We start from the raw sequence: 57,183 nt of genomic DNA on the forward strand, positions 1-57,183 counted from the left end.
TCGGCGGCGTCTTTCGATGTAGTCGGCTTCTTCGTCATCTCGATCTCCTAATCGATAAGATGAACCAGAAATCCTCCTCTATTCAAATCCTCAAATCTGTCCAACGGGTGCTGACGTCAGACAACCAGATCGGTAATGGTGGCGAAGACCCGTTGCAAGCGTGTGGGCAACAGTTCAATGAGGAAACCCATGCGCAAATGGGCCTGATCTCTTTCGACAGTACCTATGCCGATGAGTGCCATCCAGACCCAAATCCAACGTGCTAGCTCTTCAGTCCAAATTGGTCCCTGAACCCAAGAGGTCCGGCCCATGATCTGCAGAACGATTACGAGAAAAAGGATGATGAAAAGGACGGAGGCGATACAGGCCTCAAAACCATACTTCCTTGGCATCCTGCACCCTCCGAACCTTCATCATGGGTCAGGGGGCGAGTTGCCCCCTGATTCAATTCACATTGCGTCGCCGCGCACTTTGGCGATGGAACCTTCACCGAATTCGGCGTCTAGCTCATCCCAGTATGGCTTCATGGCATCACGGAACGGTCCCGTATCTGGGTTAGTAATTGTCAGACCGCGCTCTTCAAAGACGGCAACCAAATTGGCTTCGTCCTGAAATGTCATGCCGTCTGACTTTTCGCCCCCAGCACCCGCAGCGGCTTCGACCCATGCCTTTTCCTGGTCCGAAAGTGATCCCCACGTAGACGTGCCAATTTGAATGGCCGCAGATGCAATGAAGTGATTGGTCATCGCAATGTGGCTTTGAACCTCATAGAACTTCATGGCTTCAATGGTCGGCAGTGGGTTCTCTTCCGCGTCAACTTGATTGGTCTGAAGCGCCAGATAGACTTCTTGGAATGCGACGGGAGCCGGTGTAGCTCCGGTATTCTCAGCATAGGCAATCAGGAAAGGAACCCCTGGTGTCCGTAGCCTTAATCCAGCCATATCTTCAAGCGAGTTGATTGCTCTATTCGATGTGGTCTGCCGTGTGCCCTGATACCAAACGTCGACAAGATGGATGTTTTGTTCTTCCATCTTGGCATTCATCTCTTGGCCCCAAGGACCTGCGACAATGCGTTGTAGATGTGCAAAGTCGTCAACGACATACGGCGCGCCCACAAGTGTCAACTCAGGTATGATGTAAGACATGTCTGGATAGCCAGTCATGACCATATCCAACTCGCCTGCCTGCACCTGTTCTACCATCGCCTTGAAATCACCAAGCGAGGCATTTGGGAATATCTCTACGGTCATTTCGCCGCCAGACAACGCTTCTAGCGTGTCCTTAAATTCGACCACGCCCTGATACAGGTTCGATGTTTCGTTGTTTTGTAGGCCAAATGTCAATTTGCGCTCAGCGTGGGCAGCAGTTGCCATAATTGCGAGTGCAGCTGCTCCCGTCATAAGTTTCTTTAACAAGTCAAATCCTCCTCTGATGTCTAGTATCGGCGTCGGCTAATGCGCCGCCTTATTCGCCTGGGTTGTTGCCAACGTCGTTGGCTCGAATTCGCGATTTCGGAGTTGTGAGCCTAGATTTGTATGATCTTGCAAGATGCTCATCGATCAGACTGTTGGCTCTGACGATCTCGTTGTTCAGGATGGCTTCGTAGATCTGACGGTGCTCTTCATAGACCAGTTCGTCATGTTCCAGTTGGTTTAGCAGCTTGGGTCGATGGGCAAGCATCGAACTGACAAATAGATCGTGCAACTTTAAGATGATCGGGTTTCCAATCACGTCAACAATTGACCGGTGAAACGCGATATCTGTTTCTGGAAAAGTTGCCGTTCCAATTGCGTGAAAGTTGGCTTCAAGCGCTGCCTGCATCTTCGCAAGTTGAATATTGCTGGCGCGCTCTGCAGCGCCACGGACAGCACCAGCCTCAATGAACTGGCGCATTTGTTCAAGATGCGCACCACTTTCCGCGTTGCCTAGAATATCACGTATATGCTCGGCGGCTGACATCAGCACTTGGTCAAGCGAAGGCTGAGTGGCGCGTGGGCGTTTTCCTCCACCAAGCGAAACAAATCCCTTCATGTTCATCAGCGACAAAGCCTCGCGAACCGTTGGGCGAGATGCATCGTACTCCTCACACAACACGCGTTCTGTTGGCAGCGGCTCTCCCTCCTTCAGATCACCCGACTTAATCTTTGCGATTAGGTCGTTCGCAATACGATCGGGTGCACGTGCCGAAGTGTCAGCAGTTTCACTGTCACCATAGGTTGCCGCGCCGTCGCGTTTCGGAGGACTGAATGCTGCCGACATGTATTGATTTCCAACTTCCATCACTTGTTTCGATATTTAGTAAGTCCAAAATAGTAATATTGTCAAACATTACTTTACCAAAGATACTTTTTGGCCTATCCAATTAATTGCATTAGACGATGAAAGAGTGGACCGAATATGAAAACTGATCTGAATGGCATGTATTCTGCGTTACTTACCGGTTTCGACGATGAGGGTCGGTTTTGCTCAAAGCGCCAATCAAACATCATCGACTATGTGGCCCGGCAAGGCCTGCAGGGACTTTACATCGGCGGAAGCAGTGGCGAATCGGGGCTGATGTCGACGTCAGAGTTACTGGAGCAACAGCGCGTTATTGCAGGTCTACGGACCGAAAATCTCGGCAACATCATTGCGCATGTGGGTCAGCCGTCTACGATCGACACCATCGCACTAGCAAAGCAGGCCGCCGAACTAGGCTTTGATGCATTGTCGGCACTACCGCCACACTCTTACCCTTTTTCGGACGACGAGATCCTAACCTACTATTCGGATCTCGCTGCTGCCACTGACCTGCCAATTATTGTGTATGAAATTCCACTGCGTACCAATCGACCTTTGCCAAAGCAATTGCTTCTGAATTTACTTGATCTGCCGAATGTCCAGGGAATTAAATTCACATCGACAGATCTGTTCAAACTGTCAGAACTGCGGAGAGCTCGACCTGACAAGATCTACTATTTCGGATTTGATGAAATTTATGTGGCGGCAGCGGCTCTTGGTCATGTGGGCGGCATCGGAACGACATACAATGTGTTTGGTAAGCTTTATGTCGCGGCTGAAAAAGCCATGCGTCAAAGTGATGTTACACAGGCACAAGCGCTACAGAACATTTCGCAGGAATATGTTGAAATACTTATCGAAACAGGCGTTGTGCCGGGGGTTAAGCTATCCCTCGAAATTATAGGTTATGATGTTGGATCGGCAAGAGAGCCTATGTCGCTTAGATCAACAAACGCTCGCGAATATTTAAGTGACTTTCTTGGGCGAGAAGACGTGAAGCCGTGGCTCGCTTAAGCATCCGGCATATCATGCAACGAATACCAAACGCATTCAGACGGCGACACAAGTGACCGGAAATTTTGACCATGGAGATGAGTAGTGCTGTACTATTTTGCTTTTGGTTTTTCAAATCTAGGTTTTAACGTCATTGCTACTGATCGGTCGAATCTAGTGCGTTCGTATGAGATGATGAAGAACAAGACATGGTGACCTCTCCATCTACTCAAAACAAGGTGAACGAGATGATGGCTTCTGATCAGATAAATGTTGCCCGGGCGATTGTGGTACTAAGGCTTCTTTCGATCACGAATCTCTACGGTGGTCATTCGGTGTTTCGTTAGATGGAACTACCATTCTGAGCGAGTTTCAATAATCTGAGTGGCAATCTCGCCACGCAGCCATTGAAAGGATGCTTTTCATACTGTGGAGCCACAAAAAACATCAGAAACAACGCAGGCACTTTTAGGTTGTGTCATCGTGAACCAGTCAAGAACCGCCAAAACCAGCTACTCGGCTGAAATGTGGTGACGACCGTTTTGTCCCGCTCCTTAGTAGTTCGAGCATGGCGCAGCAAACGGCGCTGTTTCCCGAACCGGCCACTCGTGACCAGCGCGGCGGTGGTGTCAGGAAAGCCCATAGCAGAAGTGTTGAAATTGTGCTGCACGCGCTCGCAGCGTGAAAATCGCCGCACTTGCTCGGTTCGTGGCGTTGTGCAGCGGCCGCGATACCTGCCATTCAGTCGTGGCGCAGCGAAGATTTAGGCGGCAATGATCAAGTCGCGGGACAAAACCGGCGTTCTCAGTTCCCATCCCAATAGTTTTTTTCATCTCACTTCGGATATTCCGATATGGCTTGAAAGAGGCCGATTTCTTAAGTTTCCTTAACAGTTGTGCGAAGTGAAATTTATACACCACGCTGAGAAAGCGCTTTTAAACCTATGCGCTCTTCGCTCGACAGTTTTGCGCGCCTATCCAGCCGAGGAAGGTTCAATTTTGCGCAACTCTCGCTGCATAGAAACGGCGCATAATCAGCGGGGTCAAGTACATCGGAAATTGATAGCAACCGAGGAACAACAGCAAGTGGTCAACCGTTTCTTGTGGCAACGCCACGAGAAAAAGCGCGAAATTGCGATTGCCTGCCACCACGGAATACGCCACGGCACATTCGGTCAGCGGGCCATTTCTGAGAAGCAAAAATCCAAGGACTTGTAAGCCTAAATTTAAACCGAGTGCTAAGGAGAACCACAGCGCAACCAATCCTGGTGTTGTTATGAGTGCGGGACCAAGCGCGGACATCAACCCTAGGACCATGACAACCAAAAGGACGACCATCAGGCCGTCTAAAGTTTCTCGGCTAGGGATGCTCAGTTGCGTCGGGGCCAAACGGCGCGCCGCCAGCGCAAGTCCTACCGTCAATGAGATAGACGCCAGAAGTTTGAGCGCGGCCATGAACGAAGCGGTGATGTCCCCCAGCGTAGGGGTGACCCAAAATATGGGGACCATGGTCAACGGCAGCAACGCTGTGCCCAACAAGAGCAAACGAAAGGCCGGTTCGGGATCATGACCGAGAAGCTGCGTGAAATTTGGACTACCAGTCACAGATGGTGCACTTAGAACTAAAATGACGGCGAGTGCCCACGGTGTTGCGGCGACACCAAGCAATGCAAAGATTGCGAGTGCCGCCAGCGGAAGAGCCAGTTGCAACGCCAGAACGGTCGTAAACGCCTGACGCCCGGGAGCGATCCCTCTTTGGGCTGCTGGTCCAGCCAACCGAAAACTGGACAGGAACAGAAGCGCGAGTACCATTTCAGCCAACCAAGGCTTCAAGGACGTCGCCACTCCGGGGAAAGCTAAACCTGCGAGCAGTCCCAACGGCAGGGCAAGGCGGCCGTGACGCGAAACCAGAATGAGCGGGGCGAGGAGCGACATCATCATTCCAAAAGTTTAAGGCGCGCGTGGGAACTGAGACCGCACTTGCCTTAGTAAAAATGCGGCAAGTTTTTCGCCCGGGCGGCGCGTACCCAGTTTGGTACAAAGGGTATGATCTTGTCTTGCGACGGGACCATGATCTCGATGAAATTTGCGCCGGGATTTGCGATGGCGTCAGATAAAATCTGTTCTATGTCTGCTTCTTTAGTGATCCGGTCGACCTTAAAACCGAAGCCTTCGGCGACCTTACAGTAGTCAACGCGACCGAAATCAGTCGACCAGGGTTCGTCAACGTCGTCCAGCAAAATGGCTTCACCACGGATCCAGCCAAATGTGTCGTTGCGGGTCAGGATGATCGTGACGTTCTTACCGGACCGCTTGATCGTTTCCATGTCGCCGATGACAAAGCCGAACGAACCGTCTCCGGTAAAGGAAATTACCGGGCCATCACTGGCATACGAGGCACCCAAAGCGGCAGGTACAGAATAACCGAGCGCGCCCATTGAATAGTTGGTGATGTACCGGCGCCCCGGTTTCTTAAAAGTCAAAAGTGCAGATGGATAGATCGCACTGACGCCGGGTTCCGACGTCACGATTGCGTTCTCGGGCATGATCTTATCAAGCGCTTGGCTAAGCTTCACTGGCGACAGAGTGCCTTCGGGCATAGGGATGTTCGAGTTGAACACTTTATCCAAGGCAGTTTTCTTCATTGGGTTCAGGTCGATCAGATCTCGTTTCAGGTTCGGGTGCTCTGATTTGATGATCTTGATCATGTATTCCAAACTTGCCCGCGCATCTCCCACAAGCCCAACTTTGACCGGGAAATTGTTGCCCACATGGGCTTCGGCAATGTCGAGATGAAGGAAGGTCGTTTCCTTCGGATTTCCGTACAGCTTCCAGTGATCCGTCGCCGCACTGTCGGTATTCGTCCCCACAAAGAAAATCGAGTCGGCGTCATGTACATATTGATTGGAGTATTCCATCCCGCCACGCCCGCCGATGACGCGCAGCGCCAGCGGGTGATCTTCAGGGATCGTTCCCTTGCCGGGCGTGGTGGTGCCAACAGGGATTTGCAGCAATTCCGCCAATTCCAGAATCTCGTTGCTGGCCTTGGAAATCAGCCCGCCTTGGCCCACTACAATCGCCGGTTTCTTGGAAGCCAGCAGCACATCAATCGTAGCGCGGATTTTGGAGTGATCCGCCACTGGGCGGTGTGCCGGGTAATAGCTGTATTCGGGCTCTGCATACAGGTCGTCCACGTCTGCCTCCTGCCCGAAAATGTTGATTGGAACACGGATGTGCACCGGTGCCGGGCGCCCGGATGTGGCCACGCGAAAAGCCCGACGCATCAGGAAGGGGATTTCTTTGGCGTTTGTCAGAACAAAGCTCTCTTTACAGATGCTTTCATAAAGTTTGGTCTGATCCACACCCGTCAGCCCGTGTTTTTTGTCCTGATTAATTGGGATGTCGGAACTGAAATAGATAACGGGGACCGAGCTAAGGTAGGCTTCGGTGATGCCGGGCGTGCAATGGGTCACGCCGGGGCTTGGGGCCTCTAGCACACAGGGGCGGCCTGTGATTTTTGCGTAAGATTCTGCGGCGTAAGAGGCTGTGCGTTCATCGCGGGTCAGCACAAATTCGATATTGCTGTGTTCGCGCCATTCCTTATACCAGCCGATGGTGGTTTCCCCCGGAAGACCGAACACATGACTCACGCCGTGCAGCTCGAGCATCTTCAGAATGATCTGCGCGCCGTTTAACCGCGTGACGTCAGAGTTTTCCATTGGGTTTTACCTTTCTTAGTCGGTTTTCGCACACAGGCCTGTATGCAGGAAATCCGCAGTTTTTTTGTTTACGTCAGCGGTTCCGTGACGGCGTATTTTGCGAGCATTCCGGGATCGACTTTTACACCCAACCCAGGCCCTGTGGGGACGTGGACCCGGCCATGTTTTACGGGGAAGGGTTCGGTCAGGATGTCCTCAGCGGCGTAGTAGGTTGCCATGTAAAATTCGCATTGCAGGATCAGGTCGGGCACGGCGGCCATCAGATGTGCACCAGCGGCATGGGCCAAGCCTGTTTCAAACATGCAGCCGCCATAGACCTCGACCCCTGCGGCGCGGGCAATTGCCGCAACCTCCAGCGCGCGGCGAATACCACCAGACTTCATGATCTTGAGCGAGAATATGTCAGCAACTTTGTTCTGCACGCCATAAAGCGCGCCTTTGGGATCAAAGACACTTTCATCAGCCATGATCGGGGTGTCGATTACGTGCGTGATATGGGCCAGCACATCACGTTCGTGCATCTTAACTGGCTGCTCGACAAACGTAGGACGAAAGGCTTCGAGGTCGCGGATACAGCGCACCGCGTCATAGGCAGGTAGGCCTTGATTGTAGTCGATACGGATATCAACCTCATCGCCATAGAGTTCACGCAGTTTTTCACATCGCATCAGGTCGAATTTGTGATCCGCAAATCCAGTTTTGAACTTGAAGATGCGAACGCCGTCGTCCCACATGGCTGCAATGTCATCAAGGTCTGCATCGAAATTCGGGTTGGCGATAGAAAAGCTCATCCCCATGCTGTCGCGCATTCTGCCACCGACCAGCTCGCAAACAGACAGTCCGGTAACCTGACCCGTGATGTCCAAAAGCGCCATCTCAAGCGCGGCCTTGGCTTCGGGATGGCCCACCACAATCTTGTCGGCCATGTTCATGTGCTTTTCGACCTGCACCGGGTCTTGTCCAATAAGATGGGGGCGTAAATGTACGTGCAGCGCGGCTGCATTACCTTCTGCGGTACCTGTGAACACGGGCCACGGAGATGCCTCGCCCCAGCCGGTAAGGCCGGTGTCGGTCACCACTTCCAGAATGGCAACATTTATGCCAGCCACGTCGCCACTTCCGTGCGAATGCACAGCCTTCGCAGGGATCGAAATACGATGAACGCGTAGGGTCTTAATTTTATGGTCGCTCACAGTATTCTCCGTGTGAGGTTGGGGCTAGGTTCGGCAAATTCAGATCAACGGGGCCGCACCACCAGCACGCTGCATGATGCATTGCGTGAGACGCGAGCGGCATTGGGCCCGATCAGCAAGTCTTTGACTGATGGCTTGCTTGCACCGATCACCACAAAACTGGCAGCGAGCTTATCCGCCCGGTTGATCAGATTCTCGTAAACGACACCGCGCAAAACTTTTGTACCGAAGGGCACACCTTGCCAATCGAAGCCTTCCGCATAAGACTTCAGATCCCTTTCGGCATCGTCCATAACTTGTTGGCGCATGTCAGCAGGGATGTATTCTTGCGCATAGCTGTTGGCCTGATCCGGCACGACAAAGACAACTTCAACGTCATGGCCATGTGTCCGAGCAAGTAAAATTGCCTCTTCGATCACATGTGTGTCGCTTTCTTTGTGAACCAGATCGACCGCAGCGAGGATCGGGGGTTTTGTCATAATGTTGGCTCCTTAGGAGAATTTGCGACAGGGTTCAGCAGTCCGGCTAGCGGCCCGCCGAACTGACCATGCTGTCTGGTAGATAGGTTGCCAGTCCAGGGAACATGATCATCACAAAGACCATCACCACCATAATTAAGAACAACGGGATCGCTGTTTTGGCGATGTAGCCCATCTCATGTCGGGTGATCCCCTGCATGACGAACAGGTTGAAGCCGATCGGAGGTGTGATCTGCGCCATCTCGACCACGACAACGATGAAGATGCCAAACCAGATCAGGTCAATCCCAGCGCCTTCCACCATCGGCTGCACAATCGCCATCGTCAGTACGACAGACGAGATGCCGTCAAGGAACATGCCCAGCACGATATAGAACAGCATCAGGGCGATCAGCAGCGAAAAGCGGGAAAGTTCCAACCCTTCGATGAACTCGGCAAGCGCGCGCGGCAAGCCGGTAAAGCCCATCGCCAAGGTCAGAGCAATCGCGCCCATCAAGATGAATGCAATCATCGCCGAGGTACGCGTGGCGCCCAGCAAGCTTTCAATAAACGCTTCTTTGGTAAGTGAACCTTGCATCGCAGCCAATGCAAATGCGCCCAGAACACCAATGGCGGCTGCTTCGGTCGCGGTGGCGAAGCCGCCATACATCGACCCGATGACCACAAGGATCAGCAAGATGATGGGGATCAGGAAGCGGCTTTCGTTGAGCTTCTGCATGAAACTCATGCGGTCGGAGATTTCAGGCACTTCAGACCGACGCAGAATGGACCACCCAGCGACATACGCCATGAACATGCCAGCCAATACGATGCCCGGCAGAATGCCTGCCATGAATAGCTTGGAAATCGACTGCTCAACGGCAACGCCGTAAACGATCAGCGTCAATGACGGAGGGATCATAAGCCCCAATGTCGCGGCGCCGGTTAGAGTGCCAATGATCATGTATTCTGGATAGCCGCGCTTACGAAGCTCGGGGATCGACATTTTACCTACTGTGGTCAACGTGGCCGCCGATGATCCAGATACCGCAGCGAAGATCGTACACCCCACGATGTTTACATGGACCAACCCACCCGGAAGTCGCTGCATCCACGGGCTAAGACCGCGGAACATGTCTTGCGATAATCGACTTCGAAACAAGATTTCGCCCATCCAGATGAACAGGGGCAATGCCGTCAAAGTCCAACTGGAAGATCCTGTCCAGATCCGCGTAAGCATCGCATCACCGGCGGGGCGAGAGGTGAACATTTCCAGTCCAAGATAGGCAACGCCGAAAAGGGCCAGCGCCACCCAGACGCCAGTTCCTAGAAGAAGAAATAGGGCGAAGAGGAATATGGAGACGAGATAAAATTCTTCCATTGGCCTTACTCCGCCTGTGTGTCGATCCCAGCGGATCGAATGTTATCTTTCCCCGTAAAGAGGATGGTGATCAGGTTGTCGAAGGCGCAGATCGCAAGAAGGATTGTCCCTGCAACCATCGATAACTGCGGGATCCATATCGGCCATGCGTCTTGACCCTGACTGATGTCGTTGAATCTGTAGCTTTCATAGGTCAGCTTGACGGCATAGCGCGCAAACAGGTAGGTCAGGTAGCTTGCAACAGCCCAACACCATATCTCCCCATACTTGCGAAACCGCCCCAATGCGTTCAACAGAAGGCTGACGCGGATATGACTACCGCTGTTCAGTGCATAGGGCAGCGCTAGAAACGAGGCTGCAGCCATGCAATAGCCAGTGAAATCTGGTGCTCCCGTTATGATCTCTCCCCCCCACCGCGACACCATTTGCAGTGTCACAAAGCCAAGGATCATGATCAAGAAAACTGCACCAAGATACCCAGCCCACCGATAAAGCGCATCAAGAGATACGCGCAACATTGAATAGAGCCCCATAGCTGGTCCCCCAGTTTAACTGACACTTCTGTCGTGAGAAATCCCCGACGACGTATGCCGCCGGGAAAGTGCGTTGTTGAGCTTATTGTGCGGCTTTATATGCGTCGACGATCATTTGACCTTTTTCACCAGCAGCTTCCAGCCATTCGGTGGTCATGGTTTCGCCAATGGCTTGCAGTTCTGCCTGCAACTCTGGGCTGGCTGGCCCTGTGGTCATGCCATTTTTGGCCAGTTCATTCACGGTGAACTCAGTGTACTGGATGGAACGCCAGTCACCCGCGTATTCCGCAAGGGCAGAACAGCCGTTGATGACGTTCTTAGTGGCCTCATCCAGGCCGTTCCAAGCATCCAAGTTAACCATTACATAGTTGCGCGGCATCCACGCATCCACACCGTAGTAATGCGACAGGCTCTCCCAGACTTTGCGGTCATAGCCGGTCGATCCCGATGACACCATCCCTTGGGCCACGCCAGTGGCAAAAGCTTGGCTGATTTCGGCAGCTTCGATTTGAACTGGAAGCATGCCTGCCAACTCGGCCATGCGACCGGATGCAGCATTATATGCGCGGAATTTCAAACCGTCGGCATCTGCTAGCGTGTTAACCTCTCGGTCGAAATACAGACCCTGGCCTGGCCATGGAACCGAGTAAAGAAGATGCAGGTTCTGTTCAGTCAGTAACTCCGACAGCGGACCTTTTGCTACATCCCACAACTTCTCGGATTGCTCAAATGAGGTCGCTAGAAACGGAACCGAGTCAAAACCAAACAGTGCGTTTTCATTCTGGTGGCCTGACAACAAGCGCTCGCCGATGTTGACCTGACCGGTTTGGATTGCGCGCTTGATCTCAGCACCAGCATAAAGCGATCCGCCCGGATGGGTCTGGATCGTCAGATTGCCACCGGTCCCCAAAGTCACGCATTCCGCGAATTCAGCACCGGTAGCAGAATGGAAGTTGGTCGCAGAATAAGCCATGGGCATGTCCCAAGTCTCTGCATTGGCCGACACGACCGAAAGGGTTGCGACCGCCACACCGGCGGCAATCGTATATATAGTTTTAGACATGTTGGGCTCCCTTGTTGCCATAGTTATTTGCCCCGCGTTGGTCGCAGAGCTTTCTTGGTGGTTCATTCTAAAAGCGCATCGGACTATATGCGCTAAGATCAATATTCTCGCGGTCTTTGGTAATCATGCCCGCCAGAAGGCGGCCGGTTTTTGGACCTGCAGTCAGGCCAATATGATGGTGGCCAAACCCGGCCAAAACACCCGTTGTGCCGATTTCTCCAATCAACGGCAGGCTATCAGACGGTGCAGGACGATGCCCCAGCCAGCTTTCGAAGCTTTCATAGGACAGGTCTGGGAACGTCTGGCGCACTTTGCTTTCCAGCAACGCCAACGGCGCCTTAGATGGCCCGGCCTTCAGCCCCCCGAACTCAACGACGCCAGCGCAGCGTAGCCCGCCTGCCATTGGTGTGGCAACGAATTTGCCGGTCGTCACCATCAACGGGGATGAGGGTCCGTTCTTGGGGGCCTTGAACACCATATGATATCCGCGTTCGGATTCTAGCGGTACTTTAAGGCCCAGTTTTTTCGCCAGTGATCCGGACCAGACGCCGGTGGCCAAAATCACATTGACACAATCCAGCGTCCCGCTGGTAGTAACTACCGATGTGACGCGTCCATCTTCGATACGAAAATCTTTTACCTCGGCTTGGTGGAAAACAGCACCTAGCTTTTGTGCCTCGATGGCCAACGCAGCAACATAAGCTCCCGGGTCTTTAGTGTAGCCATGATCGTGCATAACAGCGAGAAGGTTCAGGTCTTTAGACAGGCTCGGTTCAAATTCTCGTACGGCTTCACCTTCGATCAATTCCGGTTCAAAACCGGCAGTTTTGCGCAACATCCAAGTGTAACTGTCGGCTTCGAATGCAGCGCGATCTGGATACACAAAGCTGTAATCTGTTGGCTCAACCCAAGCAGCAGCGTCAGTCCCTTTGGTAAGTGATCGGTGCTGTTCGACCGTATCGCTGGTGATTGGTGCAAGACCCGCAGCGATGCGGCGGGTATCTTTGTCGTTGGCGTGCGACATATAACGCAGCAGCCACGGCATCAGCTTTGGCAAATAGCTCCAACGCAGGAACAAAGGAAAATTCGGGTCGAGCGCCATGCGCGGCCCTTTAAAGGCCAACCCGGGCGCTGTGACGGGTGCCACAGAGCACGCCGCCAATACGCCAGCATTGCCGTATGAGGTTGCTTTTGGGTCTCCGGGAGGATTGCGATCGACGATCGTTACCGCAACGCCCTTGCGTCGCAACCAGATTGCAGCCGAGACGCCGACGATACCGGCCCCGATCACAACCACATGTTTCCCGTCAACTTCCATCATCCCCCGACGCATCAAAGAATCGGCTCCTTGAGGTTCGTATTCCGAACTGTATACAGCCCTGTCGCCATCTGTGAAGACAAATGTTTCCTTTTATGTAATCTTTGATAGAACGTGCCAAACAATGCGGGATTGAAATGTCAAAATTAGAAGGCAGTGTTGAACGGGCCTATGAGGCCCTTCGCAAAATGGCGATCGACTTCGAGTTCAAACCAGGTGAACGCCTGAACGAGTCCGCTCTTAGCAAAACGCTCGACGTAAGTCGCACGCCCCTGCGCGAAGCGTTGAATCGGCTGGTAGCAGAGGGGTTTCTGACATTTGAGCTGGGCAAAGGATTCTTTTGTCGTCCACTAAGCCCAGAAAAAATCCTTGAGCTCTACCAACTGCGCAGCGCGCTTGAGACAGAGGCGCTCAATCGCACAATTGAGAGCGCTGATGACCAGCAAATCGAGTCAGTGGTCTCATATCTGGACGTGGCCGAAGAATCCTACGCCATCTGCAGCGATCTGAACGAACTTCTGCGCATGGATGAGGAGTTTCACGTCAACCTGGCTTCGCTTTCCGGCAACAAAGAGTTGGTTCGGCTGCTATGCAACGTGAACGAACGGATCCGCTATGTGCGGATCATCAACCTGCGCCTCTTACGGGATCGGCGAGACACGCCGGACTACGATCATACGTCAATGACACAGCACCGGGTCATTCTGAACGCTGTCAAAGGAAGAGACCTGGATGCGGCGACCAAGGCTCTGCGCTGTCACATCGAACGGCGTAGCGAGCAGACGGTCGAGTTGGTGCGGGTCGCCTTTTCTCAACTCTACGTGCCAGCCTAAACGAGCGGCTTAGCCAGCGCCCAGTTCAACATTGCGCGCCGTCGGCGCACGTACGTTTGTGCGAACCAAGGTGGGAAGGCCATTGTCTTTTGTCATCAGAGTTGACAACCTAGGCAGCGGTCGTTCCAACAGGGCCGAGGTCACCTTGGCTCTCCCGCCAAGCCAAAGAGCGGATCATCTAACTCGACCGGGAAGCGGTCGGGTACAAGGGCTTGGTGGAACCAGTTAACGAAGTTGTAGATTGAGAACACCGGAAGCCCGGTAAGTTTTCGAACATCTGCCGCGTATGGCGTCATATTCGTACACTCCAGAACGATGGCTCCGATATCGGCATGTTCTGTAACCAGCTGTCTTGCGGCATCCAACATGTCAAGGCGGCAAGCGGCAAAGTCTATTTCGGGTGCATCCCCTAAGATGTCGCGAGTAAAAACACGGCCGCCTTCGGTCCCAACGATTGGGGTGTCAGCAGGCACATCGGCCGCAGCAAGGTGGGCGGAAGTCAGTGTCTCCTTCGAGATCGTCAGGATTCCCACTCGTTTGCCTGCGGGCAACATTGCCTGCACCATGGGAATTTGCATGAGGGACGAGGCCGCAACTGGCACCGGTACCGCCTCGGCCAGCTTGTCTTGCACAATTGACAGAAACCCGCAGTTAGTGGTGATACCATCGCAGCCGGAGGCCACCAAGTCCTTCGCAGCGTCAATAAACAAGCCCACCAGATCACGTGCGTCGTTGCGTACGACCAGTTCAGGGGTGGCACTACGCACTACACGGTATTGCACCGGGAACGGCCAAGTCGTCGCATTGCCCATATCACCGGGAATCCGCGGAAATTTGGTCTCCAGCATGAGAACACCTAAGTTGGCTCCATAGACCGTTTTTCCCCCGTGACAGAACAACATTCCACAAGTCCCCTTGCCCAAATCATTGTAGACATACCTGTATACAATTGCGGCGAGAGTCAACGGTGATTTGATCAACCCCACCTTAGTGGTCCAGATTGAAAATTATTGCATGATGGGCCTTTGGTCCATCAGTACAGTGGCCTCTGGCGCAGGTGGGCGATAGGCATGACCGACGGAAGCAGCCATCCACAGACTAGGCCAAGTCTTTGAAATTGTGTCGCGTGGAACAACGCGCCGACGTTCCCACATCAGCAGAAGATGTTCGTGTATTCGTGGCGACTTGGAATTTTTATCAATCGCTTGTGCCGGTAGCTAGGTGAGAACCGGGTAAAAACCCCCGCCGATCAAACAGAGAAAGCCTGTTCTGCGACCCTGGAAAACTGCGAGAAAAAGCTAATGTGCGTTTATAGACACTGTTCGGGTCACTCTCTAATTCTACGCATAATGAGGCGGAACTCATTCAAGCCTTAGGGTCGCCGTTTGAAAGCGCTTTGCCTTCCAAGCCTTTGTAGCGAAGCCAACCAAACCAAGCACCAATTGGCATCGCTACGCCACTTGCAACCATGTAAAGTGGATCAATATCGGCAAACTCCGAACCCATTTCGACAACACCCAAGTAGGATGAGATACCGAGCCCTGCTAGGATCAGGCACAGGCGCCACCCACAATAAATGCAATAGCCACAATCGGTCTGACCAACGACAATAATTTCCCCATAGCTCTTTTCCTTTTCCCGTATTCACCAATTTACTTTTCGCTCGCCTCAACTCGGCCACTAAGTGCAGGCAAAAAAGGCTTCGCCTGCAAATCGCGGGCGAACCAGATCTTACCTCGACCGCGAGCACGGCCGTATTAGCTATTGAGAATTATCATATTCCAGTAAATCACCTGGCTGACACTCGAGGGCTTCACAAATTTTCGCGAGTGTTTCAAATCGTATACCCTTCACACGACCTCGTTTTAGGAGCGAAAGATTGGCCTCAGTTATCCCAATTTCAGCGGCTAGTGCCTTCGAAGATATCTTGCGGCGAGCGATCATCACATCAAGGCGAACAATAATTTCCATTAGACGAACTGCACGTTCTCTGCGGCGAGTGCGTTGGCCTTTGCCCAAAGCGTGCCGAGCGACCAAAAAAGCAAGCCAAACAAGATCAAGAGAACACCGTTGCTTGACAGAGAAACGATCAACGCACGCGCACCCGCTGGAGCACTTAGCGTGATCACAAAGCCAAGTAGTGTTGGGGCAAGGAATGTAAACAGCCCCGACAGGACAAGCCAACGTCCAGCGCCGGCAAGCGCTATTGGCTGGATAGGACTAAACCAGTCGGCACCGGCGAAGCAATCAAAACAACTCGCTGCGCAAAATAGTGACCTTGCCATCGCCAGTGTGGGCAGCAAGCTAAGGAGGATTGCCAACAGAATTTGCCCCGCGCTCAATTGTTGAATTAACTCATCGCCAAAATTGCGACTCAGCTCGACCTGTGCTGTTCCGATATACCACGCAAGAAGCGTCAGCAAAGGGAGGCCAAGCGCCACGAGCCGACACGCCAACCCGGCAAGGCGCGCATGTCGATACAACGGTTGTTTCATTGGCAGTATTTCAGAATTCATTGGCAGGCCCTCACTCAACATCATGGATAGATAAAATATTATTGTTTTGCAATAACGAATCATTGATAAAGGAAAACAAGACTATACTACTGGCACGGGACCACCCTGTCGCCATCCTACATACAAAGATCGTGAATTTCATGAAGCAAACTCTATTTACCGTTCCCTTGATTATCTTGTGTGCGGCCTGTTCTGTTCAACGCACTGATCTCCCAACACATGAAGCATGTGCCGTCGGGAAACCCTATTCCGGCAAACCTCTTCGAAAGTCCGTCGAAATGGCATCGGTTGATTTTGCTATCCAATCGAAAAGCGATCTGAGCGCTGATGAAACAACCGGCTTGGAAGCCGCTTTTGATCGAGCACAGTCTGCGACCGACGCGCCGAGTTTATCGGCTGCTGTCTGGCAGGCGGGTGGTGCACCATGGTCACGTACATACGGAACACCAGAAGGACATGTTCATTACTGGGCTAGCGTCGGAAAGATAATCACCGCGTCTGCGATTTTGAAGCTGATGGAGCAAGGACGTCTGTCTCTTGATGACCCTATATCGAGGTACATCGATCACGTCCCGAATGGAGATATCATTTCACTTCGTATGTTACTGAACCATACGTCTGGCCTGTTCAGTGCCAACGAAGATCCGAAAACTCGCGCTCGCGGCACGCGACTTGATCTAGACAGCGTTCTCGAAATCATTAATCGCCAACCTCCATATGCCTGCCCTGGACAGGCCTGGCGCTACTCGAATTCCGGTTACATTCTATTGGGCGCTGTGATTGAAAAGATAACCGGAAAACCATACCACCTTGCCGCGTACAACCTTGTGCTGAAACAAAGCGCTGGCGGGAAGATCCGGGTTCTGGGCCCCAAGAGTTCCTTCAAAGACGTAGTCCTGCCCGTCGTACCGGCGAATGAGACAGCCGAAGACATCCGCGAACCGCGCGGCGCAGGCGTGGCCGTAGCGAGCGCTGAAAACATGGCGCTTTTCATGCGCGATCTACTGGGGGGACGTATCCTTGATGAAGCAACCTTAGATTTGATGCTCGAAGACCCATTCCCCATGTTTGATGAAGGGCTCTGGTACGGGTTAGGGTTGATGGTTTTCGATGTGCCCACAGACTTAGGGACCGAGCTTTGGATCGGACATTCAGGCGGTGCTCCCGGCGCGCGCGCTATCTTAGTATATTCTCCGGAGAAGGACGCCATTGTCGCAGTGGCTTTGACTGGCGAAGGCTCTGTAGAAGCGACCGCCAATCTAATGCTGCGCGCTCTGGAGTAAGAACCATGAATTGCAATCTTATTCATGTCATACTGCTTGTGGTTACGCTTTGTGTCGCTGGATGCACCAATATCAACTGGCAGGCGACTTACGACACTTGGGCGGCATCTTTGTGCAACGACGATTGGAAAGAATGTGAAGGATCAAAATGACCCTGCGAGAACGTTACGGGGTGAAACTAGATGTTCGCACCGCGAACGGCTAAATCTAACTGTGAGCTCAAACCAGACCTGTCGCCTTCGCGGTCATACGAGTAGACTCTCCCAATGGCCGACGTAGTTTCTTTGATCAGATTTATAACCCCCAGTATCCAGAAGTTAGTTGACTTGGAGTTTGAGAAGCTCGCGAGTGAGCCCGACACGGGCAGCGCTTTGGATCAGATTAACTTGAGGGGCGGAGATAAGATTATCTATGAATTTCTTATTAATGGGGAACCTGGTATGGCGTTCGATCATCTGGCTTACATGATCGAAGAGACCGGCATTGAAGTTGCGCCGCATACACGTGAAGCACTTGCTAGAATTTCGGCTCTAATGTCTTAGTTGGGGTACTCTAGAGCCGTGTCGTCTTTCGATAATGCCGGACGAACGACGGTTTTGCACCGTGCCTTCTTTATTCGATCAGATCGCTGCAAAAAGGGGTGGGACTTTGCGGAGTTCTATCCGTTTGAAAGTCTGCAAATGGGAAAACCGCTGCGCCGCCGAAAGTCCACCGCTAAGGAGGCGAACGCTCTCTGCGTCAGCAATAGCCGCATCTGCATAAGTCCGGTTTGTCCCGCAGAGCAGTAGTTAGCGCGAAGCGAAACGAAATTCTGCTTCCATCCACCTGCATATGTACCCTAAAACTCCACGACGAATTCCGTTTCAAAACCGATTTCCTCGCCGGGATACCCGCGCTGGTTCATCACGAACCTGATCTGGCCTTTGTTACCATCACCGATCCAGTTTCGTGTTTCATGGCTGTGGCCGCAGATCCACGAGTGGATGTCGTGTTGCTTGATTTCACTCCAAAGGTCGAAGGCGAAGCCGTTGTTCAATGCACGGTTCTGATCTCCGCCGATGGTCCGCCATGGGGCGATCAGTACCCGCACGGGCAGATGGTGGCTCATAACCACTGTTGGGCCATCATGCGGGTTGCGCAGGACGCTAACAATCGCCTCTTTATCCTGACGGTGGCGTTCCAACATGTCGCTATTGCAACTAGCGAACTAGTGGCCGAGATGGGCAGTCAAAACAATGCCGCTGCAAAGGTCTTAGGTAGAATCAGTCTGTTTCTTGAAAATATTGTTTCAGATGAGAGGCTTACTGAACTTCAGAGAGAAGCTTCTCGATTATCTCGTCAAATTAGGGCAATTGAGGAAAAGATTGGTCTTGATGATCAGGCCGACCGACTATCCTCTGTTTTGAATGGGGTCCAGCCAATATTTCAACATATGTGTCTGCACTAGGCGGAGAGTTTGGCGCTTTTCCAACCCGATTTCACTTAAACCGGCTGACGTTAGTTTTTGATCGACCCGATCGACCGATCTATATGAATCAAATAGGTGGCGGGGAAAACCACTTATCCTATCATTTAGGTGCGCTGCTTTCATTGCATAGGTTCGCCGCTGAAGGTAGCCACCCCATTCCTAGGTTTTTGATGATTGGTCAGCCCACCCAAGTCTACTTTCTATCGGAAACTTCATACAAATCGGCGGGAGGATCGGTCGAAGACACCGAGAAAGACGCCGACATGGAGGCCGTTAGAAAACTGTTTCAAGTACTTTATGACTTTGTCGAAACAGAAGTCCCCGGCTTCCAAATCATTGTAACAGAACACGCCAACCTTAGAGACCAATGGTATCAGGACGCGCTAGTTGAAGACCCTTGGACGAAACCACCTGCTCTGGTTCCAGAACGGTGGTATTCCTAAGTAGATGGGGTTCCAAAGAAGGCCTAGGGCATACCGCTAGCTTCTGCAGAAAGGCGCGTCACCACTACCGCCAACTATGGCCCATGGTTGCAGCGATGGATTCTGAGCAACCGGCCCGTTCACGGGTGCGATATACGCGCACTGATATACCATTTTCCCGTGCCGTTATTTCCCACTCATCATCGGGATCATCATTAATCTCCGTTTCCAAAGTAACACAGGACGCACGGCTGGATTACAAAAGTGGTTTTGTGGTTTTGTATTACGACATACGCCCGTCGCTACAGACCGCAGCTTTGGGCCAAACTTCACTTTATGAGATTATATTGCGGCACCGCACACTCGAATGATCCAATGCGGTTTCTTAGGTCGACCGAATGCGGAGAATTGATATTCTTCAGCACCCACCAACAAATTAGCAAGCCTCCGCTATTTCAATAACAGAACCGGCTCCCAAAAAGGAAGAGGACCGGTCCTAAAGGAACGTTTATGTGAGACGTGACTCTGAAGTGACATGATAGTTTGCACTTCTTAATTTCAAGAACCCAATAAAATAAGGCGCCAGCAAAGGAGGTGACATCCCATTTTGAATTTTGTGACATCATACCTTGAACTTGTGGATGCCGAAGCCGCGAGGGAGTCGGCCCATACCGAGACAGCCCCCAGACAAGATGGACTTGACGCCCGATAAAGCGTAAATGAGCGCTGATGTGCAGAGGAACCGAAGTTCGATTTTCCGGATACAACGGCGGCGACGGCTGCTATTCTGCGGAACCTGATCCAGCGGCGGCGCGCATATACACTTCTTCAAGGCCCTCGCGTAGCACGAACCGACCACGTGCAGGCTCCGGAAGTTTCATCACGAGATGAGACAAGTCTCGTAATAGGAACGATAGCCTTTGAGGTGATATTTTTAAATCACGGGCCAAGTCCCGAGCGGAAATGAACTTGGCGACAAATTCGTCCAGAGATTCTTGCGTGACAAAAGTACTGGTCCTCCGAAATTCGGGTGTCATAGTTCTGCACCCTCGAAGATATCCGAGGGAGATGAGCGCCGACATAGAGCTGTCACAGACACCCAAGTTCTGTCGAACTTGCCGAAGTGACAGGCCTACCACTTCGCTATTTTGATCTGAGAGCGCCGCTAGCACGTCACGATGGTTTACTCGTATATCCGAAAATTTCAGAGACCCCGTGGTCGAATATACAGGAATCTTTTGATCGAGCAAAAGCCTGATGATTTCAGCGACTTTGCAGAATGCCCTATTTGTGGCTTTGGGAATTGTTGAAAACTCGGTTGCGCCGGGAAGCACCCGTTTCCTGGATCGCAAGAGTGCCCCAAAGAACTCTTCGAGATCGCTTGGCCGGTATATCGGCGCGCCGGGCGCATCCGGGTAGAGATCACTAATAAAGCCAGCTCGGCGAAGTACCGCGAAATGTTGTGTGGGTATGCCATACCGGCGTAGAGCCTCGGCATGAGGGATGGCGCTGCGGTACTCATGCAAGTGATCACGGACGGCATCGTCATCGATCAATATTTGCGAGGCGATTGTCCGGTCCGAAATGTGTCCAGCGATCTGCAAAGCCTGCTTTAACACAAATGGCTTCATCTTATAGGCTGCGCATGCTGATCCTAGGGTGTGAATGCGCCTGCGCTGTACCTCCAATCCCGCAATGATCCGGCCCTTTTCTACGGGGTAGTTTTCAACGATCTTGTCATGAAGGTGTTGCCGAAGTGGTGCGATTTGATCCCCGCCAGTTGCCGCCATCAACGGCAGCAAGCCCGCGAAGGCCACACGCATGTTCTTATCGCGAGATTTCGCGATCATGCCGTCATAGACCTCATCGATGGCAGCGTGTCCCGATAACACCAAGGAAAAAGCGCGGTCGGCGGCGTGGATCAGCTCTTGCTCGGACAGGTGTGGCAATTGCCCATCCCCATCCGCCAACATGCAGCGACCGAGCTCTTCGCAGAACCTCGACAGCCCAAAGAGACCAAGCTTCTGCAACTTTGGGTGGATCTTACATCCATCCAAGCGCGCCGATATATATTCTTGCAACGCAGATGGGACATGTATCCTGGGAAGCTCGTGCACATTTGAAAACAGGTCTGAATCAAGTGCCCTCCGGCTAAAATCATAGGCGCCATATACGCTTTTCGTCTGATGAACGCTGACAAGTAGAATTTTGTGTTTGGGGCAGGTTCGCACGAAAGAGAGATACCAATAGGCGTTACCCTCAATCTCCCATATCGGGCGCTCGTCCAATTGCTCCGAAATGCAATCGGGGCAGACCTTAAGATGGCTTGCGCGCAGCTCACGTCGGTGAAATTCCTCGTTGCGAAAGGAGACGATTCCGTTCTCGAGTTTCTTGAACATGGTTCTGACCATGGACGACATATCCAAACCTGCGAGAGACGAAAGTTGTGAAACCTGCGGTGGGTCGCTTCGAACAAATTTATCAAAATGAATGCCGAGAGCGACGGCAAATTCTCTGGCACTCACAAATCCATTTAAGATTGCGAGTCGTCCCATGTACATTATCGGCAATTCGCGCTCTCCGAGGGCGACCACAAGGCCAAGTCTTGCAGTCATTACTCCTTCCCCGAGCTTATTAACGGAGGTGCCAGATCTCGAAAGTCATTGGTAATGAAGGGGTTTAGAGCGGGAATGGCTCCTTTTCGCTGCGTGTAATCTTTCTGAAAGTCTCGCGATTCCAAGATGGCTGATCCACGAGTCAAAGAAATTTCCAGCGCATCCGCTATGGCTTTGATGAGCAGGCCAAACTGATAAGATGCAGCGACCAACAGTCGTTCCGTGAAATCGGCACTGGTCAAGTCTTCCGCAACATCCACGCCGCCAATCTTTGCAAGATCTTCGATTAGAATCGGCACACCGTCGCCATGGGATACAAAGCTTAACGGCTCGAACCGGATGAATGAGAAGCGGTTTTCAACCTCGCGGCTGGTTTTTATCATGCTTTCGAGGTCCTGTGTGCCGGACAGGATTACTGAGACCGGCCAAGACTGTGTCTGTGTAAGTGTTTTTATCGTGCGCAAGACTGATGCAAACTCGCGACCGGACTGATTTTGAATGAAATCGTGGGCCTCGTCGATATGCACGAACATTATCCGATGCATCTCAAGATGATGCCGAACCAGGCTCCATAATTTCATCGAATTTATGTTTCCCTGAATCGGGCAACCCATCGCTGCCAAAAGCTCCGTTGCAACGAATTTCAATGAACCTGGTGATGGGCTAGTGATACTCAGAAAACACCCGATATCTTCGGACATATGGCTTCGTTGTTTGGCGTTCATGCGATTGCGCAAAACCTTAAGAGCTTCGGACTTGCCAGCGCCAGAAGCTCCGACGATCGCAATTCCTTCGACCTCACGATTAACCCCGGCTTTGATTTCACCGCGCCTGCGGCTTTCGACCAACCCAATCCGATCGCACATCTGCTGGTAGGCCTGATGACGGATGAAACGGCTGCGCACTTGCACCATACGGTCGGCGATTTCATTAGCAATTTGGTCCGTCATTCGCCATCCTCCTCTATAGTCCAAATTCGACGAGGCGTAGATGGGATTGCGGTCGGTCGATCATCCATGTGCTCGTTTGATTCAGCCGCGATACCTGTTGGAATTCCTGCCTCGTATAAGTGACGCAGTTCGTCGCCATCCTCATCGTTGTCACCCCAGGGAATGATCTCTTCTCCCATAAAGAGCTGTGTCTCTTGGCGATCGATGAATTCAGCCGTCGTGCGTTTTTCTGTCATCCAACGCGTCGCGCTGACCGTTTTAAGTTTGTTTTCGAAGTGCCTTATTGCTCGCCGAATTGTAGGGAGGTTCTGCCGATAGATCTCGTCACCACGCTTGCGCAGTTCTGCAATAGTGGCGCACCAAACCTTAGCACTGACGTTTTCCAGACCACTAATGTGGGAATATGCCGGAACCCACTCACTATTGCATTTTACCATGATCCAGCTGATGTCTTCGGTATAGTAACGGAGCTCGACTTTATGATCGTGCCTGTCGTGGTGAAGCTGTCTTAGAAGGTCACTGGAGTAGCGGATTCCGTTGACCAAAACTCCGCGTCCCTCGAGGGTCCGCTCTAAATGTTCTCCAAACGCGGCACGGCGATGCTGACCACATGGCGGCGTCGAGTACCCGACCTCGCTGGACATCAATTCCCACATCAAAGCGGGCGAGTGATAGTCGATCCCGGAATGTGGCATCTGATGATAGATGTCGACCACATACCAAACCAGTAATTCGGTCAATTCATCCGGTGTCAGGACTGCACGTTCGGCGGGGTTCAGTTTCCCTCGCTCAAAAATGTTCGCGAAGGTGCGACCATCAAGAAAGGCCATCAAATCCTGAGCAAAGACTCCAAAGAGCCGTTCGTTGACGCTGCGAAGATACGGCGTCGCGGCGGGATTGCGTTCGTAGGCAGACCAAAGCGTTAAAACAGCCATTTCAAAGGCGTCGTTCGCGAACTCAGGTCCCATATCTGAAACAACCATTGCTGGCCGAACGCAATGATGCCATTGCCGAGAAGTGCCAAGCGCATTCGTGATCTCGGATTTGTCACGCGTGACCATCTCCAGCGTTGCGACGGCATCACGACCATTTGGATTGCTAATTACACGCATCCCTAAAATGACTCGCGTGCAGTGATCAATTGCCACGATCACGGTCATTTTTGCTCTCGGGACGCGGGCGAGTTCCTCCTTCGTCATGTGTTTTGCCAGGCCGGAATCGACCAGCAACAGCATGATGTCACCCGTCCAGCAATCAATCTCGACCCTTTCGCCAGGAAACAGCGTTTGAAGGCCACGGCCCGTGTTCACGAACTTTAGTCGCGCGGCATCAACTCCTTCCCTTTGACAGCACACGAAAAACGCAGGCAGATTTGCGATCTTACGCTCGATCGTACGCAAACAAGGTCGACCGAACAACTCGCCCCCGGTAGCTGACAACTGTTCATTTTCTTCGTCAATTGCGTCGAGGCACCGCCTTGCAACGGACCGTGCGGTGGGTCGCTGTGGAGAAGCGTAGATGAGAATAAACTCATCGATAAAGGCATAGGTTTCCGGCGTAAATTTGCGCCACCTTTTAGAACCGGAGTTCATACGTCTGTCGATGAGGCTTATTGCAACTCTACCCGATCTCTCATACGTCCGTACCCAGTTCATAAGTGTGCTGAAGCCCGGACTTTTTGACAATGTATGCCTTTGACCACGCTGAATGCGTTTTGTGCCATTGTTCTTTTTTCGCAGCCATTTAATGAGCTTACGTTCCAGCTTGTTTATGAAGCGTCGCGCTTTACGCGGCACACGTTTAACCTTGCCAGCACTTTCGGCCTTGAGCCAGAGTTGGACACAGAATTCGCGCTCCAAAACGGTCGTTTTCTGCCAATTTGGTAAATCAATGATAAGCTCTTCGGTCGAAAATTTCCGGTCAATATTCTGGCTCAGTTTGCGTGCGCCAGGGATCAGTTTGAAATCCGGCTTTTCGAGCAAAGCTGGGAGTTTTTCGTAACGTATGGATTCGAAGAGAGCTGGCTCATTAATCGTGCGGAGTGTTAGATCAACCTGCCCTCTTGCGACAACGCGCCAAGTCCGCCCCTTGTATTGAATCTCGTCTACGTCTTCGATGCGGGGAATTCGAGTGATAGCATTCAAGCTGCTTGCCCCCGGGTAACTATGGAGGAACCAGACAGCCCCGCTTTCTGCAACCTTCGAAGTTTTCCGGCGAATACCGCGCGGAATGCCGCGCGGAAGCCACGTCCCTTCATGCCTGCAAGTGCTGTTACATCCCCAAGGGTCGTTTGGCCTTCTAGACCTGCAGAAATCTCGCCGACGACAGCGTCAGCTTCCTCGTCCGGCTCGCGATTGATTTCAAAGAGCCGACGCGCGTCAGCACAATACCATCGTGGATAGCTTCTATCGGTAAATAGTTTTACTCTGTCCGCAACATCTCTCGGTACAGCTTTTGCGATATAAGGCAGGTCGTGAACCAGCCCAGACCTGATCGCTTCGTCGCGAGGTTTTACCGCATACAAGACCCGCATCCCATCATTGCGGATACACAGCATGTCGAAGTTGTGCTGCTTCATCTTGTCGGCAGCAGTTCTGTAGGTAACGCAAATCGGCTGGCCGATTATATCGACAACCTGTGGATCAGCCGCGTTTACGTAAAAGCAATTACGCTCTTCACCACTTTCGTAACGATGCTGCTGAAGCTCACCCGTCAATCGGGAACGAAATACGAGACCTCCCCTAGCGCTGACACGCGACCTCTTTGGGATGTTTCGGATGTTTCGCGATGCTGCCGGAATATCTACACATTGAATTACTTGTTCTTTGTCTGTGCCCGACAAGGCGGGATAAAGTTGACGATTCTCAGCGGACCTGGGCGCAAGGCACAGGAGATTATTCGGCAAACTCATGAGAATGCCTCCTTCCATTTGTTTGAACAAACCGAGCCCGGTCGCAGCGGTTTCCCGTCGCGATTGGGTTGACTTTCTGGGGGGAAGAAGAGATGCTCTAAAGCAAGGTGGAGACCAAACTACCTTTTTTCAGAGGCCCTCATCGTTTCGGCGATTGAGGGTCTTCTTACCTCAAGAATATGTAGGTTATTTCATAGGGGAACCTCCGTGTTTAGGAGGCCAAATATCAGAAACGCTTTGGTTTATGCGAGTGGCCAGAGTTTTTCTGACGAAAGGCGTTTTCCTGTCTCCCAACGCAACCTTGCTGACTAGACTCAGGGAGCAGCCGATTTCTTTTGAAATATCGGTCAGGGTGAGGCCTTTAAGGCGAAGTGCATGCCTGATATCTTCGGCGGTCCGCTCGCGCCGCGTTAATCCTAAAGCCTTATTTTTCGCCTGTCGGTTCATCTGAGCTCGACCTGTTGTTTTTTAAAGACTAATTCAGAATTTCAGCAATGTCTAGCCCTGGACAAAATTAGCTCATATATATCAAAAGCTTATGCGTATGTCTAAAATAGATTCAGTGTTTGACATTTAGGGGCCGTAGAACCGCAACGATGAAACTGATAACCGCTTCAATTAACGGCATCTGCGCGAACACATCAGTGTTTGACGTCAGCGCCTATGGGTCTAACAGGGTGATTTGATAAGAGAGTGTTTCTGGCTCATCGTAACCACCAAGGAGTGGCCAAAGAGACATGCAGATGGAACACGCGACGACCACCTGTCAACTCAAATGCTGGAATTCGACCAACTTTTTTTCCCATTCCCCGTGATTTTGCCGATGTCAGAATTTTACTGTACGCCCGACTTCTGAAATTAGGTATTGTCATAGCGGTAAATTGAGCGCCAAGTCAGGTGACAAAATTAGCCCAAAATGATAGATGAAGGCTCAGGCCTTAAGACGGTGCACCGCATGTGGCCCGATGACATCGAAATGACCGACTGATTACTCTGGAATGCACATCGGTGACTTAAAATGAACGACTCCCTCAACCCCTCGCCCTCCAACCTGGCGATCGCTCCTCGGTTGGAGCGCTGGCGGACAGTAACAGACCGGAACTCAACACGCCTCAGGGGGGAGGTGACAGGTCACCCAATTCTATTTGATCAGCGGATCGTCACTTCGCCCCTTCTGGCACTCGATCAGGACAAAAAGTGGGCGCGGACGATAAGCCGATACTACGTTCTCGGCGAACCGGCTGTCTCGGAACCGTCCTCATCGAAGGTGGCTCACTACAAAAAACGGTTAGCCGAAGCGAGCCCGCGTGTATTGCACCATCAGCATTATCAGCTCAGTGATTATCCAGCTATCGCCCGCGTGATGGCTCGCCGGACAACGGCCACGAAGCTAGATGGCAGATCCATCCTCGCGGTAATGGAAACCGCTCATCCCACCGATCTGGCCGCTTTGAACGAGGACGAGCGCACCCTGCTTAATCAGTTGCGTGTCAAGCGGGATGGGCTGGCATTTTGAAGAACAAACACATGGAATCTGCTTGCGGGGCTCTGTTTCTCCGTCCCCCGGCAGGCCATCGCCACATTGGTTCCTCACCAAGGGCATATGCCGTGCCAGGATAGCAATGATCGAGTGCATGCTCGGCGTGGATCGGGAACCCGAACTGATGCGAGAAGAGAGCGAACGCGACGACTCCGATGATACGACCGGCCGCGAGGCCTGCCTGGAATGCGGCGACACAATAAATGTTATCGAATCCTTTACCCGCAGCCAAACGCCAAGTCCCTCAACCCGCCATGGGAGAAAATCGCGTGATCCAACTCCTACATCTGGCCGCGCTATCCCGCGACGCCGGACAAATCGAAAGCGTTGCATCCCCGCCCTTCGGCAAACCTTCCCGATTTAGCGCTCAAGGTCTACCGTGGCGCCGCGCGCTGCCAGGCAGACAGAATTGTCGCGTTTGCGGCCCATTGCCGCCGTTGACCACTGCCTTCCGTTGCTGCGGTGCAGCCCGTGATTCCGGTCATTCGCTGCACCAGCGAAATTGGATGTCGGTCGGATTCACACAACGCGGACTTTGCTGCCGTTCGTAGCTGACACACTAAGGTCTGCTTTGTCGTCCTCAATAGACACAGACAGATTTGACTCGTGCCATGCTATGTGACGTCCCGCGTCTCGGGAAATTTTCCAAATTGCGCCTTTACGAACGGGCATAGAGGCACAATTTTGACACCTTCGGCACGCGCGTCTTCGACCAAGCGAAAGAACAGGGCTTGCCCGACTCCTTGCCCCTTCAACTCCGCTGGAACGTCTGTGTGATCAACAACTATCAGGTGAGCATTGGCAATCGAAAATGTCAGCTCAGCGCTTCCTCCAGATTCTGGAAAATTCACATAGTAACGACCCTTCGTCTCATTTCTTTCAAGCTCAATATTCATAGTCGATCCATTGTAATTTGGGGTCCACGCCGGGCACGCCATTTCTCCTTTTGGTGAAGACTTGTTAACTTTCAAGAAGCCGTTTGATATCTTCCAGATCCTGTAAGACCATCTTTTTGAACGTCCTGACAAGAATGGGTGTCAGAAATTTGTATATGCCCTTCCAGTTCACGTCAGACACAACGGCCAGGGTACAACCACCATCAACTTCTTTGAAGATCATGTCGATACGTCCGGTGCAAAGCGGCAGGTCAGCGTCTTCAACAAACACGTTCGGGCGGTCGAATTCTGTGTAACTCATGCGGGCAACGTGGGTCATACCCAGCATCTTGAAGTCTTCTGTCCAATAGGTCCCAGCCCCGTCAGGCGCAGGAGAACCGCGATTTACCTTATCAAGCGGACGCTGCCAATTGGGGCGGTTCTCGACGTCGCTGATGTAGTCAAATGCCCTTTCAATGGAGCAGTTGATAACTTCGGATGTTACAGTGAATTTGCTCATAATGTTTCCTACTCTGATTAAATCCTTGAGGCCTAAGAGCGGTCCTGAACGTTGCTGCTGAGCATACCAACTCTGAAGACCGACGCATTGAGGTCGGTGTTCAGCTAGACCAATGATGTATCCTCTCCTGTCATAACTGCGGGGTATTCGCTTGCATCCAGCACCACACACTCACCTTTGGTCAGGAGGTCGCCGGTGGCCTCTGTCTGGCTGGAAAACACAAACAGAGGGTGACTATCAGCCTGGGCGCGTAGTAAAACAATGCGCGCCCAGGCCTGTTTGATACGGTAATGGCGAAGATCAAGCCTTCAGATATACGATCTCATGCAGGCTGCTTTCGTTGTAGACCTTTGTGTCACCGTTGCGTGTCACGGTCAGCTCTTCTTTGCCCACATAGCGGTAGACGTCTTCGCCCGGGGTCAGGTCACCTTTTTCGATCATCACGATATGGTCGAGCTTGATGTTGAGAGAGAAGGCCACATCACCTTTTTCACCTGTAAGGGTGAATTCCTTGGCGAAGGTATAGCCCATCTTGTCATCGGTCATTGTGTCGTTGACTTCGCCTGTGAACTTGACCGCATTGGGTCCTTCGGGCGCGTCAATGGGTGTCATCAACTGGCTATCCGCGTCTGTGACCAATGCAATCGGCATACCTACGCTGTCATCATTGTTCATGAACATTGCGTAGTCGATCGAGATCTCAGGGGTGTGAACTTTGCCCCAGTACCAGTTTTTGAACGCACCAGCGAGGCTCTTTTCGCCCCAGTTGTGATCGTGATAACCGACGCCTTTGACTTGAACGGTCTCGCCATCCTTATAAAGTTCGCCTTCAATCTCGCCCGAGGGAACCGCAACGGTCCATGGCAGCGGGAAGTCAACGCCTTCGGTCGTGAATGGATGGTTCTTTTTCTTCAGCCGCAGCTTGCCACCATAACCGTCGATCATGGTGTAGATCTCGTAGTGATCGCCCATGTCGCGGCAATATTCTTCGCCAAATGTTGCATCACATTTGTCATAGCTTACGGACACGTCATCCTCGGAATATGTCTTCATCTTCCAGATGTCGGGCTGACCGGCGGGGTAGATGTTCAAACGAACCGAGGGTTCGCGTGGCTTTAGGCGCGTATCATTGAGCGAATACATCACGACAAAGTGGTCGCCATTGTCGAAATGGGCATCGAAATACCACCATTCGAAATGCTCTTCCCGGTTTGTCACCGGAAAATCGATGTGGGTGGCATCTGCTTTTACATAGTCAGTCATAGTTTTTCCTTTCGGTATGGTTTTGGTTGCGGGGTAGTCAGAAAACCTGCGCCGCTTCTTCAAAGCTGAGGCGCGGAAGACGGGGAAAAACACCAGCGCTGTCGCCGTGGCCGATGTTCACGATGAAATTCGTGCTTAGGCTGGTGCCGCTGAAGAATTCCTTGTTCACGCCAGCTGGGTCGAAGCCCGACATTGGGGCCACATCAAGACCAACAGCGCGGAGTGCCATCATGAAATAGGCAGCTTGTAGCGTGCCGTTCCGTTCTGCGTTCTCGCGTGCCAGATCGGCATCGCCTGCGAACATCGCGCCAGCATCGGGGAAGATCGGAAACGTACGGTCCATTTTCTCAAAGAACGCATGATCATTGGCCAAAATGGCTGTAACCGGTGCGGCGTTGGTTTTGGCCTGATTGCTGTCCAGCATCAGTGGAACAAGACGTTGTTCTTTGGCATCTCCACGCAGAAACACGATGCGCATTGGCTGCATATTCATCGCCGTCGGGCCCATCTTTGCCAAATCATAGGCTTCTTTCAGCAGCGCGTCGGAGACAGTTTTGTCGGACCACGCATGATGTGTGTGGGCTTGCCCAAGAATTAGGGCCATGCTGTCTGCATCTGCCTTTTGCACGCGCTCGCGTAGAGCATTTACCTCGGTGATGGCTTCGGCTTGACCGGGAAGTAATTCGGACATGATTGAGTTCCTTTTAGGAGTGATTTCAGGTGGTCGGAAATTGATCAGCTTCGATGATCTTCTTCAGCGTCAGCAGGTAACGCGGCAGGCGTGGACCGTAGAGCCGGGTCATCAGCGCGAGGTAGAGCTTGCCGAACGTCCCGCTAGGTGGCAGGTCAGTTTCCAGCCGATAGGTCACCTCGGTCCGATCTGGTCTAAGGGCCTTGAGGCTGCGATGTGATACCAGCCAGGGGTCAACTCCTGGGTCGGTCTCAAACGCCACGACATTGGGCCGATCAAGGACCTTGATCCGCGTCGGTGTGACCGTTTTCACAAACGGTCGGAACAATGTGGAGTATTCAGTGGCGAGCGTTCCGACCTCAATCGGTCCGTCGACCTCCATCTTATCGACTTCATTGCGCCAGTTGGGGTCTTTGGAAATGTCCGAGATATAATCGAACACTGTTTCAATTGGCGCGTTGATCACAATGGAATTGACCAGTTTCATGCGAGTAGGCATGGCAAACTCTCTTTCTTGGATGGTGTGATATCGCGGGTGCGCGCGCGCACCCGCAGTTGCTGCGTCACTCGTAGATTGTGAAGTAGTTGATGGGCGCCCACTCTGGCAGTGCCGCAGGAAGCTCAGGGCTCAAACCTTCGTAAGGTCCACTTCCATAAACAACTTCGCCATCCATGATCGTAAGTACCGATTGGATCGACGAGATTTCGTCGTCAGGGACAGTGAAGTAATCCGCGCTAAGTAGCGCCATATCCGCAAGCTGACCGGGTGCAATACGCCCCTTTTCGTCCTCTTGGAATTGGTGCCAGGCGCTGCCGACTGTGTAGGCATAAAGCGCCTCTTCGCGGGTCAGTCGGTTTTCCTCTCCCAGTACGATGGCACCAGACACTGACCGTCCGGTTGTGGCCCAATCCATGGCTGTCCAAGGATTAAAGTTCGAAGCCCGCAATCCGTCTGTTCCCAATGACATTGGAATACCTGCATCCAACATCGCACGCATCGGTGGGCTGGTGAGCGCCAGTTCCTCGCCGTTGGTGGCAATGAAATCATCACCATGCATCGCCATGCGGTTCTGAACGCCAATCGCACCCCCGAGGGCCTTGATGCGGTCAATATTTTCCAGGCTGATCGTCTCAGCGTGTTCGATGCTCCAACGAAGGCCATCCAGTGGTGTCTCGGCATTCACCTTTTCAATCGCATCCAGCATTGGCGAGATTGTTTCATTGTAAGTCGCATGAACCCGGAACGGAATTCGGGCCGCTGCCAGTTTGCTTACGTCGGAATACATCTGTTCACGGATGACATCAGGATCGGGTGAATAGATTGGCTGGGTGAAGTTTTCCCAATCCGAGATGGACTGCAGTGTTTCAAGGCTTGCGAATAACAACTCACCCATGCCTTCGAACTGAAAGCCATGTTCAAGGTCGTGATGCAGGTTCTGACCCGGCGCAAGCGGATGATCATCTTTCATCGTCTCGATTGACGCCTCCATCCCATTCGATGGGATCTCCATGAAAGAGATGCGAACCGTTGATTTATCGGCGTCATAGACTGACTTTGTGCGTTCAGAATGCGGGTGTGTCTCAACCGTTCCTCCGTCAGAAACTGAGGTTATTCCAAAGCGATTCATGTCGCGAAACATGTGCTGCATGGAACGGGTCGTCTCTTCGCCCTGCGTTTGCGGCACAATCGCCTCGAGGATCCAGAATATCCACGATGCTGGTTCACCATACACGGCACCCGTGTAGTTCCCGTCTGCATCAGTTTCCCAACGTGTCTGGGGCACATGCGTGAATACAAAAGGGGCATGTTCCTGCAAAATCGCCAGCGCCTGTTCGTTCAGGAAGGCGACGTTATAGGCGTGCTGCACCATAAATGGGTGATCAGGAACAGCGGCATTCAGCTCTTCCATGGTCGGATAGCGACCCTCTTCGAACTGATGTGGGGACCAGCCTCCGATCGCCTTTACCCAATGGCCTTGCGGTGTGCGCTTGGCTTGTTCAGACAGCATTTCCAGCGCGCGGCTCAAGGTTGGCACGCCGTCCCACTGGACATTCAATGCGTAAGACATACCGCCGATAATGGCGTGGACATGGCCGTCGTTCAGACCCGGGATCAGCCTGCGTCCATCTGCGTCAATGACCAACGTGTCATCGTCAGCCAGCTCCAACACATCACTATTGGTTCCAACGGCTTCGACACGACCGCCGACAACGGCGACAGCCGTTGCATCTTGGATCGAGGTATCCTGAGTGGTCACAAGGGCATTGTGAATGATCAGATCAGCTGTCTGTTGTGCCAATGCTGGCGATGTTGCGAGCGCGCCGTATGCGATTGTAGATAAGAGAAGGTTTCTCATTTTAAGTTCTCCAAGGTGTTGAAGGAATGGCGGCCAGCCGGTCAGACGGATTGACCGTGATAGTCGATGGTGCCGTACTTTCCGGCGCGAAAATCTGCGTAGGCTTGGTGAATCTCGTCTTCGGTGTTCATGACAAACGGGCCGTGGGAAACCACAGGCTCCCGATACGGCTCTCCGCCGAAAATCATCACATCGATTGCGTCGGACGTTGGGTTGTGGATCACAATCCCACTGTCATCACTGCCGAAGGCAAAGAACTCACGTGCAGCCACCTCAGTCTGACTGATGACGGCCCTCCCTTCAGGAAGGTAGCCTCCGTACTCATTGCCATCGGTGGTTGGCAAGGACAGCGAAGCCCCCGGCTTGAGATTGATGTGCCAAATGAACTGGTCAGTGAAGGCCGGAATGGGTGAGGTCCTCCCAGCAAATTCGCCAAGCAAAACCTTAAGCGTGCCCACATCACCATCCAGCGGGATTACAGGCAGATCTTCGGCCTGAAGTGGCATGTATCCGGGGGCTTCTGCTTTGTTCTTGGCAGGCAGGTTGACCCAAAACTGGAAGGCGTGGAAATCGCCGCCCTGTTCACGCAGGCTTTTCGGCATACCTTCATCGTGAACAATGCCATTGCCCGCGTTCATCCACTGAACCCCTCCTGCTTTGACGGTGCCGTGCCCGCCATTGCTGTCGAAATGAACAACCTCGCCTTTCAACAGATAACTGAATGTCGCGATGCCTTTATGCGGGTGTGCGAATGATCCGTTGGGAGGGGGCATTTGCCCTGCAACCAATTTTGTTTCCGAGATATGGTCCAGAAAGATTATCGGCCCGACGCCACTTGTTTGTGAATTTGGCAGGGCCCGAACGATGTTCAGTGCGCCAAGTTTTTCGGGTCGCGCGGTCGATGTCGCAACGATGCGTTTCATAGCGGTCTCCTCAAGTTCGGTTAGATTGCGGCTAAGGTGGATTGGGGTCTGCGGATCCAAGTCAGAAGACCGGTCAACACAAGCAGTACGAGCGCGGGCACCACGGCCTGTTCTGGATCAAGGGTGAGGTGGTAGCCGGCGGCGCCGACCATTGTCGCCGAAAGACCAAGCGCCGCTAGAAAGCGGAGACGCGGTATGAATAGGCCAATGGCCCCAGCGATCTCAAGCAAGCCAACCAAGATAGCCATGGAAGGTATTTCCATGCGCTCGAATGGCAGAACGGTTTGCTCAACGCCCAGGATTTTGGACGTGCCTGCGGCCACAAAAACGGCTGCGAGCAGCCCGGTCAGACCCCAAGTGGATGCGGATTTGATATTCAGTTTAGACATTTTTTCTTCCTCAACGAGTGCGTGTTGAGGATGATTTAGATCCGATGATGATTGATTAAAATTTATATTTTGTGTAAAAGAACATAAGTTCTATTTAAGTATTGATCGGAGCAAATCGTGAAGATCGAACAACTAAAAGTCCTTCAAGCGGTTGTCGAAACCGGTTCGGTAAAATCTGCCTCTGAGCGTATGAACAAAACGCAACCGGCGATAAGTCAGGCCTTAAAGGCGATGGAGTTTCAGATCGGGAAGGAGCTGTTCGATCGAACTGGATACCGTCTGGAGCTCACTGAACTTGGGCGGCGCGTATACCTACAGTCTTTACGCGTCCTGACGGAGGCCGATGACCTAACGCAGCTGGTGCGGCACTTCGAAAGAGGGAACGAGGAAAAGATAGTCGTGGCGGTTGATGACAACACCGACCTGAACGCTTTGTTGCCGGCATTATGCGAGGTACAGAACAATTATCCTGAAACCCGGGTTGTATTGCGCACAGAGATTCTGTCTGGAACAACAAACCTGATTAAGAATGGTGAAGCGGATATCGCCATTGCACCGATGCTCCCGATATTGCTGGAAGAGCAAGGGTTCGAACACTTCCCAATCTATCAGTCCAACATGCGCAATGTCGCGGCTCCCACTTTGATTCATACAATGCAAACCGCGGGCAAAATTTCAGACCTACGGCGCTTTCATCAGATACTGGTCAGTGACACCGGCGATGCAGCAGGCATGTTCGACCGCGAGTTCGGGGTCCAAAGGGGGCAAAGGCGTTGGTACGTGAGCGATCTGCATATGAAAAAGAAACTGCTGCTACGCGGCCTCGGCTGGGGACGCTTGCCAGAGCATCTTATCATAGAGGATCTGGAACGCGGGGACCTTGTGGACATAAACTTGCAGTACACACATCTCCCACTTCACAATGAAGTCTTCGTTTTTCGGGCGTCCGAGTTGTCAATAGGACCAGTCGCGCAGAAGCTTTGGGATGGTCTTTGGGAACACAGCCTGCACACGGCATAGTACTAAGAATCGCAGCCAAGATCTCACAATAGGCCGTCAACGACTCAATGTCGTTGCGGGACGAAATCGCTGGTCGGCAAGCCTATCATGGAGAACTCTTTTTACGCATCATTTGCGAGTTTGGCCCGCTCAAAGGAATGGTGACAAGATCGGCCACCCCCGAGCTTTGACCGTCTCGTTGTACATCCGCGAAACCGGGGGCGCTTGCTCGGCTAGCTTACCCCGAAGCAAATGGAAAAGGTTGCGCCTTTGTCTCCGGGTGCAAGGAATATATCCGCGCCGTTCGCGCGCAGCGTGTTGCGCACAATAGATAAACCCATGCCAGTCCCTCCGTTATCACGGTTCGTCGTAAAGAAGGGGTCAAAGATCCGAGATGCATTACCCACCGAAATTCCGACCCCATTGTCATGCACGGTAATGATGACTCTTGTGCCCTCCGCCTTGACTGACATGTGCACCTTCTTGCCCCCATGGCATTTCGCATTGCTCAACAACTGTCGTAGAACGACATCCATGCCGCGCGGTGCAAGTGGGATGGCTATATCCCCGTCGTCGATTTCTAGCTCAAGGGACGGGAACGCAAGACGTAGGTTCTCGGACATATCGTTCAGGGTACAGACGCCGTCATGGCGCGTTTCGCGCGCCCGCGCTGCATGCTGCATTGCATCAAGTTGTTGCTCCATCTGTGCGCCCGCCCCAGCAATCTGGCCCACAAGAAGCCGGCTCTCTCGGGCCAAGCCACTGTCGTCTTGCAACAATTCGGTCGCAGCCTTAAGTGCCGCTACTGGCGTTTTCAATTCATGAGTCACGTGATCAGTAAAAGCGCGGATGGTCGATTCGCGATTGCGTAGCGTCTCGGCCATATCGATTACACTTATCGCGGTGGCACGCAGTTCGCGCGTGCCGAAATGGCCGGGCGGTGATTGTGGTTGGGCCGGGTTCGAACGGACCTGCGTCGCGAACTGTTCCAGCGCTGTGATCGGGCGCAGCAACAGCCGAACCAACAACCAACCCAAGGCGGTTGTCGCGCCGGTGATTAAGACACCTATCAGGATCGCAGCGTTTCGAAACCCGATCTCGGGCCCTAAGTAACGAAACACGATAAGCCCTCCTAGCGAGAGTATCAGCGTGCCGCACAGAGCGCCGCCCAGCACCATGCCCAAGCTGGGTCGCCATTTACGAGTCATGCATGGACGCCCTGCATGCGGACACCCACCCCATGGACCGTTTCAATCGCATCGGCACAACCGGCTTGGGCCAGCTTGACCTTCAAGTTGCGTAGGTGACTGTCCACTGTCCGAATTGAAACCTGCGAATGCGCCCCCCACACACCATGGATCAACTGTACCCGGCTGTGAACTTGGCTTGGACGTTCGAGGAGAATGGCCAGCAAAGTGAACTCCGTTGCAGTTAGCGGCACATCCCGTTCATCAAAGCGACAGCGATGTGTGCTGGCATCCAGGCGAATTCCGCCGTGGGTTGCAACAGTGGCCGGGCTTGATGTCTTGGTGCGTTTTAAAATAGCGCGAACACGCGCCACTAATTCACGAGGACTGAAGGGTTTGGTGACATAGTCGTCGGCGCCCAGTTCCAACCCCAGAACACGGTCGATTTCATCATCGCGCGCAGTTAAGAACAGGATTGGAACTTCGGACCGGGCTCGAATTCGTCGGCAAACATCGAATCCATCCAGCTCGGGAAGCCCTATATCCAGAACAATTAAATCCGGGGCCTCACGTGCAGCATGGGTCAAAGCCGTCTGTCCGTTGTTCGCAACCACCACCTGATAACCCGCACGTTCCAGAGACAGGCTAACTAGATCACGTAGACGGGGATCATCATCCACCAACAGAATTTTCATAGCCCAGCGTCCTCGAATCCAATTCCTTCGCAAGATAGCCGTTGATGCGTCCGGTACGAAAGTCCCATTCACGCCAGTTCCGAACGGTGGTCTTGGGATTCAAGCACGCGTGATATCGGGAAGGCGCCATCTGCATGAGATACTCGTTCTTGCGCTGCGCAATGACCTTCGATGCTGTCGGCCCGAGGTCGCACAGATAGCCCCAATCCGGTCCAATTGACTTCGCAGGATCTACAGCACGATCCAGAACATCCCCTGCTATCAATGCGGTGAAGTTTATGAAGGCGCAGGCATACAACGTCCCCAACCCCAATATCGTCGCGCGCAGAAGCAACCACATCGACGAATGCCCCCTCAGTACCTGCCAGCCCTGCATCATCAAGCCCAGAGCCACCAAACCCAGCCAAATAAGAGCATGAAGACGCAGATAGGTCAGGCCGAAAGCATCCACATATAAGTCCAAGCGAAGCAAGGCAGAGACGGTTAGTAGCACGTTTTGTAACAACCATAGTAGCAAAAGTGGTTTCAATGCGCGGTGTTGGCCCAGAAACGGCTGGGCGGCCACGGCAAATGCCCCTGCTAGCATCGCGGTCACCAGTAACGGGTAGGCTCCGCGGTGGGCATAGGTTGCGTAGCTCATACCATCGGGCAGGTTGGCGCCGCCTAATAAGATCGAGACATCTACCACGCTTTGCACCGCCAAGAACAAGTTAAACAGAATCATGGCTCGCAGAACGGATCCAGCATTCAAGCCCAAGGTTGGTATACGTTTCGGGAGCGGCACGCGCGTTCGCACCGTAGGAGTTGAGGCGATCAGAAACGGCCATACCAGCAATCCCAGACCTAACCAGAATACGATCCGCCGTAAGACAGAAAGCAACTCTATATCGAACTGAAACACTTGCAGCAGCGCGCGTTCCAAAACTGGGTTTGCCCCAACTAGAAGGGCGGCAAGCACCATGCCTCCCCCAACGGGGAAAGCCCAGTTACTCAAAACGCTAGCGGTCGACAGCCACGGAATCAATCGACCCGACGCCGCGCGCTCGCGCAGGCCACGCGCACTGTCGGTAAGACTCTTGATGCCCGAAAACGGTAAAGACTGGAGTAGACGTATACTTGCAGCCCCCAGCCAGTACAAATCTGCGCCCCGCGGAACTCCCAACCAGGCCACCGCTATCAGAAGCCCCACCGCGAGAAAGCCGAGCGAGAGAGGCTGAACATATTCGAACATCGGCAAGCTCAAAACGAAGAGTAGGGCCATGGGAGCATAGACCCCTTCCTTAGCAGATCGTGCGGCCACCGCGACGCCAAACACGGCCCAGACGAAGATGACCAGCGAGACCCCCGGCGGATAACCCCAGAACAAGACATCCCCCAAACCAATTAGAATCATCAGGCCGGCCGCGCCCGGCATGCGCCAACCCATGGCTTCGCCGACCCATGAGCTTGGTATCGAAGGTGGATTGCCACCCGCCCCATGTGGTTCGCTGGCCAACCACCACCCGTCGCGGGCAATCGAATGCGGTACACCACGCAAAATAAGTTCTTTCGGCATTCATTTCTCCTTCTCGAATGGCGTCACACTGGCCATTCAGGATGCAGAAAAACCTCAAAAAACGTGCAGTTTTTGCGCAGATGCGGTGTTTCAAGCCGCGTTATGTAGAATCGCAATTGGGCTTGATGCCGACCTTTGCGGCCAGCGGATTGAAATGGCTTGGACTGGATTAGGCGAATTGCTTGATCGTCAAAAGGACACCAGAGCGCTTCAACCTTTCAAGGCCGCTTCCACAACAAGAAACCTGTGCCCAGATATCCTGTTTCATAGGTGCTCTCTGGCTCAAGATCGTGGACTTCCCCGCAGAACACCCTGACCATATCGCCTATACCACCTGAGACGAAAAGTAAGCGATCAGATCAGGCATTCGGTAACAAACTTATGTCACTCGACAGTAGCATCACCGTCAGGCACATCTAGCGTGGCCCACGTTTTGTCTTTCTTGGGCGGCGGCGGGGTATCGCAGGTTCTACGATGAATATTCACCTTGCCGATGAAGTTGGCCGAAATTGGTGCGGTGACAAACAGGAAGGCCATGATCAGCACTTCATGCATTGAACCTTCGCCAAAAACATATGAATGGATCATTGAAGCCAACAAGATCGCCCCAACCCCGACAGTACCCACCTTGGTGGGTGCATGCATTCGGGTCATGGAGTCGTTGAATTTCAGCAAGCCGATTGACCCTACGATCGAAAAGATCGCACCGACGAGTAGGCAGAAGGCAATGGCCAGAATGGATACTGTTTCCAAGGTCATTCGATGATATCCCCCCGCAACACAAACCGTGCATAGGCGACCGTCGACACAAACCCGAGCATCGCGATTATCATCGAAGCCTCGAAATAGACCCCAGTGTTCTGCGAAATTCCAACCAGGACGATAAGCCCAATCGCATTGACCACCATTGTATCAAGCGCAAGAATCCTGTCGCCTGTGCCCGGACCGACGATCAGTCTTACCATCGCCATCGCTTGCGCCAGACCTATGGCGCCGAAGGCAACGGCAATTGAAAAGTTCATGAGATCCAATGCGGTGCTCATACGAAAATCTCCTTCAACCGTCTTTCGTAGCGCTCTTTGATCTGATCGCGCACCGCATCCGGATCATCCGTGTCTAACGCATGAACCAATAGGCTGTGACCTTCGCTGGAAAGGTCGGCGGACACTGTGCCAGGCGTCAGTGTGATAGTTCCGGCAAGAATTGAGATGGCTTCGGGTTGGCGCAAATCAAGCGGGACGACGACCCATGCTGGTCGCAGTTTTGAGTTCGGGCGTGTCAGGACGATCCACGCGACCTGAACATTCGCCACAAGAATATCCCACATAACGATGATGACGTAGCTAACCATGCGCCCGAACCGGATGTCATAAGGGCGATCGGGCCACCAAACAGCCGTCACGCGAGGGATGATAATGCCCAAGATTAGGCCGAACACGACCATCCCCGCCGAAACTTGATTTTGTAGTAGGACCCAAATCACGGCCAACAACAACGTCAGAAGTGGATGTGGAAACAGCCAACGAAATGTTTTTTGCATGTCAGTGCCCCTCCTTCGGTTTGCTAAGTTTACCCGGTGTTTCTAGGACCATTGATGCATGAGGTTGTGGTGAAAATAGCTGCTGTGATGTTGCGGCCATGTAGGAATAGATGGGCCCGGCGAAAATAGTATACGCCGCCAATAGGGCAATCAGTCCGCCTGTCGCCACATAAGACAAGCTCGCAGGTCGCTCGGGCAACTCTGCGTCGTCTGGGTGAGCCAAGCTCTCGGATTTCCAAAAAACCGTGCTGCCCGCTCTCGCAAAGCCAACGACGCTGATCAAGCTGGCGCTAAGAATTATGGCCCATATCCAAGTCATTGATGGTGAATCGAATGATGCTTCAAGGATCATTAACTTGCCCACAAAACCCGACAGGGGCGGTAGGCCGGTCATGGCAATGGCTCCGGTAAAGAAAAGTGCGGCGGTAAGTGCGGCACCAGAAACGCGCGGCTGTGCCGACAATGCCAGGTTCTCGCGGCCCACGCGCACCAGATCGACGACCAAGAACAGCGCGGCGCCAGCCAATGTCGAATGAACGATATAGTAAAGTGCAGCCGCAATACTTGCTTCGGTAAACAAAGAAATTGCGACCATGATCATACCCATCGAGCCGATTACCGCAAAGGTCACCAATCGGTCCAGTTTTTTGGCAGCGAGTACACCGACCATCCCGATTGCAAGCGAGACAAGGGCTGCCGGCAATAGCCATAACCCGTAGAGGCCCGCAGTCACCTCCAGATCAGGCGAAAAGATCATCGTGTAGACACGTATAATCGCGTAGGCACCGACCTTGGTCATGATGGCGAAAAGGGCGGCCACAGGTGCTGGCGCTTCAGCATAGCTTGACGGCAGCCAAAAATGTAATGGAACAAGCGCTGCCTTGATCGCAAAAACCAAAAGAAGCAGTACCGCCGCCACCCGAATGCCTACCGTTGCATCGGGATTGATCATTCTCACCCGTTGGGCCAGATCAGCCATGTTCAACGTACCAGTCTCGGCATAGATGGATCCGAGGGCGAACAGAAACAGCGTCGACCCCAACAGGTTAAACAACACATACTGCACGCCAGCCCGCAGCCGCGCATTGCCGCCCGCGTGAATCATCAACCCGTAGGATGCGATCAGAAGAACCTCGAAGAAGACAAAGAGGTTAAAGAGGTCTCCGGTGAGAAACGCCCCCATTATGCCCATCAGTTGAAACTGAAATAGTGCGTGGAAATGGTTTCCCTTCTCGTCCCATTTTGATCCAATCGAGAACAGCAGAACAAAAAGGGCGAGTACAGACGTCAACAAAATCATCAATGTGGACAGTCGGTCGGCGACCAAAACAATTCCAAAGGGCGCGGCCCAGTCGCTTAGCTGATAGAGCAGAACGGTGCCATCAGAAGCCTGCCAGGCGAGCGCGGCAGACACTATAATTTGTGCAACGATTCCAACTATCGAGAAAACTCGTTGGATGCCGATATGATAACGCGCCGCCAATACGATGAAAGGTGCAAGAATGGCGGGCAAAACGATGGGAAGAATGATCCAGTGGGTCAATCGACGTCCTCCGACGCGGTAATATTCTCGTCTACTTGGTCATCTACGTGGTCGTCGTCTGACCCCAAATAAGCCCCAAGCGAGATCATCACAATCACCGCCGTCATCCCAAAAGAGATCACGATCGCGGTCAGTACAAGAGCCTGCGGTAGCGGATCGGTATAGGTTTCGACTCCCTTGGTTAGAATGGGAGGCGCCCCAACAGTCAGTCGTCCCGAGGCGAATAGGAAAACGTTCACCGCGTAAGTAAGCAGCGACATCCCCATGATGACCGGAAACGTTCGAAGGCGCAAAACCAAGTATATGCCAGCTGAAGTCAAGATCCCGATGGCAGAAGCAACAAGTATCTCCATATCAGACCTCCTCTTTCGCTTGGGACAGTGTTGTATCGTCCGGATCATCTCGCGAGGGGTCGATATCAATCGCGTGATCACTGATATTCATATCTGCCCGCCGCGCAAGGCGTGAGAAGCTTTCCAATGACAGCATCACCGCGCCAACAACGGCAAGGAATACACCAAGATCAAATGCTGCAGCGGTGGCCAATTCAAACTTGTCGAAAGGTGGGATGCGGACATACGTGAAGTCCGAGGTTAGGAATGGCTTATCAACGAACCAAGAGCCCATTCCGGTCAATCCCGCAACCAGAATACCCGCCCCGATGATCCCATGATAGGGATAGCGCAATCGGGCTGTGGTCCAGCTAAACCCACTTGCCATATACTGCATGACCACGGCAACCGAGACGATCAGGCCAGCGATAAAGCCGCCACCCGGTTCATTATGTCCGCGCAGGAAAATGTAGAACCCGACCATTAGCACCACTGGCATCATTACGCGTGTTAACACCACCATCATCATCGGGTGCATGTCCCCCGCCAATGGTTTGTCAGGCAAGCGATTAAGCAAGCGCGCGCGAACGGGGCCGGACAGCAGTGTTTCGGTCAGCGCAAAGATCAGAAGGGCCGCGATGCCCAGCACGATGATCTCTCCAAAGGTGTCAAAACCACGGAAATCGACAAGGATAACGTTAACCACATTGGTGCCCCCGCCGCCTTTATACGAATTCGCCAAATGGAACTCAGATATTGGCGCGGTCACGCTTTCGCGCAGCAAATAATGGAGGGACAATAGCGTCGCAACCACGCCACCTGCCAAGGCGATGGCGGTATCACGAGACCGCCGCAACACACTGCTTTCAATCGGTGTCTGATTGGGCAAGAAGTTTAGTGCAAGCAGCAGCAGGATGATGGTCACCACCTCGACGGTGATCTGTGTCATGGCCAGATCGGGCGCACTGAAATATATAAATCCGACCGATACCATCAATCCTACGATCCCAATCAGAATCAGCGAAAACAATCGGTTACGGTGCATAAAGGCCAGACCGCCAGTTGCCGCGACCAGCATCGCCCATCCTGCGACCATAATTATGCTGACTGGTTGGATGGCGCGAGTTGGTTCACCAACGACCCCAGTTGTCCACGCATGCAGCCCCGCGATGATCACAGTCGCAACCATAATTGCGCCATACCTTGTGAACGCCCCATTGTGCAGGGATTGGATCGGACGCTGAGCCAGACTTACTGCCGCAGCTATTACTGCATCGAAAATTGTCTTGGCCTCGGGTCGCGGTAAGGCGTCCCAGATCCTTAGTGCAGGTTTGTAGAACGCTAGCAAAATCAGGCCTCCAACCACGGCCACGATTGACATGTACAGTGGCGGGACGAAGCCGTGCCAGATTTTCAGATGTATTTTCGGCACGCTCGCGGCGTTGCCCAAAACGGCTTCGGTGATAATCAATACAAAGGGTTCGGCTATGAAAGGCGCGATCCCAATTGCAACAACTGGTACAACCAGAATGGCGGGCGGAAGCCACATTCCTGCGCCCGGATCGTGCGGTTGGGAAGGGTAGTCATCGCGTACAGGGCCTAAGAAGGTATGACTGATCAGCCGGAAGCAATAAGCGGCTGAAAACAGCGAACCTACAACTGCCAATGTCGGCACCAGCCAGTACGATCCAAACAATTTCGTGTGCAGCGCTTGCTCTAGCATCATCTCTTTCGACAGAAAGCCGTTAAGAAACGGTATGCCAGCCATCGACAGCGCCGCGAGCGAGGCGATCACGAACGTGATAGGCATTAGCTTTCGAAGGCCGCCTAATCTGCGGATATCTCGGGTATGCGCCTCGTGGTCGATTATGCCCGCCGACATGAACAGGGCGGCCTTAAACGTGGCATGGTTCATGATATGGAAGACCGCCGCCAGTACACCAAAAGCGGTGCTGGTCCCAAGCAACATGGTGATCAAACCCAAATGGCTTACGGTTGAAAACGCTAGTAATGCTTTAAGGTCGTTCTTGAACAGGGCGATCACCGCGCCCAACACCATCGTGACCAACCCTGCAGACGTAACAATGACAAACCACTCAGTCGTCCCCGAAAGTACGGGCCACATACGCGCCATCAGGAATATACCGGCCTTCACCATCGTCGCAGAGTGTAGGTAGGCCGAAACTGGCGTTGGCGCGGCCATCGCATGTGGCAACCAGAAATGGAACGGAAACTGAGCAGACTTTGTGAAGCAGCCCAACAAGATCAACAGCAGTGCCGGAAGATACAGGGGCGATGCCTGTATCAGATCTCGGTTTTCAAGGATGACACTTAGATCATAGCTGCCGACGATTTGACCCAGCAACAACATGCCACCGACCATCGCCAAGCCACCCATTCCCGTCACCGTAAGCGCCATTCGCGCACCCTGACGCCCTTCGGGAAGATGCTTCCAAAAGCCGATAAGCAGGAAGGAGGACAGCGATGTCAGTTCCCAGAAGATCAGCAAAAGCAGGATGTTGTCCGACAAAACAATGCCAACCATCGCACCCTGGAACAGCAACAGATACGTAAAAAACTCGCCCATGTTGTCGTCACGCGACAGATAAAACCGAGCATAGGCAATGATCAACAGGCCAATGCCCAAAATGAGACTGGCGAAGAAGAAACCCAGCCCATCTAACATCAACGAGAAATTCAGTCCTAGCATCGGCAGCCAGTCAACCCGAACCAATACGACCTCACCCGCTAGGATCACCGGCAAATTTGTAAGCAAGCCAATAAACGCCGTTAACGAAACGAGAAAGGTCACGCTGGCACAGGCCTGCCGCCCGGCAGAATTCATGAGGCCGGGGAGCAATGAACCCAAGAAAGGGAGTAAGACAATAAGAAACAGAGACACGCGCACTCCCGTTCGGCAATTGAGTAAGTTATAGATTGCAGCAAGTTAAGTCGTAACACAATATGAGTTGAAATGGTGCAGCCACGTTAACCAATGTTTGGGTGGCTCGAGCTTTCTCTGCGAACATCCAGCCAAGCGACGCAAACCGGAAGAGATTGTCACTGTCCGCAAAACTGATGACGCCCGTACGGTAGGTCCACTGGTGGTGGCAGGCGTTCGATCACCAAGACGCGGCGCGCGACGGTCAGCGTGTCGAGGTCGGTGCACCCGACCTTCATGGCATGGTTCAGTCAGCGGCTCTTTGGCTGGCCTTCGCCCGCGCCGGCGGGACTCGAAGGCGAGGCTCGCCGCCCCTCGCAAGGTCACATGTCAGCAGCGCCAGAGCATGACATGGGTCGCCTTGCTGTTTACCCTTCGGCCGGTCAGGTGGTGCTCATGATCTGAAGCCTGCCCGCTTAGATTTGCGCCTCTATCACCAGCTCAGCAGCTGCGAGCGCATCGATCTGGCCGAGCGTGATGTGGCGGCATAGCGGATGCTTGTCGGTGACCCAGTTTCCAAGCCTGCCAGCACCTCGGACTCCTTCGCCTTCGTCTCTTCTCAGCTTTTGGCGTAGGCACGCCATCGCCAGACTTGAACCAGTTGTCCGAGAAACGGGCCTTGGAGCGGGTGAAGCCTGCACTCTCGGTCGCTTAGGCTTTCAGGCCCGCCAACACCTTCTCCGCTCCTTCATCAACCTCCTCGGCTCCTTCGCGCGTATAGGGTTTATGGATGGTTGTGGGATGTTTGGGGGCCGTGGTGTGCCCCGTTCCGGGTCCAGTCTCGACGGTGAGTTCAAGCACCTCGACGCGCGCCAGATCGATCCGATAAACGACCGTGAATCCATTCTCCCACCCACGCACTCCGGTCTCGACCGGTATACCTTCCTTCAGGAACTCGCGCACGGTTCGCTTAACAGTGGCCTCCCCGGTTCGGTATTCCGCTGAATCGTTCCCTTGGAACACCAGATGCCAGAGCCATCGTCGCTCGCCTTGTCAGTCAGAAACATGATCATCTGCTTGCGCGTTGCGCTTCCGAACTTTCGTTCCGCGCATGTGTTTGCCACGCACCAGCTCATAAGACCGCCCCAAAAGTTGCACGAACGTGCGAATTTTGTACAGGTTTTCTACGTGACTTCGGTCATTTTCGGAGAATTCGGCTGAAAACGAAACGGCGTTTCCGCACGCTTCTGGGAACGCATTGCAAATAAGCCATGTTTTTCAGGCAGTTTTGGCGACCCCGGCAGGATTCGAACCTGCAACCTGCCCCTTAGGAGGGGGCTGCTCTATCCAGTTGAGCCACGGGGCCAATATTTTGGGAATAATGGGCGGTTAGGGACTTGTCCAGCAGGGTCTAGCGCCGTTTAAGCGTGTCTCCTGCTGCAATCTTGGGGGCAAGTTCGATGCGTTCGCCTCCGCCGGCTTCGGCGTTCTCGGCGCTGCGCTCTGCGATGATGCGGGCGGCAGCGCGGCCAATCTCGGCGCGGCAGGCGTCCATTGTCGCAAGCTGGCGCGGTAAACCGTCCAAAAGTTCGACGCCATTGAAACCTGCAAGCCCGATTTGCCCGGGTACATCGATGCCTTGGTCGAGGCAATAAAGTAGCCCGCCGGCTCCGATCATATCGTTGGAGTAATAGAGAAAGTCGAGTTCTGGGGTGCGCTTTAACATGACCTCAGTCATCTCGCGACCCTTGGCCAGAGCCGATCCGCCCTCATAGAACTCGCGGTCCGCAATTTCGACACCGTTCTTGGCGAGCGCTTCGGTAAAACCCTCGAACCGTTTTCGGGCGCGGTGATCCAATGGCATTTTGGTGCCGAGGAACCCGATATTGCTATACCCTGCCTTAAGGATCGCTTTCGCCATTTTACGGCCTGCGCGCCGGTGAGAGATACCGACACAAGCGTCGATCGCCAACCCATCAGTGTCCATGATCTCGACCACGGGAATGCCTGCGGATTTCAACATCGCCTTGGCGGCATCAGAGTGCTCTAGCCCTGCAATAATCACGCCCGACGGGCGCCATGAGAGCATTTCATACAGTACCTTTTCCTCGCGTTCCGGGCTGTAATTGGTCACCCCCACAACAGGTTGCAGCGGTGTCTCCTCCAGAACCTCGTTGATGCCGGTCATGACCTCTGGAAACACCATATTGCTTAGTGATGGGATAATCACAGCGACTAGATTTACGCGTTGTGAGGCAAGCGCACCGGCGATTTTGTTGGGCACATAACCAAGCTCTTTGGCGGCTTCAAGCACACGTTCCCGCGTCGACTGGCTAACATCCCCACGATTTCGCAATACGCGGCTGACCGTCATTTCACTTACGCCGGACGCCTCTGAAACATCGCGAAGTGTAAGGGGGCGGCGATTTCGGGGGGGCGCAGTATCGGTCACAGAACCATCCTTGAACAACTCGGGTTTGTCGCATGTTAGCGATAAAGCCATTCTTGGCAATGCCCTATTTTCGTTAGACTGTTACCCTAACAGCGCGCATCGAGCTGTTCCGCCAACGCGTCGTGGACACTCCTACCAGCGGCCACCATTCCGGAGAGCTGTGGAACCGCGTTGTTGAACCGAGGCGATTGCCCTGACAGGTCGCTGACCCGCCCGCCAGCTTCCTCGACAATCAGGCTGCCTGCAGCGACGTCCCATTCCCAAGTTGGGCGCAAGGTCAGCATCGCGTCAAAGCGCCCTTCACCCACCAACGATAACCGGTAGGCCAATGAAGACCGGAACTGCCGCTTTACCGGGGGCACTGCGCCATCGATCCAATGAGACGGGTCAAAATTTGGCTTTGCGGCAAGTACCGTGGCGTCGGCTAAAGCCTGGCGGTTACTGACGGACAGCGGCTGTCCGTTCAGCCATGCCCCCTGCCCACGCGCAGCGGTGTAAAGCTTGTCTCGCAATGGCAGGTACACCACTGCGGCCTGCACTTGGCCTGCTCTCACCACCGCAAGCGAATGCGCCCAAGTGGTCGACCCCTGGATGAACGAGCGTGTACCATCGATAGGGTCTATGATGAACAAATCCTCTTGGTCCAACCGTTCGGCCGTGTCCTCTGTTTCTTCCGACAGCCAACCATATGATGGCCGGGCAGCAGTGAGCTCTTCACGCAGCATCTTATCAACCGCTAGATCTGCCTCGGTCACAGGGCCTTGATTGTCCGGCTTATCCCACTGATCAGCTGAGCCGTGGAAATAGCGCGCCGCAATTTTGCCCGCGTCTCGTGCTGCGTCCGTCAGCAGTGTCAGGTCATCAATCACCTGCAATGGTCATCCCTTCGACCAGCAAGCTGGGCACCATGCGACTCAGATGAGTTTCGGCGTCGTTGGCAGGGATCAAGCGGGTTAGCATCTCGCGAAGATTGCCAGCGATTGTGCATTCGTTCACGGGATACGCGATCTCTCCGTTCTGAACCCAGAAACCAGAGGCTCCGCGCGAATAATCACCAGTTGTTGGGTTGATGGTCGAGCCAATCATGGACGTGACAATCAGACCTGTCCCCATCTGTGAAATCAGGTCATCTCTGGTCAGATCGCCCTGAGTTAGAGCCACATTCGAGATCGAAGGAGACGGCGGAGCGGTCGTGCCCCTCGCGGCGCTTGCGGTACTTTGCATGCCAAGCTTGTTGGCCGTCGCAAGATCAAGCGTCCAGCCCGTCAACACACCATCATCGACAATTTTTCTGACGCTGGTCGCAAGCCCTTCACCATCGAACGGGCGCGAGCCTGAGATGCGGGGGCGATGAGGGTTTTCAATCAAGTCGATGCCCTTGGGCAGAACCACCTCGCCCAACAAATCACGTAGCCACGACGATCCACGCGCAATTGACGCACCGTTTGCGGCGCTCAACAAATGCCCGATCAAAGAGGACGAAATCCGTTCATCATACAACACCGGAAACGCGCCCGTTGGCGGCTTACGCGCACCGGCGCGGGCCACCGTGCGTTCGCCCGCTTTTGTGCCAATCTCGGCCGCATCTGGCAGATCGGCCTGAAAGGTGCGCATCTCACCAGCATAGTCACGCTCCATCGTCACCCCTTCGCCCGAAATCGCAGCAATGGACGTGGCGCGGTGTGTACGGCCATACCCGCCGGAAAACCCGTTGCTGGTGGCCAGGTGAAACTGGTGACGCCCATAGCCGGCAGAACTGCTGGACACCTGCGTCACACCCTTGACGGCAAGCGCGGCGGCCTCAGCTTCGGCTGCATCACGTTCTAGATCAGCTGGGTCGGGTTCGGGGGCGGGATCCGCAAGCTCCAGTGCGTCCTGATTCCAGTCACTGGCAAGCATATCTGACGTGGCAAGCGCTATATGTGGGTCTTCGGGAGCCTCTTTTGCCATCGCAACCGCGCGTTCAGCCATCGTTTCAATAGTATGAGACGATGTGTCAGATGCTGATACACAAGCTTGTCTCTGCCCGACCAGCACGCGCAAGCCAATGTCCACGCCTTCCGATCGCTCGGCATGCTCCAACCTGCCGTTCAACACATCAATCGACACCGACGTTCCGTCGACGGCAAGCGCATCGGCTTGATCGGCCCCGGCTTTTCGTGCGGCATGCAGAAGGTGCTGCGTCAACTGGTCAAGCGTATCTGTCATTATGATCCCTTTCACGGTTGCTTCTGACGTAACGATCAACTGGCCCGGTCGCAAGATGCTACTCTGGTCTATGCGCCCGCGCTGCGCTAGCACTGAGGGATAGGAGGACCAAACATGATTGATATGACTGGAAAGACAGTTCTGATCACGGGCGCAAGCCGTGGAATCGGAGAAGCCGCCGCACACATCTTCGCGCAGGCAGGCGCAAATGTGGTCCTGACAGCGCGCGGGACATCGCAAATACAAGCGATCGCCGATGCCATAGGTGAACGCGCACTCGCCGTGCCATGTGATGTATCAAGCTGGGATCAGGTGAAGGCTGCGGTTGATGCAGCTGTGGCGAGGTTTGGCACCGTAGATGTGTTAATCAACAACGCGGGTGTCATCGAACCAATTGGTCCACTGATAGACTCTAATCCAGCAGAATGGGGTCATGTTATCGATGTTAATCTGAAAGGTGTCTACTACGGGATCCGCGCCGTTATGCCCATCATGGCGGCCCAAGGTGGCGGCTCGGTTCTGACCATCAGCTCGGGTGCGGCACATAACGCGCTTGAAGGTTGGGCGCATTACTGTGTCTCGAAGGCGGGGGTCCATATGATGACCAAAGCGCTGCATCGTGAAGGGGCGGGCCAAGGTATACGTGCCATCGGATTGTCACCCGGAACGGTTGCCACCCAAATGCAGCGCGAGATCAAGGTGTCCGGCATCAACGCAGTGGCGCAGCTTGAATGGGCCGATCATATCCCCCCAGAGTGGGCCGCACGCGCGCTTTTATGGATGTGCAGCGACGATGCAGATGCCTATCTGGGAGAAGAGATTTCACTGCGCGACGAAGCTATTCGCGACCGTGCCAAGGTGCGTGGATGATCACGCTTCAGAAGAACAACGGCGTCTGGGTTGTGACCCTAAACCGGCCCGAAAAGGCAAACTCACTGACGAAGGCGATGCTTGAGGAGTTGGCTCAGATCGCGCTCGACGCTGCGGGCGAGGCGCGCGTTTTGGTACTAACGGGCGCGGGCTCGGTGTTTTCGGCCGGCGCAGATCTGGACGAAGCAAGAGCTGGGCTGGCCATCGACGGTGTGTGGGAAAGATTGTCCAACGCAATCTCAGCCGCTCCCTGCCTGACCATCGCGGCGCTAAACGGTACACTCGCAGGCGGGGCTTTTGGCATGGTGCTTGCTTGTGATATCCGCGTAGCAGTCCCTGATGCGAAGTTCTTCTATCCGGTGATGAGGCTGGGGTTTCTACCTCAACCATCCGATCCACGTAGAATGGTGGACCTTATCGGCCCAGCGCGGACAAAGCTTGTTTTGATGGCAGGTCAAAAGGTGGCGTCGGATGAAGCGTTATCTTGGGGTCTTATCGATCGAATTACGGCCCCGGACGGGCTGCTTGAAACAGTCATGGAACTGTCGGAACACGCCCGCGTACAAAGCGCGGACCACGTTGCAGAGATGAAGCGAATGATCCCAATATCAGGCTCTAGTCAACCATAATTCCTGACAATCGACTGATGCAGCGACGTTCGCTCTGATTGCGACACAACAGGCTCACGGCCGTGTCGCGACCCATTTGATGAAGCGCCCACCATATTGAAGTGTCATGCAGCATTTCGGATTTCTCTGTCTCAGATTAAAGCCGAAGCGCTTTAGATGATGTTTGCTTCGCGGCGCACCCAAGTGTATCCGGCGGCCGCATAGCCCGCAGACCGGCACAGAATCCTTGCCCTTTGGCGCCAAACCGCTATCCATACCGGACAGTTTTGCAGATTATCGTGTCACGACAAGGGGACGAAGGTGGAGCAACGACCGGAAATTCTTGATCAGGCAATTGGGTACTTCAATCAGGCGTGGGAAATCGCCGAAGGATGGCTGCTTTCACCCGCTGCATGGTCCCAGTTCGCGTTGCTTGTCGTCGCCTACCTAGCTGCGCGGGTTGTCGATCGAAAGTTAGAGCCCCTGTTCACGCGCCTTCTAACGCCCACAACTGAACAGGCTTCTGTTCTTTCGCGGGTAAGGCTGTTTGCGTTGATATTTCTGCCCCTGACGCTGCCTTTGCTTGCTTGGGCCTTTACCGGGCTTGGTGAACAGGTCACGCGGTCTGTATTCGGCTCAGGCGCGGTGATCGCTTTCGGAAAGCGCTTCTTCCTGTTCTTGGCTGTACGCGCCTTTGTGCAACAGATCATCAAGGATCCATTCCTCAAGCTGCTTGGCAAATACATCTTGATCCCCATGGCCGCGCTTTACACCGTTGGCTTGTTGGAGATTGTAGGAACCAAGCTCGACACAGCGGTCGTACCACTTGGGAATATGAGTTTCTCGCTGTTGTTTGCGGTGCAGTTTGCTGTCGCTGGTGGCATTATTTTCTGGCTTGGTCGCTGGTCAAATGACCAAACAGCCCAAGCCATCAAAAAGCAGGAAGAGATGCGGCCGGCCACGCGAGAGCTCGCGGTCAAAGCCGCAGAGGTCGCAATTTTTGGCGCAGCCTTCTTGGTCCTGATGAACGTGATGGGCATAAGCCTGACGTCTCTGGCTGTTTTGGGCGGGGCGATTGGCGTCGGACTTGGGTTCGGCCTACAGCAGATCGCATCGAACTATATCTCGGGCATTATCCTTTTGATCGAAGGTCAGGCCACAGTCGGTGATTATGTCGAACTTGACGGCGGCGAGGCTGGGACAATTGTAAAAATGATGGCCCGTGCCGCCATATTAGAGACTTTTGACGGCCGTTGGGTCGTGGTGCCCAACGAGCATTTTATCACGACCCGCGTGGTGAACTATTCTGACGGGGGGAGTGCCAACAGATATGAAGCGCTGTTCTCGGTTAGCTATGATTCCGACATCGAGAACATCCCACAGATCATCGAAAAAGCCGCGACCGAGCTGGATTTCATCCTGACCGACAGCGAAGAGCACATGCCTGATTGCGAACTGCGTAGTTTCGGGGATAGTGGCGTCGATTTTGCGCTGGAATTCTGGGTGAACGGCATCGACGACGGGCGCAACAAATTCACGCCGCGTGTAATGATGCAAATCTGGAAAACGCTCAAATCCAACGGGATCGAAATCCCGTATCCGCATCGTGTGGTCGAGATGAAGGCAACTGGCCAAGGTCTCGCGTGACGCAAGCGCTTGTCATTGGTGCTGGCCCGGCCGGGTTAATGGCGGCGGGCGAGCTGGCGAAAGCTGGCGTGTCGGTGACAATAGCCGAGGCAAAGCCGTCGCCAGCCAGAAAATTCTTGATGGCGGGCAAGTCGGGGCTGAATCTGACCAAGTCCGAACCGATTGACGTGTTTCTGAAAGGCATCACGGGACCGGATTGGTTGCGGCAGATCGTGTCTGATTTCGGGCCAGACGAGGTGACGGAGTGGGCAGAAGCCTTGGGGCAGCCCGTTTTTACCGGAACGTCTAAGCGCGTGTTTCCAAAGACAATGAAGGCGTCACCCTTGTTGCGGGCGTGGCTGTCCGAGCTGGAGCAGCTTGGCGTCGTCTTACGCACCAATTGGCGCTGGGCCGGACAGGAGGGGCTTACCGCTGTGTTTCAGGCTCCCGACGGCAAACAGAGGATATCAGCCGACGTTGTTGTATTGGCGCTAGGTGGTGCGAGTTGGGGGCGACTGGGTTCGGACGGAAAATGGGTCTCTATTCTGGCGGAACTTGGACAACATACGGTACCATTCCAGCCTGCCAACATGGGGTTCTTGGTCGATTGGAGCACCCATATGGCCCGCCATTTTGGCACCCCAATCAAAGCAGTTCAACTTCGCGCCGGGAAAACAACGGTTCGGGGAGAGTTCGTCATTTCCAAACGCGGGCTTGAAGGTTCTGCGATCTATGCTGTCAGTCAAGAGATGCGCGAGGGTGCGGCGCTGCTGATCGACATTGTGCCCGACCGCACTGAAAGCGATGTCGCCGACCGTTTGGCGCGGGCGCGCGGCAAGACCAGCTTGGCAAACCATCTTCGCAAAACATTGCGTCTTGATCCGGCAAAGGTCGCGCTTCTTCAAGAATTTGGACGCCCGCTTCCATCCGGGCCCAACGAACTTGCGCGGCTCGTCAAAGCACTTCCCGTCCACCACTCCGGTCCGCGTCCATTAGACGAAGCGATTTCTACTGCCGGCGGGTTACCGTTCAGGGACCTGGACGACGGATTGATGATCAAGTCACTTCCGGGCATTTTTGCCTGCGGAGAGATGTTGGATTGGGAGGCCCCGACCGGGGGGTATCTTTTGACCACCTGTTTCGCGACAGGTCGTCATGCTGGTAGGGCTGCTGCAAAATGGGCGCTGGATCAGGCCGCACCCGCACGAGCGTAGGCGGCGCGATTTCGCAGCGATTTTGAATAGGATCGGAAGTCAGCGTTCTCCAACGGGAAACCCGCAGCGATGGCCCAGCTTCCGCAATGTGTTGCGATAATATCCGGCAGGGTCATTTGGTCCCCCATCAGAAACGGCGCATCACCTTTTCGGCGCATAAGCTCATCGATGGATCGGGCGAACTCCCATTTCAGACTCTGTTTCACCTCAGGAACCCGTTTTTCTTCCGGTAGGATGAATGTGTGGCGGGCGGCGGTCCAAAGGATCGCATCAATCTCGTCTAAAATGAACTGCGTAAAACCATCCTGTCTCGCGCGCTTGATGGTTCCGGCGGGAAAGGTCATGTCCCCGTGCTTATCCGCCAGATATTGCATGATGGCCGTGCTGTCGGTCAGCGTTGCGTCGTCGATTAGAAGTACCGGAACTTTGCCCGCTGGATTGTATTGTCGCAATTCATCCGAGCGAGGCGCGTATTCCAGATGGTCATAGGATTGGCCAAGTTCTTCGAGCATCCATAGAACGCGAAACGTACGGGTGATGGTTGGGCCGATCACGGTATAGGTCATCGTCTACCCCCAAGCATCGCCAACCGGATCAACGTGCGTTCCATCAACGCCATGACGGGTGCCTTTTGCGCAGATCGTAGGGTCAAGTCGGTCTCGATCAGGACTTCTAATGCTTGCTCCAATCGCCTCAGGCCCCATTGTTGGGCTTGGCGAACCATCCGGTCGCGGCTTTTGAAGTGTACCGGAGGACGCAGCCGATTGATGCCTTGACCCGGACCTCCGGGGTCAGCGCTGGCAGCGTGCAATGCGCGGAAATGGCGGGTTGCCCCGATGCACAACCCCACGGCCGCTACGCCTTGTGCTTGGAGTTTCGCAAGAATAGGGCCTATTTCGCCGGTTCGCCCTTCGGCGACGGTGTGTAATAGGTCGTCTAGTTCTGCCTCGGTCGAAGCTGGGGCGACCGCCAAAACATCGTCTGGAGAGACCGGTGAATTGTCAGACAGCTTATAAAGCCCGAGCTTCTCGACCGTCTGACGAAAATCGCCGGGGTCAAGCATACGCGACAGGCCGACCAGATCGTTCATCGCCTCGGATCCGACTTCGCTGACGCCAGCACGTTTCAAGTCAGCATCAATCTCATCTCGGGTTGGTGGATCATCGTAGATACCGACAGCGTAGGCGTTTGGATGCCCTTCAAAGAGCTTTCGCAACGCACCGCGTGGTTTAAGATTACCTGCCGTGACGACGACCTGCGCATCCCCGTCTTGCCAATCTTCAAGCGCAGAGGTGATGGCTTTGGCTGTGATCTCGGTCGCGTCTTCGACAAAGGCAACGCGCGGGCCAGGAAAGAACCCCTGCGCCTTTACAGCGTCGATGAGCATGGCGGGATCTTTGCGCAGATCCGCCGCCGGGATGCGCGTTAGACGCATTTCTTCCTCGCCCTGCGCGCCAATGAGGTTGGCGATCAATTCTTGTCGTTTCAGCGCGACGCGCATCGCGTCCAGCCCGAAGATCAGAACCCCGGTGCGTGATGGATCGGGCTTAACGAAGTATTTCGAGGCATCGCGCGGTGCGAGCTTCATGCGTCCCAACCCTGATAGGTGGCTATGAATCGCGTGACCATCATATCGGCCAGCATCACCATCAAGCGGCGCTGCGCATCACGCTCTACCGAAGCGGTCGATACAGTTGACCCCTCTGTCGAATACGAGGTGAAGTTGGACACGCTGCCTTCCTCGACAACCTCGCCGGTTGCATTGGACACCACAGAGAAAGAGATTGCGCCGAGTATCTGGGTGCGCGTGATTTCCTGTCGTGGTGTAACACCCACGCCTTCGGACCTTGTGGTGATCGTGTAGTTTAGCTCGTATGGCGCGGACAGGTTCCGCCCCAAGCGTTCTTCGAGCCGCTGAACCAATACATAGCTGTTTGCATCAGACGGTGCCGCGACGGTGACCGAACCACGTAGCCCCTCGGCTGATCCGCCCGGCCCATAGACTGGGGTAAAGCCGCAGGCCGATAGAGTGGCCAGCGACAGAATAGATGTTAGGAAAAGACGGCGATTAAACCACGACATTCACAATGCGCCCCGGAACAACAATGACTTTCTTGGGGGTGCTTCCATCAAGCGCCCTGACAACAGCATCTTGGGAAAGCGCGAGTTTTTCAACCTCGTCCTTGGCCATATCTGCTGGCACGCTGATTTCCGCGCGGCGTTTACCGTTGATCTGGATCGGCATGGTGACGGTATCGTCCACCAACATCGCCTCGTCCGCTTTTGGCCAAGGGGCCTGTGCGACAAGTCCCTCACCGCCGAGCATTGACCAGATTTCTTCTGACAGGTGCGGCGTCATGGGCGACATCAGCTGCGCCATGGTAAGCATGGCCCGTTTCTGTGTCTTTCCGCCTGCCTTCGATTTCGAAATGGCATTCTGGTAGGCATAGAGCTTAGCGATAGCCGCATTAAAGCCAAAGCTTTCAACGCCCATCGTCACGTCATGGATCGCCTTGTGCATGGCGCGCAGCAGCTCGTCATCATTGCCAACCGCATCGTCCATTTCGCTGATTTTCACCGCAGTGGCGTGCACGCGTGCCAAATGTTTGGCGGACGCTTCCGCACCAGCGGCGGTCCATTCCACGTCCCGTTCAGGGGGTGAGTCGCTCAGAACAAACCAGCGGGCGGTGTCCGCGCCGAAGGCTTCGATGATGTTCACCGGGTCCACCACGTTGTTTTTCGACTTCGACATTTTGGCCGAGGGGATGACAGTCACTTCTTCACCGGTAGCGGCCACAACCATCACGCCGTCGCGGTCTTCGACCTCTTCTGGGTAGTGATAGATCGCGCGGCCATGTTCGTCGGTACGCGCGGCGTTCTTATAGATCGCATGGGTCACCATGCCTTGGGTGAACAGTGCGTTGAACGGCTCGCGCGCTTTCTCGGGAAGATGCCCGCAGATGTTCATCGCCCGCGCAAA

At 53.7% G+C, this 57,183-nt stretch carries 57 protein-coding genes and 1 tRNA gene (1 of these 58 only partly in view); 11 read left to right on the plus strand and 47 right to left on the minus strand.

Annotated features, from left to right (window positions below):
• Positions 1 to 116: 116 nt before the first annotated feature.
• Genes V6N04_RS09955 through V6N04_RS09965 form a run of 3 tightly spaced genes read right to left on the minus strand, consistent with a single transcriptional unit; the run spans position 117 to position 2,259 of the window.
• Complete coding sequence (locus V6N04_RS09955; RefSeq protein WP_371170007.1) at positions 117 to 392, minus strand: TRAP transporter small permease; 276 nt, start codon at positions 390 to 392, stop codon at positions 117 to 119.
• A gap of 57 nt (positions 393 to 449) precedes the next feature.
• Positions 450 to 1,415: a sialic acid TRAP transporter substrate-binding protein SiaP gene (locus V6N04_RS09960; RefSeq protein ID WP_371170008.1), complete on the minus strand. Its 966-nt coding sequence runs from the start codon at positions 1,413 to 1,415 to the stop codon at positions 450 to 452.
• A gap of 49 nt (positions 1,416 to 1,464) precedes the next feature.
• Positions 1,465 to 2,259 (minus strand): FCD domain-containing protein, encoded by a 795-nt coding sequence (locus V6N04_RS09965; protein WP_371170009.1) that lies wholly within the window; start codon positions 2,257 to 2,259, stop codon positions 1,465 to 1,467.
• Between the two features lie 138 nt (positions 2,260 to 2,397).
• Between V6N04_RS09965 and V6N04_RS09970 the strand changes: the two genes are divergently transcribed.
• A complete protein-coding gene (locus V6N04_RS09970) occupies positions 2,398 to 3,294 on the plus strand; it encodes a dihydrodipicolinate synthase family protein (protein ID WP_371170010.1) in 897 nt (298 codons plus the stop codon).
• A 971-nt stretch (positions 3,295 to 4,265) separates the two neighbouring features.
• On the opposite strand, the gene V6N04_RS09975 is transcribed toward V6N04_RS09970, so the two are convergent.
• The 8 genes from V6N04_RS09975 to V6N04_RS10010 all read right to left on the minus strand — a co-directional run bounded on the left by V6N04_RS09975 (position 4,266) and on the right by V6N04_RS10010 (position 12,952).
• The gene (locus tag V6N04_RS09975; protein ID WP_371170011.1) at positions 4,266 to 4,982 is read right to left on the minus strand and encodes a hypothetical protein; all 717 of its coding nucleotides are present in this window, start codon (positions 4,980 to 4,982) and stop codon (positions 4,266 to 4,268) included.
• A gap of 275 nt (positions 4,983 to 5,257) precedes the next feature.
• On the minus strand, positions 5,258 to 6,991 hold the full coding sequence (locus V6N04_RS09980; RefSeq protein WP_371170013.1) for a thiamine pyrophosphate-binding protein: 1,734 nt from the start codon (positions 6,989 to 6,991) through the stop codon (positions 5,258 to 5,260).
• 68 nt (positions 6,992 to 7,059) lie between these two features.
• Positions 7,060 to 8,184 carry an enolase C-terminal domain-like protein gene (locus V6N04_RS09985; protein ID WP_371170014.1) on the minus strand — a complete coding sequence of 375 codons (1,125 nt, stop codon included), beginning with the start codon at positions 8,182 to 8,184 and terminating at the stop codon, positions 7,060 to 7,062.
• A 44-nt stretch (positions 8,185 to 8,228) separates the two neighbouring features.
• Positions 8,229 to 8,663 (minus strand): universal stress protein, encoded by a 435-nt coding sequence (locus tag V6N04_RS09990; RefSeq protein ID WP_371170015.1) that lies wholly within the window; start codon positions 8,661 to 8,663, stop codon positions 8,229 to 8,231.
• 46 nt (positions 8,664 to 8,709) lie between these two features.
• On the minus strand, positions 8,710 to 10,023 hold the full coding sequence (locus V6N04_RS09995) for a TRAP transporter large permease (RefSeq protein WP_371170016.1): 1,314 nt from the start codon (positions 10,021 to 10,023) through the stop codon (positions 8,710 to 8,712).
• Between the two features lie 5 nt (positions 10,024 to 10,028).
• Entirely contained in the window at positions 10,029 to 10,556 is a 528-nt protein-coding gene (locus V6N04_RS10000; protein ID WP_371170017.1) for a TRAP transporter small permease, read from the minus strand.
• Between the two features lie 82 nt (positions 10,557 to 10,638).
• On the minus strand, positions 10,639 to 11,619 hold the full coding sequence (locus V6N04_RS10005; protein WP_371170018.1) for a TRAP transporter substrate-binding protein: 981 nt from the start codon (positions 11,617 to 11,619) through the stop codon (positions 10,639 to 10,641).
• A 67-nt stretch (positions 11,620 to 11,686) separates the two neighbouring features.
• Positions 11,687 to 12,952, minus strand: a complete 1,266-nt coding sequence (locus V6N04_RS10010) for an NAD(P)/FAD-dependent oxidoreductase (RefSeq protein WP_371170292.1) — start codon at positions 12,950 to 12,952, stop codon at positions 11,687 to 11,689.
• A gap of 122 nt (positions 12,953 to 13,074) precedes the next feature.
• Here V6N04_RS10010 and V6N04_RS10015 point away from each other — a divergent pair, with 122 nt between their 5' ends.
• The gene (locus tag V6N04_RS10015; RefSeq protein ID WP_371170019.1) at positions 13,075 to 13,770 is read left to right on the plus strand and encodes a GntR family transcriptional regulator; all 696 of its coding nucleotides are present in this window, start codon (positions 13,075 to 13,077) and stop codon (positions 13,768 to 13,770) included.
• A gap of 140 nt (positions 13,771 to 13,910) precedes the next feature.
• On the opposite strand, the gene V6N04_RS10020 is transcribed toward V6N04_RS10015, so the two are convergent.
• The 4 genes from V6N04_RS10020 to V6N04_RS10035 all read right to left on the minus strand — a co-directional run bounded on the left by V6N04_RS10020 (position 13,911) and on the right by V6N04_RS10035 (position 16,265).
• On the minus strand, positions 13,911 to 14,672 hold the full coding sequence (locus V6N04_RS10020) for an aspartate/glutamate racemase family protein (RefSeq protein ID WP_371170020.1): 762 nt from the start codon (positions 14,670 to 14,672) through the stop codon (positions 13,911 to 13,913).
• Between the two features lie 463 nt (positions 14,673 to 15,135).
• The gene (locus tag V6N04_RS10025; protein WP_371170021.1) at positions 15,136 to 15,276 is read right to left on the minus strand and encodes a hypothetical protein; all 141 of its coding nucleotides are present in this window, start codon (positions 15,274 to 15,276) and stop codon (positions 15,136 to 15,138) included.
• Between the two features lie 255 nt (positions 15,277 to 15,531).
• Positions 15,532 to 15,741, minus strand: coding sequence for a helix-turn-helix domain-containing protein (locus V6N04_RS10030; RefSeq protein WP_371170022.1), 210 nt, complete (start codon positions 15,739 to 15,741; stop codon positions 15,532 to 15,534).
• Positions 15,741 to 16,265 carry a hypothetical protein gene (locus tag V6N04_RS10035; RefSeq protein WP_371170023.1) on the minus strand — a complete coding sequence of 175 codons (525 nt, stop codon included), beginning with the start codon at positions 16,263 to 16,265 and terminating at the stop codon, positions 15,741 to 15,743. The genes V6N04_RS10030 and V6N04_RS10035 overlap by 1 nt, the downstream gene beginning before the upstream one ends.
• Here V6N04_RS10035 and V6N04_RS10040 point away from each other — a divergent pair.
• Positions 16,265 to 17,569 (plus strand): serine hydrolase domain-containing protein, encoded by a 1,305-nt coding sequence (locus V6N04_RS10040; protein ID WP_371170024.1) that lies wholly within the window; start codon positions 16,265 to 16,267, stop codon positions 17,567 to 17,569. The genes V6N04_RS10035 and V6N04_RS10040 overlap by 1 nt on opposite strands.
• A 266-nt stretch (positions 17,570 to 17,835) precedes the next feature.
• Positions 17,836 to 18,111 carry a hypothetical protein gene (locus V6N04_RS10045; protein WP_371170025.1) on the plus strand — a complete coding sequence of 92 codons (276 nt, stop codon included), beginning with the start codon at positions 17,836 to 17,838 and terminating at the stop codon, positions 18,109 to 18,111.
• Between the two features lie 296 nt (positions 18,112 to 18,407).
• Here the strand turns inward: V6N04_RS10045 and V6N04_RS10050 are convergent, their stop codons facing one another.
• Positions 18,408 to 18,755: a metallophosphoesterase family protein gene (locus tag V6N04_RS10050; RefSeq protein ID WP_371170026.1), complete on the minus strand. Its 348-nt coding sequence runs from the start codon at positions 18,753 to 18,755 to the stop codon at positions 18,408 to 18,410.
• Positions 18,756 to 18,991: 236 nt separating this feature from the next.
• Between V6N04_RS10050 and V6N04_RS10055 the strand changes: the two genes are divergently transcribed.
• Positions 18,992 to 19,480 carry a DUF3732 domain-containing protein gene (locus V6N04_RS10055; RefSeq protein ID WP_371170293.1) on the plus strand — a complete coding sequence of 163 codons (489 nt, stop codon included), beginning with the start codon at positions 18,992 to 18,994 and terminating at the stop codon, positions 19,478 to 19,480.
• Positions 19,481 to 20,241: 761 nt separating this feature from the next.
• Here the strand turns inward: V6N04_RS10055 and V6N04_RS10060 are convergent.
• From V6N04_RS10060 to V6N04_RS10080, 5 genes are all read right to left on the minus strand, one after another.
• The gene (locus V6N04_RS10060; protein ID WP_371170027.1) at positions 20,242 to 22,074 is read right to left on the minus strand and encodes a TniQ family protein; all 1,833 of its coding nucleotides are present in this window, start codon (positions 22,072 to 22,074) and stop codon (positions 20,242 to 20,244) included.
• Positions 22,074 to 23,024 (minus strand): TniB family NTP-binding protein, encoded by a 951-nt coding sequence (locus tag V6N04_RS10065; RefSeq protein ID WP_371170028.1) that lies wholly within the window; start codon positions 23,022 to 23,024, stop codon positions 22,074 to 22,076. Before V6N04_RS10065 ends, V6N04_RS10060 begins: the two co-directional genes overlap by 1 nt.
• Positions 23,021 to 25,168 (minus strand): hypothetical protein, encoded by a 2,148-nt coding sequence (locus tag V6N04_RS10070; protein ID WP_371170029.1) that lies wholly within the window; start codon positions 25,166 to 25,168, stop codon positions 23,021 to 23,023. Before V6N04_RS10070 ends, V6N04_RS10065 begins: the two co-directional genes overlap by 4 nt.
• On the minus strand, positions 25,165 to 25,740 hold the full coding sequence (locus tag V6N04_RS10075) for a hypothetical protein (RefSeq protein ID WP_371170030.1): 576 nt from the start codon (positions 25,738 to 25,740) through the stop codon (positions 25,165 to 25,167). The genes V6N04_RS10070 and V6N04_RS10075 overlap by 4 nt, the downstream gene beginning before the upstream one ends.
• Positions 25,741 to 26,121: 381 nt before the next feature.
• On the minus strand, positions 26,122 to 26,382 hold the full coding sequence (locus tag V6N04_RS10080; protein WP_371170031.1) for a helix-turn-helix domain-containing protein: 261 nt from the start codon (positions 26,380 to 26,382) through the stop codon (positions 26,122 to 26,124).
• A gap of 571 nt (positions 26,383 to 26,953) precedes the next feature.
• On the opposite strand from V6N04_RS10080, the gene V6N04_RS10085 reads away from it, so the two are divergent.
• Positions 26,954 to 27,451 carry a DUF6634 family protein gene (locus tag V6N04_RS10085; RefSeq protein ID WP_371170032.1) on the plus strand — a complete coding sequence of 166 codons (498 nt, stop codon included), beginning with the start codon at positions 26,954 to 26,956 and terminating at the stop codon, positions 27,449 to 27,451.
• Between the two features lie 638 nt (positions 27,452 to 28,089).
• Here V6N04_RS10085 and V6N04_RS10090 read toward each other — a convergent pair.
• The 8 genes from V6N04_RS10090 to V6N04_RS10125 all read right to left on the minus strand — a co-directional run bounded on the left by V6N04_RS10090 (position 28,090) and on the right by V6N04_RS10125 (position 34,493).
• Positions 28,090 to 28,371, minus strand: coding sequence for a GNAT family N-acetyltransferase (locus tag V6N04_RS10090; RefSeq protein WP_371170033.1), 282 nt, complete (start codon positions 28,369 to 28,371; stop codon positions 28,090 to 28,092).
• Between the two features lie 64 nt (positions 28,372 to 28,435).
• A complete protein-coding gene (locus V6N04_RS10095) occupies positions 28,436 to 28,870 on the minus strand; it encodes an SRPBCC family protein (protein WP_371170034.1) in 435 nt (144 codons plus the stop codon).
• 300 nt (positions 28,871 to 29,170) lie between these two features.
• Positions 29,171 to 30,133, minus strand: coding sequence for a hypothetical protein (locus tag V6N04_RS10100; RefSeq protein WP_371170035.1), 963 nt, complete (start codon positions 30,131 to 30,133; stop codon positions 29,171 to 29,173).
• Between the two features lie 37 nt (positions 30,134 to 30,170).
• Complete coding sequence (locus V6N04_RS10105) at positions 30,171 to 30,824, minus strand: malonic semialdehyde reductase (RefSeq protein ID WP_371170036.1); 654 nt, start codon at positions 30,822 to 30,824, stop codon at positions 30,171 to 30,173.
• 25 nt (positions 30,825 to 30,849) lie between these two features.
• Positions 30,850 to 31,323 (minus strand): SRPBCC family protein, encoded by a 474-nt coding sequence (locus tag V6N04_RS10110; RefSeq protein WP_371170037.1) that lies wholly within the window; start codon positions 31,321 to 31,323, stop codon positions 30,850 to 30,852.
• 64 nt (positions 31,324 to 31,387) lie between these two features.
• Positions 31,388 to 33,181 carry an amidohydrolase gene (locus tag V6N04_RS10115; protein ID WP_371170038.1) on the minus strand — a complete coding sequence of 598 codons (1,794 nt, stop codon included), beginning with the start codon at positions 33,179 to 33,181 and terminating at the stop codon, positions 31,388 to 31,390.
• 41 nt (positions 33,182 to 33,222) lie between these two features.
• Entirely contained in the window at positions 33,223 to 34,104 is an 882-nt protein-coding gene (locus tag V6N04_RS10120; RefSeq protein ID WP_371170039.1) for a pirin family protein, read from the minus strand.
• A gap of 20 nt (positions 34,105 to 34,124) precedes the next feature.
• Complete coding sequence (locus V6N04_RS10125; protein WP_371170040.1) at positions 34,125 to 34,493, minus strand: DoxX family protein; 369 nt, start codon at positions 34,491 to 34,493, stop codon at positions 34,125 to 34,127.
• A gap of 117 nt (positions 34,494 to 34,610) precedes the next feature.
• Between V6N04_RS10125 and V6N04_RS10130 the strand changes: the two genes are divergently transcribed.
• The gene (locus V6N04_RS10130; protein WP_371170041.1) at positions 34,611 to 35,513 is read left to right on the plus strand and encodes a LysR family transcriptional regulator; all 903 of its coding nucleotides are present in this window, start codon (positions 34,611 to 34,613) and stop codon (positions 35,511 to 35,513) included.
• Positions 35,514 to 35,725: 212 nt separating this feature from the next.
• Here V6N04_RS10130 and V6N04_RS10135 read toward each other — a convergent pair whose 3' ends face one another.
• From V6N04_RS10135 to V6N04_RS10200, 14 genes are all read right to left on the minus strand, one after another.
• Positions 35,726 to 36,700 (minus strand): sensor histidine kinase, encoded by a 975-nt coding sequence (locus tag V6N04_RS10135; protein WP_371170042.1) that lies wholly within the window; start codon positions 36,698 to 36,700, stop codon positions 35,726 to 35,728.
• Positions 36,697 to 37,374 carry a response regulator gene (locus V6N04_RS10140; protein WP_371170043.1) on the minus strand — a complete coding sequence of 226 codons (678 nt, stop codon included), beginning with the start codon at positions 37,372 to 37,374 and terminating at the stop codon, positions 36,697 to 36,699. Before V6N04_RS10140 ends, V6N04_RS10135 begins: the two co-directional genes overlap by 4 nt.
• Entirely contained in the window at positions 37,352 to 38,929 is a 1,578-nt protein-coding gene (locus tag V6N04_RS10145; RefSeq protein WP_371170044.1) for a DUF4153 domain-containing protein, read from the minus strand. Before V6N04_RS10145 ends, V6N04_RS10140 begins: the two co-directional genes overlap by 23 nt.
• Before the next feature lie 384 nt (positions 38,930 to 39,313).
• Positions 39,314 to 39,688, minus strand: coding sequence for a Na+/H+ antiporter subunit G (locus V6N04_RS10150; RefSeq protein ID WP_371170045.1), 375 nt, complete (start codon positions 39,686 to 39,688; stop codon positions 39,314 to 39,316).
• Entirely contained in the window at positions 39,685 to 39,972 is a 288-nt protein-coding gene (locus V6N04_RS10155; RefSeq protein WP_371170046.1) for a K+/H+ antiporter subunit F, read from the minus strand. Before V6N04_RS10155 ends, V6N04_RS10150 begins: the two co-directional genes overlap by 4 nt.
• A complete protein-coding gene (locus V6N04_RS10160; protein WP_371170047.1) occupies positions 39,969 to 40,469 on the minus strand; it encodes a Na+/H+ antiporter subunit E in 501 nt (166 codons plus the stop codon). The genes V6N04_RS10155 and V6N04_RS10160 overlap by 4 nt, the downstream gene beginning before the upstream one ends.
• Before the next feature lies 1 nt (position 40,470).
• Positions 40,471 to 42,012: a monovalent cation/H+ antiporter subunit D gene (locus V6N04_RS10165; RefSeq protein ID WP_371170048.1), complete on the minus strand. Its 1,542-nt coding sequence runs from the start codon at positions 42,010 to 42,012 to the stop codon at positions 40,471 to 40,473.
• Positions 42,009 to 42,365, minus strand: a complete 357-nt coding sequence (locus tag V6N04_RS10170; RefSeq protein WP_371170049.1) for a Na+/H+ antiporter subunit C — start codon at positions 42,363 to 42,365, stop codon at positions 42,009 to 42,011. The genes V6N04_RS10165 and V6N04_RS10170 overlap by 4 nt, the downstream gene beginning before the upstream one ends.
• A 1-nt stretch (position 42,366) precedes the next feature.
• Positions 42,367 to 45,246 carry a monovalent cation/H+ antiporter subunit A gene (locus V6N04_RS10175; RefSeq protein ID WP_371170050.1) on the minus strand — a complete coding sequence of 960 codons (2,880 nt, stop codon included), beginning with the start codon at positions 45,244 to 45,246 and terminating at the stop codon, positions 42,367 to 42,369.
• Positions 45,247 to 45,936: 690 nt separating this feature from the next.
• Entirely contained in the window at positions 45,937 to 46,188 is a 252-nt protein-coding gene (locus tag V6N04_RS10180) for a hypothetical protein (RefSeq protein ID WP_371170051.1), read from the minus strand.
• Between the two features lie 326 nt (positions 46,189 to 46,514).
• A tRNA-Arg gene (locus V6N04_RS10185) sits at positions 46,515 to 46,591 on the minus strand.
• A gap of 45 nt (positions 46,592 to 46,636) precedes the next feature.
• Positions 46,637 to 47,677 carry a LacI family DNA-binding transcriptional regulator gene (locus tag V6N04_RS10190; RefSeq protein WP_371170052.1) on the minus strand — a complete coding sequence of 347 codons (1,041 nt, stop codon included), beginning with the start codon at positions 47,675 to 47,677 and terminating at the stop codon, positions 46,637 to 46,639.
• Between the two features lie 86 nt (positions 47,678 to 47,763).
• On the minus strand, positions 47,764 to 48,552 hold the full coding sequence (locus V6N04_RS10195) for an inositol monophosphatase family protein (protein WP_371170053.1): 789 nt from the start codon (positions 48,550 to 48,552) through the stop codon (positions 47,764 to 47,766).
• A complete protein-coding gene (locus V6N04_RS10200) occupies positions 48,539 to 49,885 on the minus strand; it encodes a TldD/PmbA family protein (RefSeq protein ID WP_371170054.1) in 1,347 nt (448 codons plus the stop codon). The genes V6N04_RS10195 and V6N04_RS10200 overlap by 14 nt, the downstream gene beginning before the upstream one ends.
• 114 nt (positions 49,886 to 49,999) lie before the next feature.
• On the opposite strand from V6N04_RS10200, the gene V6N04_RS10205 reads away from it, so the two are divergent.
• From V6N04_RS10205 to V6N04_RS10220, 4 genes are all read left to right on the plus strand, one after another.
• A complete protein-coding gene (locus V6N04_RS10205; RefSeq protein WP_371170055.1) occupies positions 50,000 to 50,755 on the plus strand; it encodes an SDR family oxidoreductase in 756 nt (251 codons plus the stop codon).
• A complete protein-coding gene (locus tag V6N04_RS10210) occupies positions 50,752 to 51,384 on the plus strand; it encodes an enoyl-CoA hydratase/isomerase family protein (protein ID WP_371170056.1) in 633 nt (210 codons plus the stop codon). Before V6N04_RS10205 ends, V6N04_RS10210 begins: the two co-directional genes overlap by 4 nt.
• A 300-nt stretch (positions 51,385 to 51,684) precedes the next feature.
• A complete protein-coding gene (locus V6N04_RS10215; RefSeq protein WP_371170057.1) occupies positions 51,685 to 53,010 on the plus strand; it encodes a mechanosensitive ion channel family protein in 1,326 nt (441 codons plus the stop codon).
• Positions 53,007 to 54,203 (plus strand): TIGR03862 family flavoprotein, encoded by a 1,197-nt coding sequence (locus V6N04_RS10220; protein ID WP_371170058.1) that lies wholly within the window; start codon positions 53,007 to 53,009, stop codon positions 54,201 to 54,203. The genes V6N04_RS10215 and V6N04_RS10220 overlap by 4 nt, the downstream gene beginning before the upstream one ends.
• Here the strand turns inward: V6N04_RS10220 and V6N04_RS10225 are convergent.
• The 4 genes in view from V6N04_RS10225 to leuS are tightly spaced (each overlapping or abutting the next) and all read right to left on the minus strand, a layout consistent with a single transcriptional unit that may run on beyond the window.
• A complete protein-coding gene (locus V6N04_RS10225) occupies positions 54,179 to 54,769 on the minus strand; it encodes a glutathione S-transferase family protein (protein WP_371170059.1) in 591 nt (196 codons plus the stop codon). The two genes, V6N04_RS10220 and V6N04_RS10225, sit on opposite strands and share 25 nt — an antisense overlap.
• A complete protein-coding gene (gene holA / locus V6N04_RS10230) occupies positions 54,766 to 55,791 on the minus strand; it encodes a DNA polymerase III subunit delta (protein WP_371170060.1) in 1,026 nt (341 codons plus the stop codon). Before holA ends, V6N04_RS10225 begins: the two co-directional genes overlap by 4 nt.
• Entirely contained in the window at positions 55,788 to 56,285 is a 498-nt protein-coding gene (lptE, locus tag V6N04_RS10235; protein ID WP_371170061.1) for an LPS assembly lipoprotein LptE, read from the minus strand. The genes holA and lptE overlap by 4 nt, the downstream gene beginning before the upstream one ends.
• A protein-coding gene (gene leuS / locus V6N04_RS10240; RefSeq protein WP_371170062.1) for a leucine--tRNA ligase crosses the window boundary here: on the minus strand, positions 56,272 to 57,183 show its 3' end. Its footprint extends 1,644 nt past the window's final position; only the last 912 of its 2,556 coding nucleotides appear in the window; its start codon lies beyond the right edge, outside the window — the gene reads right to left on this strand; its stop codon occupies positions 56,272 to 56,274. Before leuS ends, lptE begins: the two co-directional genes overlap by 14 nt.

The sequence above is a fragment of the Aliiroseovarius conchicola genome (assembly GCF_041403445.1).
In the GTDB taxonomy this organism is placed as follows: Bacteria; Pseudomonadota; Alphaproteobacteria; order Rhodobacterales; family Rhodobacteraceae; genus Aliiroseovarius; species Aliiroseovarius conchicola.

What these genes read in the sequence shown, in the direction of transcription:
- V6N04_RS09955 (WP_371170007.1), bottom strand. Translation starts at nt 392, where the DNA reads ATGCCAAGGAAGTATGGTTTTGAGGCCTGTATCGCCTCCGTCCTTTTC.
- V6N04_RS09965 (WP_371170009.1), bottom strand. Translation starts at nt 2,259, where the DNA reads ATGTCGGCAGCATTCAGTCCTCCGAAACGCGACGGCGCGGCAACCTAT.
- V6N04_RS09970 (WP_371170010.1), top strand. Translation starts at nt 2,398, where the DNA reads ATGAAAACTGATCTGAATGGCATGTATTCTGCGTTACTTACCGGTTTC.
- V6N04_RS09980 (WP_371170013.1), bottom strand. Translation starts at nt 6,991, where the DNA reads ATGGAAAACTCTGACGTCACGCGGTTAAACGGCGCGCAGATCATTCTG.
- V6N04_RS09990 (WP_371170015.1), bottom strand. Translation starts at nt 8,663, where the DNA reads ATGACAAAACCCCCGATCCTCGCTGCGGTCGATCTGGTTCACAAAGAA.
- V6N04_RS09995 (WP_371170016.1), bottom strand. Translation starts at nt 10,023, where the DNA reads ATGGAAGAATTTTATCTCGTCTCCATATTCCTCTTCGCCCTATTTCTT.
- V6N04_RS10000 (WP_371170017.1), bottom strand. Translation starts at nt 10,556, where the DNA reads ATGGGGCTCTATTCAATGTTGCGCGTATCTCTTGATGCGCTTTATCGG.
- V6N04_RS10005 (WP_371170018.1), bottom strand. Translation starts at nt 11,619, where the DNA reads ATGTCTAAAACTATATATACGATTGCCGCCGGTGTGGCGGTCGCAACC.
- V6N04_RS10010 (WP_371170292.1), bottom strand. Translation starts at nt 12,952, where the DNA reads ATGCGTCGGGGGATGATGGAAGTTGACGGGAAACATGTGGTTGTGATC.
- V6N04_RS10015 (WP_371170019.1), top strand. Translation starts at nt 13,075, where the DNA reads ATGTCAAAATTAGAAGGCAGTGTTGAACGGGCCTATGAGGCCCTTCGC.
- V6N04_RS10020 (WP_371170020.1), bottom strand. Translation starts at nt 14,672, where the DNA reads ATGTTGTTCTGTCACGGGGGAAAAACGGTCTATGGAGCCAACTTAGGT.
- V6N04_RS10025 (WP_371170021.1), bottom strand. Translation starts at nt 15,276, where the DNA reads ATGGGTTCGGAGTTTGCCGATATTGATCCACTTTACATGGTTGCAAGT.
- V6N04_RS10030 (WP_371170022.1), bottom strand. Translation starts at nt 15,741, where the DNA reads ATGGAAATTATTGTTCGCCTTGATGTGATGATCGCTCGCCGCAAGATA.
- V6N04_RS10035 (WP_371170023.1), bottom strand. Translation starts at nt 16,265, where the DNA reads ATGAAACAACCGTTGTATCGACATGCGCGCCTTGCCGGGTTGGCGTGT.
- V6N04_RS10045 (WP_371170025.1), top strand. Translation starts at nt 17,836, where the DNA reads ATGGCCGACGTAGTTTCTTTGATCAGATTTATAACCCCCAGTATCCAG.
- V6N04_RS10050 (WP_371170026.1), bottom strand. Translation starts at nt 18,755, where the DNA reads ATGTTGGAACGCCACCGTCAGGATAAAGAGGCGATTGTTAGCGTCCTG.
- V6N04_RS10060 (WP_371170027.1), bottom strand. Translation starts at nt 22,074, where the DNA reads ATGACTGCAAGACTTGGCCTTGTGGTCGCCCTCGGAGAGCGCGAATTG.
- V6N04_RS10065 (WP_371170028.1), bottom strand. Translation starts at nt 23,024, where the DNA reads ATGACGGACCAAATTGCTAATGAAATCGCCGACCGTATGGTGCAAGTG.
- V6N04_RS10080 (WP_371170031.1), bottom strand. Translation starts at nt 26,382, where the DNA reads ATGAACCGACAGGCGAAAAATAAGGCTTTAGGATTAACGCGGCGCGAG.
- V6N04_RS10085 (WP_371170032.1), top strand. Translation starts at nt 26,954, where the DNA reads ATGAACGACTCCCTCAACCCCTCGCCCTCCAACCTGGCGATCGCTCCT.
- V6N04_RS10090 (WP_371170033.1), bottom strand. Translation starts at nt 28,371, where the DNA reads ATGAATATTGAGCTTGAAAGAAATGAGACGAAGGGTCGTTACTATGTG.
- V6N04_RS10095 (WP_371170034.1), bottom strand. Translation starts at nt 28,870, where the DNA reads ATGAGCAAATTCACTGTAACATCCGAAGTTATCAACTGCTCCATTGAA.
- V6N04_RS10100 (WP_371170035.1), bottom strand. Translation starts at nt 30,133, where the DNA reads ATGACTGACTATGTAAAAGCAGATGCCACCCACATCGATTTTCCGGTG.
- V6N04_RS10105 (WP_371170036.1), bottom strand. Translation starts at nt 30,824, where the DNA reads ATGTCCGAATTACTTCCCGGTCAAGCCGAAGCCATCACCGAGGTAAAT.
- V6N04_RS10110 (WP_371170037.1), bottom strand. Translation starts at nt 31,323, where the DNA reads ATGCCTACTCGCATGAAACTGGTCAATTCCATTGTGATCAACGCGCCA.
- V6N04_RS10115 (WP_371170038.1), bottom strand. Translation starts at nt 33,181, where the DNA reads ATGAGAAACCTTCTCTTATCTACAATCGCATACGGCGCGCTCGCAACA.
- V6N04_RS10120 (WP_371170039.1), bottom strand. Translation starts at nt 34,104, where the DNA reads ATGAAACGCATCGTTGCGACATCGACCGCGCGACCCGAAAAACTTGGC.
- V6N04_RS10125 (WP_371170040.1), bottom strand. Translation starts at nt 34,493, where the DNA reads ATGTCTAAACTGAATATCAAATCCGCATCCACTTGGGGTCTGACCGGG.
- V6N04_RS10135 (WP_371170042.1), bottom strand. Translation starts at nt 36,700, where the DNA reads ATGACTCGTAAATGGCGACCCAGCTTGGGCATGGTGCTGGGCGGCGCT.
- V6N04_RS10140 (WP_371170043.1), bottom strand. Translation starts at nt 37,374, where the DNA reads ATGAAAATTCTGTTGGTGGATGATGATCCCCGTCTACGTGATCTAGTT.
- V6N04_RS10145 (WP_371170044.1), bottom strand. Translation starts at nt 38,929, where the DNA reads ATGCCGAAAGAACTTATTTTGCGTGGTGTACCGCATTCGATTGCCCGC.
- V6N04_RS10150 (WP_371170045.1), bottom strand. Translation starts at nt 39,688, where the DNA reads ATGACCTTGGAAACAGTATCCATTCTGGCCATTGCCTTCTGCCTACTC.
- V6N04_RS10155 (WP_371170046.1), bottom strand. Translation starts at nt 39,972, where the DNA reads ATGAGCACCGCATTGGATCTCATGAACTTTTCAATTGCCGTTGCCTTC.
- V6N04_RS10160 (WP_371170047.1), bottom strand. Translation starts at nt 40,469, where the DNA reads ATGCAAAAAACATTTCGTTGGCTGTTTCCACATCCACTTCTGACGTTG.
- V6N04_RS10170 (WP_371170049.1), bottom strand. Translation starts at nt 42,365, where the DNA reads ATGGAGATACTTGTTGCTTCTGCCATCGGGATCTTGACTTCAGCTGGC.
- V6N04_RS10200 (WP_371170054.1), bottom strand. Translation starts at nt 49,885, where the DNA reads ATGACAGATACGCTTGACCAGTTGACGCAGCACCTTCTGCATGCCGCA.
- V6N04_RS10205 (WP_371170055.1), top strand. Translation starts at nt 50,000, where the DNA reads ATGATTGATATGACTGGAAAGACAGTTCTGATCACGGGCGCAAGCCGT.
- V6N04_RS10210 (WP_371170056.1), top strand. Translation starts at nt 50,752, where the DNA reads ATGATCACGCTTCAGAAGAACAACGGCGTCTGGGTTGTGACCCTAAAC.
- V6N04_RS10225 (WP_371170059.1), bottom strand. Translation starts at nt 54,769, where the DNA reads ATGACCTATACCGTGATCGGCCCAACCATCACCCGTACGTTTCGCGTT.
- holA (WP_371170060.1), bottom strand. Translation starts at nt 55,791, where the DNA reads ATGAAGCTCGCACCGCGCGATGCCTCGAAATACTTCGTTAAGCCCGAT.
- lptE (WP_371170061.1), bottom strand. Translation starts at nt 56,285, where the DNA reads ATGTCGTGGTTTAATCGCCGTCTTTTCCTAACATCTATTCTGTCGCTG.